The sequence below is a fragment of the Halorussus salinisoli genome, from assembly GCA_005239435.1.
In the GTDB taxonomy this organism is placed as follows: domain Archaea; phylum Halobacteriota; class Halobacteria; order Halobacteriales; family Haladaptataceae; genus Halorussus; species Halorussus salinisoli.
Map to the genome: position 1 here is coordinate 1 of SZNP01000004.1, position 57671 is coordinate 57671.

Genomic DNA, 57671 nt, shown 5'->3' on the forward strand with positions numbered 1-57671 from the left:
ACGAAGATCTCAACGGTGACATCCTCGGGCCTGACATCGACCGTCAGCGTGAGGGCAATGGCCACGTTCATGTGCGCGGGGAACGTCGCGGCGGCTTCCGCCGCCGTCCCCGAGAATATCGGCTCCCCGTCCGGCAATTCGGTTACGTCCACAGCGTCGTCGACGTACGGTTCGAGGTACTCCGGAGGCCGGTAACAGCGCAACGAAACCCCGTCCACGGTTCCGTGCCTGATTGCGCCGACGCCGTCCAGGCACGCGATAGCGCCCGACGGGACGCGGACCCGCGAATCGTTTTTGTCGGCCGCTGTCCGAACCGCGTCCAGGAGGTCCGGGTCGCGAAACGCCCCCACACTCAGCGCGACGAGGTCCGCGCCTGTGGACAGGATATCGACGGCCGACTCCGCGACGACTGCCTGACTTGCCGTCTCGACTACGACGTCGACCTGTTCGGCGACCTCAACTGGGTCGGACGCGATGTTGACGTCGGCCTCCGAGTCCAGCGACGAGACGACAGCCCGGGCCCGCTTCGGCGTTCGGTTGTACACGCTCGACAGCCGTGCCCCGGGCACCAGTCCGTCCACGAGGTGTCCAGCTACTTTCGATCCTAGTGCTCCGGTCCCGATTAGCCCGACTTCGTACATGGCGATACTAGACACTAGCGTTTGATAATAATCTTGCTACCGTCTTCAGAGGCGACCAACAGGGGCTCGCCGAACCGCGTCGCTCGCGATCCATTGAACTGGTCGCGGCATTGGAATCATCCACTTACCCATTATCTCCGCCTCGCGGCGATATCTTAACTCACTCGGTTCTCAATCTACACCGAGGAGGAAGTTTGATTGCATTTTATATATCTGGCTGAGATGCTCCGGGCAAGGTATATGTTATAACAGATGATTACATATCTTGTGGTACGATGACAAATGACAAGAGGGGTACGAGTGATCAGGTGAATCGCCGGAACGTCTTGAAGGGTCTGAGCGTGACAGGCCTCGGAAGTATCGCCGGCTGTACCGGGGGTGGCGCCTCCGTCGGACAGGAAACGACCACGACGGTCGAGGGCGACTGGCCGGATTTGAGTGGGCAGGAGGTCCACTTCCTGGTGGACGAGACCAGCGACGCGTTCCGCAACTTCTTCTCGAACGTCGGCAGCGACTTCCAGGCGGCCACCGGCGCCACCGTCCGCATGGAGTACCAGGCCACCGGCGGGAGCGCCGAGGAGCGTCTCGCCCAGTTGCTCCAATCGGGTGACCCGCCGGAGGTCCTGCTGTCGTCGGTGTCCCAGTCGGCGCTATTTGCGGTCCGCGGCATCGCGGCTCCGGTCAACGAGGCGTTCCAGGCGGCGACCGATCGGTACGGCGAGCCGCGCCAGCGGATGCAGTACCAGGGTGACGAATACATGATGCCGTTCGGGAGCAACATCGGGATGTTCTGGTACCGGACCGACCTCTACGACGAGGCGCCCACCACCTGGGAGAGCCTGCTTCAGGGAGCCCAGAACGTCCAGGAGAACACCGACCTGAACGGGACGGCGCTTCTGGGTGGGACCAGCTTCTGTACCGAACTCCAACTGATGAGCTTCGCGTACTCGGCGGGAGCGAATGTGGCGGAGAACAACGACGGCGACATCAACGTCATCATGGCCGAGGGCTCGAATCGCGACAGGTGGATTCAGACGTTGTCGTACCTGCAGGACTTGAAGTCCTTCTCCGGAGGCAACGAGGACATCGGCTGTGAGGGTTCGACGGTGCTGGCCAACGAGAACTCCGCGCACGCCTGGTGGGTGGGGTCGCGGCCGAAGAACCAGTGCGTTGTCCAAGACAGACCCTTCGCCGGCGACGTCGCGGCAGTTCAACAGCCCGGCCCCGGGACGGAGGGTGCGCTAACGTGTGGTCTCACTGACGGTCTAATCACGTTCCAGGATGCCGACGTCGAGGCGGCCCAGACGTACATGGAGTTCTTCGCGCAGCCGAAGTACTTCACGCAGATCATGGCGATCACGCCGATTCACATCATTCCGCCGTTCCCCGGTATCTTCGAACTGCCGGCGGTCCAGCAGCAGCTCAACGAACTCCCGGACGTCTGGACCGACCATGACATCCAGACGATGAAGAACGCGACGGAAAACTACACGACGCTCGCCGACGAGACCGACCCGCCGAACCCGTACTCAGGGGCCATCTACGGGTCCAACATCCTCTCGGACATCATGTACGACGCGACGATTAACCAACGCGACCCGGCGGCGATCGTCGACGAGTACGCACCACAGATCCAGAACGTGGTGGACCAAGCGCAGCAAGGTTGATTATGAGTCTGGCTGACAAGCAGATCGGCGCGCGAACTCTCGGCCAGCGGTATCACGCCGCGCAGGACGCGGTGTTCGAGTTCTTGTCGCGGAAGTGGGTGTTGATCGGCATCACGGTGGTTCCGGTGATGGCGCTGTTCGTGTTCGTCAATCTGCTCCCCATCGCGTGGGCGATCAACGCCAGCTTCCACTCCACCTCGATCTACTCGCCGGACTGGACCTGGAGCGGCATCGAGAACTATCAGGCCGTGCTCACCGACGGCGGCTTCTGGATATCGCTGTGGCGGTCGCTGCTGTTCGCCGGCGGGTCGGTCGTGCTCCAGCTCATCGCCGGCACGGCGCTGGCGCTGATCGTCAACCGGTCGTTCAAGTTCGCGAACTTCGCGCGCGCGGTCGCGATGCTGCCGTACCTCATCCCGACCGCCGTGCTCGGATTCATCGCGCTGTGGATGGGGAACTCCCAGTACGGCATCATCAGCGACCTGCTCGTTCGCATCGGCGCGCTCGATAGTGCGGTTCCGTGGTACGGGTCAACGACGTGGGCCCTGCCGGCCGTGATTCTCACCAGCAGCTGGAAGTTCACCCTCTTCGTGACCATTATGGTACTCGCCCGGTTGCAGAGCATCCCGGAGGGGTTCTACGAGGCCGCGACCGTGTCCGGGGCGAACGCGTACCATAAGTTCCGAGATATCACGCTCCCGAACCTGAAGGGCGTGATATTTATCGTGCTGCTGTTGCGTGGCATCTGGATGTTCAACAAGTTCGATATCATCTGGGTGCTGACTCGCGGCGGACCGAAGGAAGTCACGTCAACGGCGCCCATCTACGCTTACGAAGTGGCGTTCAATAGCACCCGCCTCGGCAGGGCGGCGGCGACGTCGGCGCTGCTCTTCCTGATACTCGTCATTGGCGCGTTCCTATACTTCACCGTCCTCGAACCCGAAGAGGAGGTGCGTGTCGAATGAGTACCGACACGGGGCACGGCACCCAGGAAGTCGACTACCGGGGGAACGTTCCGCTGTGGCGACAGCTCTCGTTCGACCAGCGGCGGCGCGTCAAGAAGGTCGCGTTCTACATCTCGCTGTTCGGTGGCCTCGCCGTCATCATCTTCCCGCTGTTCTGGATGTTTAGCACGGCGTTCCGTCCGCAGAGCCAGATGTTCACCCGGCCCGTGCCACTCCTGCCGGAGTCGGTGACGCTCACGCACTTCCAGACGATCCTCACCGACTCGATGTTCCTCACCTTCTACGCGAACAGCATCATCGTCGCGCTGGGCGTCGTGCTTCTGACGACGGTGACGTCAACGCTCGGTGGGTACGGGCTCACCCGACTCGACATCCCGCTGAAGAAGACGTTCGCCCGGACCATCCTCTTCGGCTACATGTTCCCGCCGATTCTGCTGGCAATTCCGATGTTCATCTTCTGGCAGCGACTCGGCGTCATCGACACCTACGTCGGCCTCATCTTGGCAGAAACGGCCATCTCGCTTCCCTTCTCGCTGTGGCTGATGTGGAAGTTCTTCCAGACGGTCCCGGTCTCGCTCGAGGAGTCTGCGATCACCGCCGGCGCGACTCGGTTCCAGGCGTTCTACGACGTCGCGCTACCGATGGCCAAGCCGGGGATGATCGCCGTGGCGGTCTTCTCGTACGCCGTCTCGTGGAACAGCTTCACGATGCCAAAGGTGCTGATGATCAGCGAGAGCAAGTGGCCGCTGACCATCGGGGTCTACTCGTTCACCCAGCAGCAGCACGTCTACTGGGGACAGGTGATGGCCGCGAGCGCCCTCATCATCCTCCCGGCGTTCGTGTTCGTCTTCTTCCTGCAGAAGTACCTGCTGCGGGGCTTCCGGGCCGGTGGTATTGGGTAACGACCGTTCCGGCACCGCTACCCCGGCCAGCGGTACGGAGACGCATAAGAATTATACCCCTACCCGTCCTTGCGAATAGATAACGCCTATCAAACTAGTCCTGGTGGCAACAAATGTCAGTCATCGAAATAGAATCGCTTCGGAAGGAGTACAGTGTCCCCGGCGGAACGGAAGTCGCGGTCAGGGATATCGACCTCGAGATAGAGGAGGGCGATTTCTTCACCATCGTCGGCCCCTCGGGCTGCGGGAAGACGACGACCCTGCGCTGTATCGCCGGGTTGGAGACGCCGACGTCGGGAGCGATCCGCTTCGACGGACGGGACGTGACGAGCATCCCGACCAACAAACGCGACATCGCGATGATGTTCCAGAGCATCGCGCTGTACCCTCACATGACGATTCGGGAGAACATCCAGTACCCGCTGAAACTCAGGCACATGAACAAGGCCGAACGGGACGAAGAGACCGAGCGGGTCGCCGAAATCGTCCAGATTCCCGAACTCTTGGACAAGTACCCGGGCGAGCTCAGCGGCGGCCAGCGCCAGCGGGCCGCGCTCGCCCGGACCATCATCCAGGACCCCCTCGTGTTCCTCATGGACGAACCGCTGTCGGACCTCGACGCCAAGCTCAAGGTCGAGATGCGGAAGGTCATCCAGCGGATTCACAAGCGGTTGGGCAAGCCCACCATCTACGTCACCCACGACCAGGAGGAGGCGCTGACAATGAGCACCCGCATCGCCGTCATGAACGACGGCAACGTCGAGCAGGTCGGCACCCCCGACGAGCTGTACGAACAGCCAGCGAACCTCTTCGTGGCCGATTTCATCGGGAATCCGAGCATGAACTTCATCCCGGGCCACGTCGCGTCGGTCTCGGACGGCGAGGCGACTATCCAGGGTTCCGACGGCTCGATTTCGTTCAGCGTCGACAACCTGCCGGCGTCGTACGAGGGCGAGGACGTCACCGTAGGCTTCCGCCCGGAGGACGGCCGCATCTCGACCGACCGCTCGCAAGGCATCTACGAGGCTGAGGTCATCCTGCTGGAGCGCATCGACGACCGGTCGCTCGTGTACATCGAGGGCCCCGACGACGATATCCGAGCCACGATACCGAGTGACACCTCTATCACCGAGGACGAACCGGTGTCGCTCAGCGTCGACGGCGAGGACGTGTACCTCTTCGACGGTAGCGGAGACCTCATCCGGCGTGAGAAAGAGCCCGTCCTGTCCGAAGGGGCGTAATTAATTGTCGGCACGATTGTTAGCGACTACCGTTTCGAGAGACGTCCGCGGGGTTCTCCAATACAGTATAAGCTCTCGCACCAGCGTATGCACGAAGTCGATGCACGTTGCTGTACGACGATGTAATTAGTGAAACGGCAAAAATAAGAAACCACTATTTTCATTAATCGTACGTGAAATCACTCAGATGCGTTATTTCTATCGGTATCATTATGTGACTGCTTCACTTCCTTATCTGCGTATGTCAAGCTCTAACAAACAGGATCATCCCGTAAGGCGGCGGGAACTTTTGGCTGGGATGAGCGCATACTCAGCGCTAGCATTAGCCGGATGTACGGGGGGAGGGCAAACCACCACGACTGCTGGCGAAACGACGACTGGAAATAGTGGAGATACCACTCCGACGAGCGAACCGAAATCCGGGGGGAAAATGGTGTACTCGACGAGCGAGGCGGTACAGCAGCTACACCCCCACTATAGAATCGCTATCGTTGACACGCAATTAGCCGTTCACATCGTCGAGAGTCTGTTCATCCTGAACAACGAACTGCTTCCCGAGAAGCGACTGGTCAAAAGCTACGAGACGGAGGGCGACGGAAAGACGTACCTCTTCGAGATCCCCGAGGGTGTCATGTTCCATCCCCCGGTAAGCAGAGAACTGGTCGCCGACGACGTTGTGGCCAGTTTACAGCAGGTCAAGAACGACCAGGCAACCGTCGCGAGCGAGGATATGGCTCCAGTGAATGGGATTGAAGCTGTCGACGACTACACCGTGCGGCTAACCCTGGACCACACTTACCCCGCCCTCATTTCGTCGGTGCTGGCGAGGACGGACACAGCCATCCTTCCCAGGGAACACCTAGACAAGGACGCCGAACCGGTCGGAACTGGGCCATACGTGTTCGACACTTGGGAGCGGGGGAACTTCGCACGGCTCGAGAAGTTCGACGACTACCGTATGGACGGCGTACCGTACTTCGACGAAATCGAGACGAACCCAATCGCTGAAAACAGTACTCGACTAGATGGACTGCTCTCCGGTGACTCTCATGTCGTCGTCAATGTTCCGACCAACAACGCCGACCGCGTCGAAAACGACGACTCTTTAGAACTTATATCCTACAGCGGGTTCGTCAACGAGTTCTTGGCGTTCAACAACGCGAAGGAACCCTTCGACGACGTTCGCGTACGGCGGGCAATCAACCACACGATCGATGTCGAACAGGCTATCGAGTTCGCCCTTGATGGGTTCGGATCTCCGGCGGTCACAGTGCTCCCGGCGTTCCACGCCTACGCGATCGACGCGGACCCCGTTCCACAGGACTTCGAGGAAGCAACCCGATTACTCGAAGAGGCTGGATACGGAGACGGCTTCGAGATGGAGTTCCTCCTACCAGAAGTGTACACTCCGAGTGTAGAACTAGGAACGCCAATGCAGCAGTGGCTCGCCCAAGTCGGTATCGACTGCGAACTCCAAGTTACCACCTGGGATAATGTGCTCGAACGGACCTTCAGTACGGGTGAGTATGACATGACCTCGTTCCCGTTCCTCGGGACGCATGCAACCCCGTTTGGCGCCTTCAACAAAATCTGTCATTCGGAGGGGTCGCTGAACTACTTTAATTACGCGAGCGATGAGATGGACACCACGGTCGAAAACGCAGCACGGACGACCGACACGGAAGAACAACGAGAGTTGTACCTTGAGGCCCAGCGAATCTACCGTAGAGACGTTCCGTTCATCAATGTCTTCTACTGGGACCAGTTGTACGGCCGGCGCAACAGTGTGAAAGGCGACCTTGTCTGGGGACCGTCAGAACTTCGACTGTGGAACAACTGGTTCGACGACTAATACATGGGGCGAGGAAGTTACATCGTTAAACGGGTATTCACGTCGTTCCTCACCCTCTTCATCGTGAGCTTCTTTACGTTCCTCTTTACGCAAATCCTCCCCGGCGACGCAGCACAGATGATTGCAGGCAAGGAAGCCTCGCCCGAGCGACTGGAACAGATCCGTAGAAACCTCGGTCTCTACGAACCCCTCTACGTCCAGTATGCCGACTGGCTAATCGGGGTCCTAACACTAAACCTAGGTCGGTCGTTCATCTTCAACGAACCTGTGATTGAGGTTCTGGCCAAGCGAATCCCGCGGTCGGCTTATCTTGCGACGGCGACGGTTGTCCTCGGTGTCTCCCTTTCTATCCCCTTGGGCGTCATCGCAAGTCGGCACCGCGATGGGTGGATCGACTTTTTGGTCAGTTCATTCACCTTCGCGGGGATCAGCATTCCAAACTTCTTTTGGGGGCTAATCTTTATCCTTGTCTTTGCACGCACCCTGGAATTATTACCACCATCCGGATACGTCGACCCGGGACAGAACTTCGGAGAGTTTGTACGGCGATTGACCCTCCCTACCGTCGCATTAACGTGGTATCTCATGGCATACATAACAAGAATGACTCGGTCGTCAATGCTGGAGGTGATGGGGAAAAACTACATTCGAACCGCTGTAGCGAAAGGCGTCACGACCCGAAACGTCGTCTACAAGCACGGGTTGCGGAACGCGTTGCTCCCCACCTTGACGGTCATCGCGTTCCAAGTCGGCTACGTCTTCGGTGGTGTCATCGTCATTGAAACCGTGTTCGCGTATCCCGGCGTGGGCAGTCTCACGTACCAGGCGATCCTTGACAGAGACCTTCCCCTAATCCAAGGAGCCGTGATGGTGATCGCGACAGTCTTCATCTTCGCCAATCTCACAGTGGATATCCTGTACACGGTCGTTGATCCACGGATCAAGTACGGAGGTGACCGATGAGCCAACAAGTCGTACGAGACTCGCGGTGGGAGCGAGGACTTGAGCAGATTCAAGAGGCCATCCGGGCGATGTGGTCCAACCCGAAGTTCCTCGTCGGAACGTTCGGGTTGCTTACGTTCGTCATCGTCGCTACCTTCGCGCCGTATATCACGCCATACGATCCCTTTAAATTAGACGTGATGAACCGGGCAGCACCACCCAGCTTCGTACACCCGATGGGGACCGACAACTTCGGCCGCGACATCCTCTCGCGCATCATCATGGGCACGCGGACTTCCGTATACGTCGGTGCCGTCAGCGTAACCATCGCGGCGGGGATCGGAGTTCCACTGGGCATCATCTCGGGGTTCTACGGTCGTATGCTCGACGAATCGATCATGCGCCTGATGGACGCCTTGATGAGCTTTCCACCGGTTCTGCTGGCACTCGTCATTATGGCCTCCCTTGGACCAGAATTGACGAACGTGCTGATCGCGCTAGGCCTCGTATACACCCCGTTTTTCGCGCGAGTCACGAGGAGTGCCGTACTGGAAACAATCACTGAGGACTTCGTCGACGCTGCACGCGCCCGTGGCGAGTCTGACAAGTATCTAATGGTTTACGAAATATTCCCGAACACGCTACCACCACTCATTGTCCAAGCCACCATCACTTTCGCGTTCGCCATCCTTTCCGAAGCGGCGCTCTCGTTCCTCGGAATGGGGACTCAACCTCCGACGCCCTCATGGGGGTTGATGATTGCCGAAGGACGTGACTACCTTGCTAGGAGCCCATGGATGGTCCTCGCGCCAGGGATGGCCATCGGTACTGTCGTCCTCAGCCTGAACCTGTTCGGCGACGCACTCCGGGACTATATGGATCCGAAAGTCGATGCATCCGGTGGGGTTTAAGCATCCCTCCTGCCTGAACTATCAGCCCGATTAGTCCCGGTCAATCTGATCTGCAAGGTCAAGGATGCTGGCCGCTATCACAGTCGCCGCATCAATTACTTGGTCCAGACAAACGTTCTCGTCAGGGCCATGCTGGTTTGACTCGGCATCGCCCGGACCGAAGTGGACGCATTCACAGCCGTACCCCCCGAACCATAGCGCGTCTGTCGGACCCATGACGCCCTCCATCGGCACGTCGCCGTTCAACCCCCGAATGGCGTTTTCCCTGACCGTCCGTGCCAGTATCCCTTCCGAGTCAGCGACGTACGCATCAATACGGTGAGTCTGTTTCGAGGAAATCGACAATCCATCGGGTAGTGAAAGATCCTCGATCGTATTCAGGAACTTCTCGTCCAGCCATTCGCTCTCAACGTTCGGCGGCACTCGTATGTCAATGGTTGTTTTACAGGTAGATGGGATAACATTTTCTTTGATACCCGCGTCAAGCATCGTTGGGATACACGTCGGTGGTGTCATGCCCGGGATCGACACGTTGACGGTAGAGAGCTTATCGTTCAACGACCGCACGGTCGGTAGTAACGGTTCTAGACCGAAGATCGGATTTGCACCTTTCTGGGGATCTAACCCTGCGTGTGCAGACTTACCGCTTATCGTCACCTCGTACTGGAGGACGCCCGCCGTGGCATACCAGATACGGTCGACGTTCCCTTCAAGAATGGCGTACTCCGGCCGGAACTCGCCGGACTCTGCGAGATACTTCGCACCGGCAGTACTTCCCGTCTCCTCGTCTGCTGTGGCCGCCACTACCACGTTCAGTTTCGTCGGGAGCAAGTCCAATGCCTCCAGAGCCCGCACTGCCAAGGTGTAGGCAGCAATTCGGGCTTTGCAGTCCTTGGCTCCCCGCCCGTACAGCCGACCGTCAACGATCTCCGCGCCAAAGGGATCGCACTTCCATTCTTCGGCGTTCGCCGGGACAGTATCGAAGTGAGCGATCAAACCCAGCGTGGGTCCGTGGTGCTTATCTGGCGTCGCCAAAACGTTCGGCCTGGGTTCCGGTAAACCAAGCGACTCCAGAAGGTCTCTTGGGGCGTCAACTGTCCGGTGTTCCCACCCGACAACCTCGTAGTGCTCTTCTAACACGGACCGGATTCGATCATACTCACCCGGCGGATTTACACTCGGCGTCTTGACCAATTTTGTGAGGAAGTCCACAGCCTCCCCGCGATTATCTTCAACGGATTGGGTTATCTCGGCCCACTTGTCAGACGATACCATAACGAAACCACGTCCGTAGGTACGTTAATTCTACCTCATAGAGGAGACGGACGGTTAGCGTAGCTTTATCCTTCTAGACGGTTACTCTCGGATGGATGACCTTCAGCATTTGTGCGAGAGAATCGTATCTCGACGACGAGGAGCGAGAACAAATCCGGTACGGCGTAGCAGTCGTCACGCGGCTTCCACGAGTGGGCGCACTTTGTCCGTTCGCAAATCAGTCGGGAGCCGTCTCGACTCAAAGCAGGCTCAACGTTGAACTCGGACGCAAAGGCGTCGCGTATCTTGCCGACGGTCTCAGGGTCGGGGATGCATTGCCGGCGCTACTCAACGCCGATCCAAACGCCTCTCACCGGCAACTACACGGTGTAGACCAAGAGTCTGCGTTCGCTCATACTGGAGAAGACTGTGACGGATGGGCCGGGCATCTCGTCGGCGAGAACTACTCCATTGCTGGTAACCTGCTCCGCTCTGAAGCGGTCGTCAAGTCGATGGAGAAAGCGTACGTTGATGGCGAGCGAGACGACGGATTCGCACAGCGATTACTCGCAGTTCTGCGCGCTGGTGAGGAGGTAGGTGGCGATGCTCGGGACGAACTCTCAATCCAGAGTGGTGCGATTCTGATCCGGGACACAGAGGATTACCCGATTATGGAACCGGCGAGTCATGACGTCAGGATTGACGCGACCACTACGCCCGTTGATGATTTGCAGGAGACGCTCGACGCTGTTATCACCGCCCACCAAGAGGCTCTCAAATCGTTGCGGGAGAAGTACGCCAGACTGGCGTGACTTCGGCCATACGTGGCGGCTACCCCAATTCGTCTTTCATGACTTCACCATCCTTCACGACGAGATGGATGTTTTGGGGGTCGGAGAGCAGTTCGGCGTCCTCAATCGGATCCCCCTTTACAGCGATGAAGTCCGCAATGTAGCCCTGTTCGATCCGCCCAACGTCGTCCAAACCGAGCATCGCCGCCGTCCGTTCGGTGCAGACCTCGATGGTGTCCTCGGGATCGAACCCTCCTTCCCGAATCATGAGTTCGAGTTCTCTCCCGTTATGGCCGTTCGGGAGAGCGGTTCCAGCGTCGGTCCCCATTGCGAACGCGACGCCTCGTTCTCGCGCCCGTGGGAGCATTGACAGGTGATGGTCCAGGGCCCGGTCGGCGTTGTCGCGCATCCACTCCGGCCGCCTCTCGTCTTCGACCAGTGCGAACATCGTGGCGTATGTCAGCGTTAGGTAAACTTCTGACTCGGCAATGCGATTCATCGACTCTTCGTCCATCCAGATGCCATGCTCGATAGATCGGACGCCAGCGTCGAGACACGCCTGAATCCCCTCAGGGCAGTGTGCGTGGGCTGCGACAGGGACATCTCGGTTACGCGCCTCCTCGCTCGCTGCCGTCAGTTCTGTCGGGGTGAAATGAAGTTCGTGACCGCCGGACTCATCAGTTACGCCGTCCGTGGCCCACACCTTGATCACGTCGGCCCCCCATTTCAGTTGCGACCGTATCGCGCGACGTACTTCTAGCTGGCCGTCGACGACGCGACTTTTAGTTACGGACTGCTCTCTCATCTCGTCCGTTGCAATCCGTTCGGGGACTGTATCGCCGTGACCGCCGGTGGTGCTCAACCCTTGGCCCGCAGCGATAACTCTGGGACCCGATATATCCCCGGCATCGATTCGATCGCGGAGCTCGAAGACAACCTCGTTGGGACCGCCTAAATCCCGTACCGTTGTCACGCCAGCGTGGAGCGTTCGACGTGCGTTCTCGACTGCTCGAATAGTCGATCCCGCGATGGATTCCTCGAAAGGGCCGCGTGGGGGGACAACATCAACGCCGGTTCCGGTGAGATGGACGTGACCGTCGACCAGGCCGGGGAGAATGCTATACCCGTCGAGGTTGACCTCCTCGTCTACGGTCGACGGTATCGTAATCTCACCAGCCGTTCCCGCGTCCAATATCCGTCCCCCCTCATGGATTACCATGCCCGGTTCGATCGTTCTATCGGGGGTTAACACCCTGTCAGCGGTTACTACACGCTTCATTCGTAACTGTGGAAGCGACGCCGATATACATGGGTCTACCGGTGATGCCACTTGGTTATGAACGTTCGCGATGAGGAATCGCCTCCTAGGCACTACCCTCGTATTTACCTTTGTGTCGCGTCCTTCGGGAATCCACCATTGTATCTTGGATTACAGTATCTTATCCGCGTGTAGGTGAGCGTGCCTCGTTCAGAAGATTCACAGTTCCACTAGCGGGCACATTGAACGACCGACCCCAACCGTCGGAACCTTTAATTCTACGTAACAAGTTTTTCGTATTGACCAACGTGATTTCATCCTATATAGCCGAACTAATGGTTTGGAAAAGTATCCAGGGGGTGACCATCCGGAATGTCGTCCAAGAATTCTAGCACCCTGTTGGAAATTTCCGGGCTGACGACGGAGTTCCCGACGGAAGACGGGGTGATAACCGCAGTTGATGGCGTCGATCTCTCCATCGAGACCGGCGAGATACTAGGACTTGTCGGTGAAAGCGGTGCAGGAAAAAGCGTCACTGCTCACTCGATCCTCCAACTCATCGAGTCTCCGGGCCGAATTACGGAGGGAACGATCGAGTTCAAGGGCGTCGACCTGCGGACAAAGTCGAAAGCAGAACTCCGGAAGATCCGGGGCGGTGAAATCTCGATGATTTTCCAGGATCCGTTGACGTCGCTGAATCCGGTATACACCGTCGGGAGTCAGATACAAGAAGCGATAGAGCTCCACCAGAACGTGTCGGAGCGGGAAGCGCGGACTATCGCGATCGACATGCTAGCAGAAGTCGGGATATCCGACCCCGAAACCAGGGTAGATAGCTATCCCCACGAACTTAGCGGGGGAATGCTTCAGCGGGCCATGATCGCGATGGCGCTTTCCTGCGAACCGGATCTTTTGATCGCCGACGAGCCGACGACGGCGCTGGACGTAACAATAGAAGCACAGATCCTCGACATCCTGGACCGGATTTCTGAGTCGTTCGACACGAGCGTCCTCCTGATCACCCACGACCTCGGCGTTGTCGCCGAAGTGTGTGATACCGTTGGAGTCATGTATGCAGGCCAGCTCGTAGAGAAGGGTCCTGTGTCCGAAATTTTCAAAAATCCGCGTCACCCATACACACAGGGATTACTAGCTAGCATCCCCTCGATTACTGGTGACCGGTCGTCGAAAATGACGACAATTTACGGGTCGGTCCCTAATCCACGCTCGTTCCCGCGAGGATGTCGGTTTCACCCCCGCTGTCCCTACGCTATCGAGGAATGCAAGAGCGGGAAAATTCCTATGGAAGACATCGATAGCGGGCACCAAAGCCGGTGCATCCGCTGGCGGGAGATAAACACTGAGTGGCCGGAAGAGACGACCGCCGAGCTAACTCGAGGCATCTCAGGTGACGAATCGGTAATTAAAGTCGACGACCTTCAAAAGTGGTTCCCGGTAGAGGACTCGATCATCGACCGGATTGAGTTCGACGGCTCTCGCAATGGGTTTCCGATTGGACTCAAGCGGGAATACGTCAAGGCCGTTGACGGAATCTCGTTCGAGATTCAAGCGGGGGAGACGCTTGGTCTGGTAGGCGAGAGCGGTTGTGGGAAGTCCACTACAGCGAAGACCCTCATTGGACTCCTGAAGGCCAATGATGGTGATATCTTCGTCCGTACCCACGACGGCGAGCGACAGAACATTACTGAACTATCTAAATCCGAGCTCAGATCGATCCGCAGGGAAGTCCAGTTCATCTTTCAGGACCCGAACAGTAGCCTGAATCCCCGGAAGACCGTCGGAAAACTCATTGGCCGGCCGATGGAATTGCACGGGATAGCCTCGGGAACCGAGAAGGTAGAACGGATAGAAGAGTTGCTCGAAACTGTTGGACTTGAACCGGAAGACAGGACCAAGTATCCACACGAGTTCAGTGGTGGACAGCAACAACGGATCGGTATTGCCCGCGCGCTGGCCGTCGAACCCGAGGTCATGATCGCCGATGAGCCGACGAGCGCGCTAGACGTGAGCATCCAGGCACAGATAATCAACCTGATTATGGATATCCAACAGGAAATGGATTTTACCATCCTATTTATCGCCCATGATTTGAGTGTGGTGAGGCATATCTGCAACCGGATCGCCGTCATGTATCTTGGCCACATCATGGAGATCGGTTCCGTCGAAGACGTGTTCTCCCCGCCATACCATCCGTACACAGCCGCGTTGCTCTCATCTATTCCCATCCCGGATCCCGACGTGGAACGCGAGCGGATTCGTCTGGAGGGTTCCGTCCCCTCACCGATAGATCCCCCCAGTGGCTGCCCGTTTCATACTCGCTGCCCTCGATACATCGAAGGGGAGTGTGACACCGAATTCCCGCCAACCCAGCAGCTCACAGACGGCTCACATGTTACTTGTGTCCTTTCCGAGGAAGAGCTTCCGGCATCTACCGTTCTCGACGACCGGGGCTAGATAACTGGTTGTCTTTCGCCATTCCAAGACTTCAAGAGCACTTCGGGCCCATCAATTCTTAACACTTCTAAATACTGCTATTTCCTCCTGATATAGATACATTTCTCTAGGAGAGTAACTGAATGCACAGGTTACAGAGCTCCTCGCCGAGGCATCAACCCGCACCAGGCCAACGATTGGGAGACCGTCCACCCCACGAGCCCGAAATCAGAGTCACTACCCCATTTCTTCAGCAGTCGCCCCTCATGACCCGTCGAACACCGTCGACACCGCGATATTAGTTACCGGTTTAACTCTCCAGAGAAGCCCGTAATGAACGGGCGATCTGGCCCAGAAGTGGTGCTCAGGTTTATAGGGCGTTTGTAATCTCGGCAGCTTGCGTCAGACCATCGAACTTCGACACCATATTGCCATCGTCATCAAGGTCAATCGTTGAGGGAGAGACCGGACACCGTATTTGTTTGCCTCCCCTACTTTCTCGGTCGCATTGATTTTCTCGAACTTAACGTCCGACCGGGCAGCAACTATCTCTTGGAGGATTTCTTTCTGCTGAGGACACTGTCCACATGACGGTATGGAAACTGGATTAGCCGAGTCATTGTTGGCATCTCTCAGTCGATGAACAAGCTCGCTACTCCAATCGTTCTCTTTGTCGCACCTATACCGTTAATTGCCTGTTTAGACGCGACCCCCGGGGTCGCGCGTAGATGTATGCAGCTCCCGCGATGTATGCACGATATCGGATGCACCGCACCCCGCGATGTGCATAGAATGACCCCGTTCTCTCAGTTCGTCACGATGGATCGGCTCGGTCTGCAGGGAGGGTACTTAAAGAGCGACCCCTCCAGTACCCGCAGTACAACGCTCTAGGACTCCCAGTGCATACATCGGTTCATATGGCCACCAAACGAACCACGCTCTGACTGAGCGACGAGCGGAAGCGGCCCATCGAACAAGCCGAGCAGATTGTCGCTGCCGATCCCCACGATGACCCACCGACCAGTGACGTCATCGACGCCGCGGTGATCCATCTCATCGAAAGTCAGGAGAACATCGATGCTGTCCGAAGTGAGTATCCGCCGAACGTCATTCAGGACATCGCCAACACCTCTGTCATCGGACTTCGCTACCGAACCAGTGTCGAGAGCACGTGGCGATAGATTATGCCGGTTCTGCTGAATCATTCAGAGCGAGTAGCAGTCACGCTGGCCAGTGGGTCCGTCCCCGAAAACGGGCGCCGCCGTTCGAACGTCGTGCTTGAACACCCACGGTAGGCGGTGGACCACTCGCTGTGTCCCGCAGCGCCTCAAGCGCCGAGCCCACGCCCGAGCGTTCTTTGTACTGGCGCGCGCTCTGTGTCGCATGCACCTTACGCTCGATCACGTGCCGTTTGCGTGGCACGACCTCGACGAGATCACCGCCGAGTTCGACCGCCTCGGTCTGACCCCGGACTACGGCGGTGTCCACGACAAGGGTGTCACTCATATGGCCGTCCTGGGGTTCGACGACCAGTCGTACGTCGAACAGGCCGAGGGCACCAGCCGGGACCGGATCTATCGCCCGGTGTCAGGAACGTTTGACCGAATTGAGGGGGAGTAGCGTCCTCTGGCGTTTTCCTTTAGTTATCCTCAGCAGTTGGTGGCGTCGGTGTACCCATCGAACCGTGAAATGGAGACGTCGTCATAGAACTCGGTCGGATCACCCGCAACGAGTTGTCGAGCGACAATTGAGCCCACAGCGGGCGCCAATTGAATACCGCTCATGGTGACCGCCACGGACAGCCCCTCGAGAGGGGTCCAGCCCACGATCGGATTGCCGTCCGGTGTACTCGTCCCGACACCTACCCATTCGTCCACGAGTTCTGCATCGTGGAGTTGTGGCACCAACCGCTCGGCCCACTCAAGTGCCGTCCGGCGAACCGCATCGGGAGCGGTGTCACCGACCGTCTCGGGGTCGTACCTGGTGGCCCCGTCATTCTCGCCCGGCGTGTACGTGACGAGGACCACGTCGTCCCGCTTCCGGTGGAGGCCGACGGACGACTCGTGGGATTTGATGGCGGGCAGCGTGTACGGGAACGGGCGGTCGAGTTCCAGGGCAAACACTGGCGACAGCACGTGTTCGACGGGGAGGTCCAGTCCAACGGTCTCGGCCAACTGGGCGTTCCACGGGCCGGCGGCACAAACTACTTCGTCGGCGTCAACGGTGTCGGTCTCATCCGTTGTGACGCCCGTCACGCGGTCGCCGTTGGTTCGGATATCCGTGACCGTGGTGTTCGTCTCGAACGTCACGCCATTTTCTTTAGCACGCTCAATGAACTCGAAGGCCAAGTCCCGCGGCCCGAGCGTTCGGCTGTCACCCTGGATGTAGCCATACCGGGGGCGATACAGCGCCCCGTCGACGATGTCTGTGTTGAGGGGCGGGATGAGAAGCGATTTCCGCACTTCGTCGCCCGGAATGTACTCCATAAGACCATCTCCGAATATCCCAGGACTGGACCTGACCGACTCACAGGCCACCGCTTGCTCGGACTCGTCAGCAGCGAGTCGTTCAAGCGTCGTTGCACCACTTGGGGAGGTCGCCACTCTGAGTCGGCCCGCCTGCCGGTATCGGGGAGAGGCCGCTGGCTCAGCGAAGAACTCATTGTAGAGGCGGAACCCGTAGTGTTTCAATCGAGAATGTGGGTCAGGACCGCCGATCCCGATCATCGCAGTCGACTTGGACGTCGTCTCTGAGGCCAGGTCAGTGCGCTCGTAAACAGTGATCGGATCGTCAGTCCGTTCGCTCAGGTGATAGGCGACGCTCGCGCCAACGATTCCACCGCCGACAATGACGTATCTTGGTGTAGGCATCCTCGTATTGAGTTGTGGAGCGATAGTTCGCTCCTCGGCCGGAAAAACACTCGCCCATTCTGTTGGCACATCAACAATAGTGCCGTTGTCGAATGGAGAGGCATTCTTCGGTCACACGGTCCGGGAGCCAGCAACTATTACTGTTCAGTATCTACAGGTGGCTATGTGTGGTCGGACCTCGCTGTTTGTCTCGCAGTCGGTCCTCGAAGAACAGTTCGACGCGACAGCGGTCAGCACGTATTCACGGTCGCCCTCTGTCCGGTTGCGATGAGCAATTAGACATGCGTTCGCTATCCCTTTGAAAATCCCCTTGCAGTTCTTGTGACTCGTCCCCTCGTATCCGTACTCTAAGGCGGTTTTGGCGCTATCGATGCGACCGTCTGACTCGTCGATGATGAAGGGCGGTGCATCGTCCCAGCTCTCGAGCACGTCTCTGGTCTCTTCAGTGAACGCGTTGTCGCGTGCCAGCGGCTGTTCAACGTACGTCAACTGAGCGAAGAGGTCGGAGAGGCGAGGGTCCAAGGCATGTGACTCCCATTGGCGCTTGAACTCGCGAGCGGACTCTCTGACTCGGAATGTGGGCATCTCCAATGATGACTCCTCACGTAACGGCAGCCAAGTATCCATTGCAGACATCCGACCTAGACGTGCTTTTAAACATAAATAGTTGGAGAAGAACAGGTTGCTACTCAAAACCGCGGCAGTCGTTAGGCAGACTCGGTCTCGAACGCGCGACGGAGTCGCCGGATGTGGCCATACGAGTATGTCACACCGTACTGTTCCTCGATATGATCACGTATGAGCTCCGTTGTCCATGCCGCAGCGTCAAACCCAAATGCGGCTGGTGACTGGACTAACTCGGCTTGAAGTTGCTCCCTTTCGTCGGGCGTCAAGGCTGACGGTCGTCCCGGCCGATCGTCATCCTTGATGGCCTCGTCGATCGACAGCTCCTCGAAGCGGTCGAGCCAGTAATACACGGTCGACCGTGGAATATCGTACCGCTCACTTAATGTGTCCACAGTGACGCCGTCTTTATACGCGAGCGCGATCATCAGCCGTTTTGCGGCTTTCCCGGTCGAGACGCGTTCGACCGCCGCGTGCAGATCGTCAACCGCTACATTGGAGAGTTTGGCCATATACGTATGGGCATTGTCCTGGTACAAAAATACAATTATTTCTGTCTGACTTTTTCTCTTAGCCCCCTCTGGCAAGATACTTTTAGGCTCTCTGATTACAGGCGAGAGTTGTCCGTCGACTTCCGTGGTTTGCCTTGACCGCGTCGAGGGCCTTGTGAGGCCGTTGCTCTTCCACCCATGATGCATCACTCTCGATGCTCACGATTTCGTAGAAAAGGCGATTCCAGTAGAGTGGATAGCTTCTGTTGGGATTCAGCCCCTCTCAGGTGACCCATTCACCGTCTGCTAGGAACACGTGTGTCACCTCTGGTCTGGAGTGTGGCTATTCGTCGCAATCTTCTCGCTCAAAGTCCTTGCAATCGAATCGTGTTACCCTACTCGAAATACTCCTCTCGTTTTACAATCTCACTGAAAGCGACGTTTTGTTTGACATTGGTGATCTCGATAGTGACTCGATCGCCTTTGTCTGCATCGGGCACAATAATCACATAGCCCCGCTCAACACGGGTAATGCCATCCCCTTCATCCCCGATATCATCAATGTCGACCTCGCGGACATCACCTTCCTCGACCGGTGGCCCAGACGCGTCTCCCTCCTGTCTTGGTTCAATTTTGGCTTTGTGCTTCGATTGGGCCTCCGGAGAGCGGCCGTTGGGTTCGCCGGCTGTAGTAGCGAGGAGTGCCGTGCGGTAGACCTCACCGGGTGTAAGATTCCCGTTCGTTATTTCGTGCTTCGGGATCTCAATGACGTAGGAATCTTGCTGCTCGTCAACTTCAGCACTGAAGATACAGAGCAAATTGTCGGGAATATCCATTCGTGAATCGCTATGTGGAAGGAGCCAACCAGGATACCTTGAGTCTACCGGATACTAGTCTCTCGTAGATTCCGACAACTACGTAGAGATCGGCATGCAATAGAGTGCAGTGAGAGGCCAACCCAACTGGCCACATCAAACCGACCAAATTACCGGAACTCCTCACACCATTTCCCGGTCTGAACTGATGACAGGCTGATTCTCAATGCCGACCCTTATAAAACATATGTTCATTGCCACTTAGGCAACCTCGACTCACCGGATTCTTCGAAGAACCTTGAACCTCTATATGTCGAGTAATCAGCCACCAACCCTTGATGAGGTCGGCGACCAAACGGAATACTGTCTAACGATGTTCGACGACATCCTCGTCCCCACGGACGGCAGTCCCTGTGCAGAGGTGGCCGCCGAGTACGCCGAGGACCTGGCGACACGGTATGATGCGACCGTTCACGCACTCTGCGTCGTCGATCCGCGCGCGCTCGAAAACGCCCCACAGTACGACCAACTCAAAGAGGAGCGATCTGAAATTGCAGAACGAACCTGCGCGAAGTTGTCTATGACTGGAGTCAAGACCAAAGAAGCCGTTCACACCGACGTCCCCCATACAGCAATTCTACAGTATGCAAAGGATCAAGGAATCGATCTCATCGTGATGGGAACTCACGGGCGAACCGGCGTCGAACGGTATTTGCTCGGGAGTGTCACCGAGAAGGTCGTTCGGCTCTCGGACGTGCCAGTGCTGACGGTCAAAGCTGAAGGCTGCGGTGAGGTTACCTACCCCTACACCGACATATTAGTGCCAACTGACGGAAGTGAGGGAGCTGAGGCCGCTGTCGGCCCTGCCGTCGATATCGCCCACACCTACGATGCCCGCGTACACGCACTCTCCGTCATCGATACGATGGCGATGGGAGTTGACGTCTGGTCAGGGGCAATCCTCGACGCACTCGAAGAATCGGCACAGTCGGCGGTAGAGTCCATCGAGGAGCAAGCTACCGAAGCGTCGGTGTCTGCGGTCGAAACTGCGATAGAACACCGGAATCCCTATCGAGGGATTCTTTCCTACGTCGAGGAGCACGATATCGATCTGGTCGTGATGGGCACTCACGGACGCAGTGGCATCGAGCGATATCTCCTCGGGAGCGTCACTGAGAAAACAGTGCGTACGTCACCGGTGCCTGTGATGACGGTTCGGCAACCAACGTAGTTCTGGGAGCTATGTGGTCTACCTCTCGAGATAGCATTTATGAACGTCGAGTTTCCATAGAAAACACCCTCTAATCGAAGTCCAGGGCTCGAGTCATCCGCTCCTAGTGGTGAATTGCTGCAATTCGAGGCCTCATTCTTTTCCAAGAAGGCCTGTTATCCCTGATGATGGCTGAGATCAAACGAGCAGTGGGTCTGCTCGAAGCGTCGGTCTATGGCGTTGGTCTCATTCTCGGGGCGTGAATCTACGCCATCCTGGGCGAGGCGGTCGCAGAAACCGGTGAATCGATCATCGTCTCCTTTGTGCTTGCTTCCGGCGTCGCTACCTTCACGGGCTTGAGTTACGCCGAACTCGCGTCACGCTATCCGAAGGGTGAAGGCGAGTATCTCTACGCGTGGGCCGCGTTCAGGAACAAACGGCTCTCGGAAGTCACGGCACTCCTCCGCGTACTCACCGGAATCATCTCCGCGGCAGCGGTCGTACTCGCGTTCGGTGGCTACCTCGCTGCCTTTGTTCCCCTCTCGATTGTGCCCATGGCAGTCGGCCTCCTCGTCGTGATGTCGATCATCAACTTCTGGGGCATCGAGACCTCCGCGAAGGTGAACTTGCTGTTCACCGCAATCGAGATCGTTGGCCTCCTATTCATCATCGCCCTCGGAATCGGGTCGTGGGATACGGTCGAATTTGGCCAGTTCAGTCAAGGGACGACTGGCGTTCTCAGTGCGACCTTTCTGTTGTTTTTCGCCTACGTGGGGTCGAATCACTGGTGAACATCGCCGAGGAGATGAAGAATCCATCAAAGACGATTCCGTGAGCCATCGGCATCTCGATCGTCCTCTCGACGGTCGTCTACATGCTGGTCAGACTCTCTGAACTCGGGCTCGTAGACTGGCAGGTGTTAGGCGAATCGCCAGCCCCGCTGGCCGAAGTTGCGCTCGCGGGATGGGGTGAAGGAGCGTTCGTCGTCCTCTCTGCGATCGCGCTGTTTGCGACGGCGAACACCGTGTTAATCGTACTCATTTCGACGTCACGCGTCGTCTACGGCGTCTCGAAGGAGGAATACAATTCGTTCCCCTCGGTATTCGCTCGGGTACATTCGAATCGGAAGACGCCGTACGTGGCGGTCTTACTGGTCGCAGCCGTCACGATTCCGTTCGCATTGGTCGGCGATCTCGGATTCGTCGCCGGACTAGCGAACCTGGCTCTGTTGGCCGTGTTCATCATCGTGAACCTATCCCTCCTGAAACTCCGGTACGCAGGTGAACCGCGAGACAGCGGATATCGGGCCCCGCTAAACATTGGATATTTCTCGATTACGGCACTCGTCGGCTTGGTATCAAGCCTAGGGTTGATTACCTTCTATCTGTTCCAGGTGCTCCTATAAAGCCCGACGAGTTCTCCTCTTCTCCCGTGGACTCCAGTAGCTTCGGGCGCTTTCAACAGGCCGAAATATACTAGACGCCGACGAGAACAATTGGATCGAGGCACGTTTCGAGTTCTCAGGCCAGTTCGATCCTATCCTTGCACGCATCGATGAAGTCGGGAAGGGTGGCGGCTACGTCCGGTTCGAGCATGATCGTGACACCGCGCTTATCGTCTAGGAAGAGGTGAATCGCCTTTCCCCGCTCGTAGTTCACGATGAGGTAATCGGACTCGCCGAGATGGAAATACACCCCTTCCGCGTGTCGCTTGTTGTAGACTGCCAATGAGCGGTGAATTACGTAATCGAGCTGTATACCCTTAAGGTCCCCTTCTAGGTCCTTCCGAACGTGGTGGAACCGGTAATCGTAGCTCTTGCTGTTGTAGTTCACAACCCATCGCAGGTCTTCGCCGTACTGTTCTCGGAGGAAGGAGACTAAGTCGTCGAAATCGAACTTGGCCATACGGTGTTTAGTTTCTCGGTCGTCAAAAATAGTGTGACGTGATACCGATTCCAATGTCATATGACGAACACCGCCAACAGGAGGACGAGAACGAGGACAACTGCGAGGACTCCGACGCCGATAGACTGACTGGTAGACGTCGAGAGCGCACTCCCGTCCCGCCCGGTGGGAGCGACGAGAATCGACCGGAGGCTTTCTCGTATCCGCTCGCCGACGCGGTTGATGCCGTCTTCCACAGCTCCCGCGCCCGCGACGCTTACCGCCACAAGACGTCGGCCGACCGGGTGATAGACGATATCGAGATCGGCGACGGGCGTGACATGGCTCAGGCGGGTTCGAATAACGAAAAATGCGACGACGCCCGCCGCGGTCACACCCCCAGCCTTCAGAAACTGCTTGCCCGCAAAGGGTTTCGCGCTGACGACCCCCTCCGCCGGTAGTAGTCCGAACAGGAGCGTCGGGACCATCCCGAAGAGGACACACAGTGCAGCGACGCTCCCGAGGACCCCGAGTTCGATCGATCGCAGATCGGTGTATTCCGTCTCTGACTCACCCCGAAGGAAAGCGTAATAGCCGAATTTCGAGAAGGAGACGACGGTCCCGACGCCGCCGAAGAGGAGGGCGTACCAGAGGACATCAAAGCCTGCTTTCTCGACTCCGTCGAGGACCATCCCTTTGCTAACAAATCCGTTGAATCCCGGAACGCCCGCGATAGACAGCGCCGCGACGAGGAACACGCCCGCGGTGAGAGGCATCGCTCGCCCGAGGCCGCCAATTTTCTTCAGGCTCTCCTCACCCGTACGGTGGATCACGACGCCAGCGACCATGAACAGGAGGCTCTTGTACAAGATGTTGTTGACGAGGTGTGCGAGCGCTCCCGCGTCAGCGAGCGCCGCTCCGATTCCGAATCCCGCGACCATATACCCTACCTGTGAAACGATGTGATAACTGAGCAACCGACGCATGTCCGTCTGGAGAATGGCGAGCGTGACGCCGAACAGTACCATCGCGCCGCCGACGTACGCTAGGACGACGTGTCCATCGGGAAATGCGCGGACGATTGAGTAGGCACCGACCTTCGTGGTGATTGCAGCGAGGACGACGCTCGTTGCGACGTGCGTCCGCGGGTACGTATCGACGAGCCAGACATGCAGGCCGACGAAGCCAGCGTTGATTCCGATACCGAGGGCCGCGAACGTCGCCGGGAGTCCCGCGGTGATCCCGTCACCGTACAGGAATGTACCGACCTCGGCGTAGTGGAGCAGGACGCCGGCCATCAACGCGAGACCGCCGATCTCGTGATAGATGGCGTATCGGGTACCGACACTCCAGTCGCTCGACCGGTGCCAGACGAGGACAGTCGCCCATACTGCCATCAGTTCCCAGAAGACGACGAGCGTCAGCCAGTCGCCCGCGACGGCGGCGCCCATCCCCGAACCGACGTACGCCAGCGCGTACGCCGTCTGACGTCGGTCCCCACCGGTTGCAAATAGGTATCCGGTCCCCGCGGCAGCGATGAACCCGAACGCGACCGCGAGGAGACGCGAATAGACGTCAACGCTGAACAGCACCACCTCGAAACCGAACAGCGACGTTCGGACGTACGTTCCCGCCGGGACAGCGAGCAGCCAGCCACACGTTCCGATTGCCACAGCGGCGGCGACGGCGTGCCCGACGCGCCGCGGGAGTATCACCACGGCGACGGCGAGCCCGAACAGGGCGATCGCCGGCGGCACGGTCGTGAGAGCGTCTAGAGCGAGACCGGTGAGGGGCACGCTCATCCGACCGTCACCTCCACGACCTGTACTGCGAGGTCATAGAACGGGAGTTCGGTCGGAACGATCCCGTACACAACGGCGACGGCGACCGCGACTGCGACCGGAACGAGCAGTCGCCAGTCCGTTTCGACTCGCCACGCCCGAGACTCCCGGTCGTGACCGCCATCGGTATGAAGAGACCCGCTCGCTCCTGCGTCCGCGGGTTGCGAGTCGGTGAAGAAGGCCTCGGCAAGGATCGGCCAGAAGAACAGGAGTTTGAAGAGTCCCGCGACGAGGAGTGCGGCTCCGAACACCGGGTAGTCGCTCATGAACAGCCCGACCAGTAGATGCCACTTGCTGACGAACCCCGCGACCAGCGGGAGCCCAATCAGGCCAGCGCTCGCAATGCCGAACGCCGTCATCGTCACCGGCAAGCGACGCCCGATTCCCTGTAGCTCGTCGATACGTTCGACGTGCGTCTCAACGTAGATGACCCCCGCACAGAAGAACAGGACGATCTTCATGAACGCGTGCGCAGAGAGGTGTAACAGCGCGCCACGGACGGCTGCCGGCGTCAGTACAGCGAGGCCGATCACGATGTACGAGAGCTGACTCACCGTGGAGTAAGCCAGACCGCGCTTCAGCCGGTCCTGTCGCAACGCGAGGACGGCGGCGATTAACATGGTGACGGCCGCGATAGCCGCCAGCGGGAGACCCACGCCGAGCGTCTTGACGCTATCCGAGCCGAACACGTAGAGGACGACGCGGGCGATGCCGAACACGCCGCTTTTGACTACTGCGACGGCGTGGAGTAGTCCCGACACCGGCGTAGGGGCGACCATCGCGTCGGGCAGCCAGCCGTGGAGCGGCATCAGCGCCGCCTTGACTCCGAAGCCCGCGATCAGCAGTGCGAACGCGGCGCGAGCGAGTAACGGCTCCGTGGTCAGGGCCCCTCCGAGCCCGCCGGGGGTGAAGCCAGTGGTACCGGCGAGCGCGTGAACGAGGAGGGTACCGGCGAGGACGGCGACTCCGCCGCCGAGCGTATAGAGGACGTACTTGTGACCCGCCTTTCGGGCCGTCTCGGTCCGCTTGTGGACGACGAGCGGATACGTGGCAATCGTGAGTAGTTCATAGAACACGAACAGCGTGAGCAGGTTCCCCGCGAACGCGACACCGACAGCGGTGCTCAGACTCGCCGCGAAGGCGGCGAAGTACCGCGTCTGGTACTTTTCGTCTAGGCTACGCACATATCCGACGCTGTAGAGGCTCGCCACGATCCAGAGTCCGCTCGCCAGCAGTGCGAAAAGCGCTCCGAGCGCGTCAACCCGGAGCGTGAGCGTTGCTCCCGGGAGGAACGTCGCGTCAGGTGTCGTATAGGTGACGCCCCGGAGACTGCCCCGAACGAGCGCGAGCACGACGGCGAACTTCACGAGCGCGGAGGCGATCGTCCACGACTCGCGGACGTTCGGCCGCGCCCGACTTACCAGGATCAGCGGGACCGCGACTGCCGACGCGCCCACGGCGACAATCGGCAGCAGTGACGATACTTCTGTCATGATTCTACGAGTGCGGTGACGGTCGGTTCGACGAGCGAAGCGATTCCGATGGCGGCGAACCCGAGCCCGACGGTCGCTACCGCTGCACCGACGGCTACGGCACGCATGCCGAAAGAGGCGTGCCTTTCGGAGACATTCCTCTCCGTCCCGATATTCCGGTCATCACGCACGTAGAGCTGTTGGACCAGCGTTCCGAAGTACGTGAGCGAGAGGAGCGTACTCACGAGGACCAGTACCAGCATCGACCACGATCCGGCCTCGATAGCACCCACGGCGATGTACCACTTCGCCACGAACCCTACCGTCGGCGGAATGCCGACCATACCGAGGCCGATCACCGCGAGCGAGCCGCTGGCCCACGGGGCTCGCTGTCCCAACCCCGCGTACTCCTCTACGGAAGCGGCCCCGGTCCGAGACGCGACGACGCCGGCGGCCGCGAACAGGCCGCCCTTCATCACCGCGTGGCCGAGCAACTGGACGACGGCACCGACGACTGCCGGAACGGTTCCAAGTCCGATCCCCACGGTGGCGAGTCCGAACTGTGCGACCGACGAGTACGCGAAGATACGCTTCACCGACGACTGCCTGGACGCGAGGACGCCCCCGGCGATGACGCTTACTCCCGCGAGAAGCAGAATCACCTCGTCAACAATCGGATGGACAGCGAAAAATCGAACTGTGAACACTCCGAAGACCAGCCTGATCAGCGCGTATCCGGCGACCGTCGAGACGAGCGCCGAGAGAAGCACGCTCACCGCCGCCGGCGCGTGCTCGTATGCGTCGGGCTGCCAGACGTGCAACGGATACAGCGCCATCTTGACCGCCAGTCCGACGCCGATAAACGCGAACGCGGCGAGTGTCAGCGTTGATTCCCGGGGAAGATGTGTGGCGAGGTCGACCATGTTCAGCGTCCCGGTTGCGACGTATAGGTACCCGACCCCGAGCAGGTACAGGGTCGCGCCGACTGTTCCGAGCAAGAGGTATTTGAGCGCGGCGAGCGCGGCCCGTCCGCCGGAGGCGCGGGCGACCAATGCGTAAGCGGCGAGGCCGCTGATTTCGAGGAAGACGTACAGGTTGAACACGTCGCCGGTGACACAGACTCCCGTCAGTCCGGCGACCAGCAGGAGATAGAGGCTGTAGAAAGGATTCGACCGCGGACCGCCGATCCGCGTGTACGCTGTGAGCGCGACCGAAACGACTGCCACGAGAAGTACGAACGGAGCCGAAAGCCCGTCCGCAACCAGTTCGATACCTACCGGTGGTGTGAATCCACCGACCCCGTAGGAGAGCGTTCCGCCCTTGACGACGAGCACGCCGAGATAGCCCGCGAGCGCCGTCTGGATTACGAGGGCGGCCGTCGCAATCGGCCAGCCGCTATCCTCGAAGATTCGGCCAACGATCGGCGGCAGGACGGCCGCGCTAATCGGGACCGCGACGAGTGCGGCAAGGACTTCACTCATCGGCCGACCCTCCCTGTGATTCGCCGTCTGGTCCGTTCCGTGATTCGTCGATTCGTCCCTCCCTGAGAACGTCTTCCCGGAGCGTACCGTACTCGCGGTGGATGCGGACGACGAGCGCGAGCGCGACCGCCGTGACGCTCACGCCGACGACGATAGCGGTGAGCACGAGGACCTGCGGGAGCGGATTGGCGTACGGTCCTCCGCCGGGTTCGACGATAGGCGGTGACCCGCCGGTGCGGTACCCGGTGGTGATGAAAAACAACAAAACGCCAGTCTGGAAAACGTTGAGCCCGATCACTTTCTTGACGAGGTTGTCGTCGTCGATGAGAACGAACAAACCGACTCCGACGAGGACCACGAACCCCACGTAGTTGAGCCGGGCGAGGAACAGATCGATCACTCGTACTCCCCCTCCGCGTCGAACCCGCCAGATATCTCGAAAAACAGGATGACGATGGTCGCAGCCACGGTCACTCCGATGCCCACTTCGACCAGTTCGATGGCGTAGAGTGCCCCCTTACTTCCTGGATAGGCGGTGAACTCGAGGAACGTCCCGCCGTAGACAGCCGTCACGATGCCGACGACTGCGAAAACGGCAACGCCGAGGACTGTGAAGGCTGTGAGGACGGTCTGGTTGAGCCACTGACCGGTCTGATCGATGCCGAACGCGAACGCTATCGTAACAACTACCGATGCGACGACCGTGCCGCCCTGGAACCCGCCACCGGCACTTTTCGCTCCGTGGAACATCGTGAACAGGCCGAACGTAAAGACGAACGGCGCGATCAGTCGAACCGTCTTTGTGACGACGACGCTCTCGGTCTGGCGGTCTTCGCGCACGCTCAGAGCACCTCCTTCCGGAAGACGACGAGCACCGACAGCCCCGCTGCGAACACGACCGTGACCTCACCGAACGTATCGAACGCACGGTAGCCAGCGAGGATCGCCGTCACGACGTTCTCGATACCGAACTGCGGGACGGACTGCTGGAGATAATACGGGGAAATCCGCTGGAACGGTGGAGCGTCTGGTGATCCAACGGCGGGGAGCGAGGGAATTGTCGATCCGATTAGAGCGAGAATCGCCACGACGCCGATTACCGATTTGGGATCGACCTCCCGAGTCACTATTGTGTCGCCGACCGACCGTCCGGTCTTGGCGATGGTAACGAGAAATAGCGACGTCGTGACGCCCGCACCGACGGCCGCCTCCGTCAGGGCGACGTCCGGTGCCCGGAGCGTTACCCAGACGATTGCCATTCCGAGGCTGTACGCCGCAAACACTATCGTCGCCGCGAGGACGTCCCGTAGCGACGCCACCACCAAGGCGACGACAATCAGGAAGACAGTCAACACCTGCGCCAAGAGGAGCCCGTTCATTCGTCCTCCTCCGCCTCGAGTTCCCAGTGGGGGATTCCCTGAAAGTGGGCCGACCTCGTGATCGCGTGAGCGGCCACCGGGTTCGTGAGTAACACGAATGCGATGAGGAGCCCGAGTTTGAGGCGTGCGATGCCGGAGTCTAGCACGACGGCGACGGCCGTTAGGGCGAGCCCAGTCCCCATCGTGTCGCTCTTCGACGTCGCGTGTGCTCGGGCGTACACGTCCGGCAGGCGAACGATGCCGACCGCCGCTACGAGTGAGAAGAACACGCTCCCAGCGGCTAGCGCGACGACCGCCAGTTCGATTGGTGTCACAGCATCCCCCCGCGTTCGACCGAGAACCTGGCGACGCCGAGACTCAACATGAAGTTCAGCATCGCGTACACCAGCGCGATGTCGAGAAACCCGGGCTCGTCGAGCGCCCCCGCCACCAGTGCGATGACGACGACAGTCGTCGTGCCGATGGCGTTGATTGCGACGACCCTGTCCTGTGTCGTCGGTCCTACCGCGGCCCGATACACCAAGAGGAGTGTGAGCGCCACGAGAACGACCGCAGTCGCGAGTAACGCCGTCGAGACGAGTGATCCCTCCCCAACTCCGATCACGGGTCGTCACCTCCGTCGGTATCCGTCACGCCACCGCCGCGGAATACCCAGGTGACGAGTCTCTGGAGGCGTCCTCCGATCTGGTCGCCCCGGGCACCGGCGGTCAGCGAGTGAACGGTGAACTCCCGTTCGTGGACATCGACCACCAACGTTCCCGGCGTGAGCGTGATACTACTGGCCAGTACCATCCGCTCGAGTCCCTCCCGGGTGTCCGTCTCGACAGTCCTCATCGACGGGTCGATCGGTAATCGCGGGTGGAGGATGACGTAGGCAATGGCGACGTTCGCTTTCGCTATCTCCCAGTGGAGCACCGGGAGAAAGGCGACGAAGCGACCGAGTCGCCGCCCCGTTCGAGCCAGCGTCGGTTCCTCGCTGAACGCGATACGAAAGAGCGCCGCCGCCGTGACGCCGGCGCTGACCGCACCCGTCAGGAAATCCAATCCGCCCACGAATCCGCCGATGGCAAGATAGAACAGGTACGTGAAACCGAATATCGCGCCGAGGCGGCGAAGTCCACCGGAATGGATCAGTCGCCGCCGTTCCCAAGTGACTTCGGCGGGAGCGAGTTCGAGACGAGATACGCCAATCCGCTCACGAAGTCGTTCTACCGACAGTCGAGTGTCGGCCTGCACGATGAGACGCGAGATGTTCTGATCACCGATGTACTCCAGTACAGCCTCCGTTTGACTGGCCGAATCGCTCCCGTGTAGTCGTACGGTGTCGACCCTCGTCCGAAGTTCCTTTCCGTCGAAGGTTTCGATCGTCCGTTCGAGGCGCGATTCCACCTCGGAACCGGCTGACCCATCGTCTAAGCGGCTAACTATCAGTACAGCGAAATCGATCACGCCGCCGAGCTCGGCTCGTGAGTCCCTCGCCTTGCGGAGCGCGTATTCGACCGTCCCGACCGACGATTTGTCTGGTTCGACGACGACGAGAAATATAGGTCGCTGTCCCGCTTCCTGTGTCATCGGTTGTCTTGTGTATCTTTCGCGTTGGTGATTAGGTTTCTGACTCTATTATCGAATTACTGTCGTATATCGTCGTCGCACGTCACAATTGATGTTCGCACAGATGACAGAACCGGGTTGCCGAGAGGACTGGATGGACGAGCTTGTTTCCGAAGCGGTAACCGCACCCCGGGCATTCGCTGGCCTAGGGATATCAGCGTCGCCCGGATCGCGCGAACCGCTTCGCCGGTTCCCGGGAGTTCGAGACGGTGCTGTACCCCGCCAGTGATGTTATCGAGATTCATGAATTGCTCCGTGAACTACGGGACAAGCTCGTAACATCTCGCCCGTCGAAATCACTCTGCCAAACGATGAAGAGAGTAGCCTCCCAAATAGAACCCAGAATGTATGACCGGATTGTGATCGCTGTGGACGGGAGCAGCGAAGCGAAGCGAGCAGCACGACGTGGTCTCCAACTCGCTCAGGTCTTCGACGCGACCGTCAACGTGCTTTCTGTCGTCGAACGAAAAGCACTCCGACTCACAGAAACGTCCGACGAGAAAACCCAGCTACGAGAACGTGGTGAGGAGACCCTCACAGAAATCGAGAACCTTGCGTCAGAACTCGGCCATCCTGTTACCACGAAACTGACCGAAGGAAGGCCCGCTGTCCAAATTAGCGAGTATGCGAACGAGCAGGACGCAGACCTCATCGTCATCGGGAGACAGGGATTGACCGGACTCGGTCGGCGTCTCTTGGGCGGCGTTACCGAGCAGGTCCTCCATCGAAGCGACATCCCCGTGTTCGTCGTCTCAGGCGGGGACGACGATGGTGAGATAGAGGCCGATTATTCACGAATCCTTATTACGACGGATGGCAGCGAAAACGCCGAAGTGGCGATTCCCCATGGAACAGCCATCGCGCAGCGCTATGGTTCAGACGTGCACGTTTTGAACGTCGTGGATCTTCAGGCCGCAGGTGGCATGTTCAACGCGGGGGGTCTCGAAAAAGAGTTCCTCGAACGGCTCAACGCGAGAGGGCAAGAGGCCATTGACAGCGTTGCAAACAAAATCGAGGAATCTGCCCCCGATCTGACTGTGGAGACTGCCGTCGAACGGACGGCGTCGTTCGAGGGGGCCGCTGCCGGTGTCCGTGAGTACATCGAGGAAAACGAGGTCGATCTCGTCATAGTGGGATCTCACGGCCGATCGGATCTCAAGCGTCAACTTATCGGAAGTGTCGCCTCAACCGTGCTTCGGACAGTTGACGTTCCAGTACTGGTCGTAAAACGCTCGTGACGCACTCTATTTGGTTCTGGTGTCGCCCTGTATAGGACAGATTTCATGTTCTCACAGTCAACCACGCGGTTTCGTCCGCAACGCCGTAGAGTACGCTTGCTTCTATTTTCGCAAGGGGCCTATTTCAGCACGCCAATTATGGTATGATAGTGGACGGGACTTCGGCAGCACGAACGACGGTCTCTGCGGCGCTTCCAATGAGCACACGACCGATCCGACCAGTTCCATGGTGGCCCATAATGACGTGGTCGTATTCCCGCTCTTCAACAAGACGCAGGATGTCCTTTCCGACACGATTAGCGTAGCCAGGCTCCGACAGCCGGAGACTCGTGACGATTTCCGGCTCGTCTTTGAGGCCAGCATCGGCTACAACTTCTTCAGCTCGTTTGAGGACTTCACTCGTTTCCTTTCCCTGATAGTCCGTGATGTGTACGACGTGAAGCGTTCCCTCGTATCGTCGTACGAATTCAGTAGCAAACTCTAATGCACGGAAGCTACAGTCCGACCCATCTACCGGACGAGGACGTCCATGGGACTCTCTACTTGGTATCAATCATTAAATGTACTCGTATTTTGTGGCTTGGTAGTTTTCCTACAACCAACGATACAGGCATCATTTGACTGAGATGACTAGCCGAGTCCAAGTCATTCAGTTGAGGCTGGAGACTAACGGGAACTACGAGTACGAGGGACACAGCAAATCATGGAGGACGATAGATACGTTTTTCTTGGTGTCGGCCGACCTGTCGCCCACGCATGTCCGAGGCTGAAACCTGCGAGCGCCACGCCTGGGCGTCTGTCGGCGTAGTGACCCGGGATGGATCAGTCTACAGGATCTGGGAGTGCGAGAATTGTCCGGTCTGGACCGCGGAGCAGTTCGACCCCGACTACGAACGACAATGGGACGATACCTGGCTGGCCGAGCGCTGACATGCCGGTCTCGGGTGAGTTGGTGTCCCTGGTCTCTATCGGCGCGGTTGCGCTGTACACCCTCGTGACTGCGGCGAGTCGTGCGATCGACCGGCTGCTGGCGCTCGCCGAGTACTACGATGTCGACGAGGTACTCGTCGGAATGACCATTCTCGCCGTGGGAACGAGCTTGCCGGAGATAAGTTCCCATTTCATCGCATCACTGGGAATCCTCTCCGGGACTCTGGATTACCAGACTACGTCCGCCGTCGTCATCGGCGGTAACACCGGCTCTTCGACCGTCCAGCAGCTTCTTCTTGTCGGAATCCTCCTCATCGGGTACGGCAGTCTCGACCTCACCGGAACGTTCGTCCGCGAGATCTACCTGCCTATGCTAGGCGTGTTCGTCGTGACGATAGTTCTCGCCTGGGATGGAACTATCAGCCGGCTGGACGGGGTCCTGTTCCTAGCTCTCTACCTCGTGTATGTCGGGGCAAGTGTCACCCGTCGGGAGCGGACGCAGACGCTTCGAGAACCGCCGAGCGTCAATCCTCGCAGAGATGCGGTCGTCGCAATAGGTCTGCTCGTCCTGGTTCTGCTCTCTGCATCGCTCATGCTGTCGGTCCTCGAGGGGGTCATCGACATGCTTGCTCTCGGTGGGTCAATGGTCGGAATCGTGACCATCGGCGTGGCCGCCGCGCTGCCAGAGTTGACGGCCGTGATGGACGCTATCCGTCGGCGGTCACCAAACGTCGCGCTCGGAACACTCGTCGGGAGCAACATCGTCAACCCCCTCGTCGGCATCGGCATCGGTGGCGCAATCTCCACCTACTACGTCCCATCGGCCGTCATCCTCTGGGACCTCCCGTTCAAACTCGTGACTGGTGCTGGGTTGCTCGGGTGGACGCTGTACGTGAAAGACGGAGAACTCACGCGGACGGAGGGAGGCTATCTGTTGGGATTGTATTTCGTATTCGTGGTCGGGCGCCTGCTGTTGTTCCCAGGGCAGTAGTCCGCCACCAACTGCTGTGGCTTACCCGGGTCGGTACTCGCGCTTCAAACCAACGTTCCCGACAGGTAATGATAGTTCAAGCTCGTTCGTCGACGATACTGTCGGCAGAGTCTCTCCGACAATTCCCAAGTGTGACGGGAGTGAACATCCGGTAATGAACGACCGCCCGCACAGCCGTTCGGCCGAAGCGGTTCTGGAGGCCCACGATACCTCCAGGGAGGGACTCACTTCAGGGGAGGCCCAGCAACGGCTCGCGGAATACGGCGAGAACGAGGTCGTTCAGGCCAGCGAGCGAACGCCGGTAGCGATCTTCGTTGCGCAGTTCAACAGCGTGCTCATCTGGGTTCTGGTGGCGGCAGCTGTGCTCTCGGCCTGGGCCGGCCACACCGTCGATGCCGTTCTTATCGTCGTCATCGTCGTCGTGAACGGTGTCTTCGGATTTGTCCAGGATTACCGCGCCGAGCAGAGTCTCGAAGCGCTCCGTGAAATGACTGCGCCAACGGCGACCGTCCGCCGGGACGGAACGACTATCGAGATTGACGCGACCGAACTCGTTCCCGGCGACGTGATCGAACTGGAGAGTGGCGACGTCGTCCCCGCGGACGGACGGCTACTCGAAGATATCGACCTCGAAGTTGATGAGGCGGCACTCACCGGCGAGAGTGCGCCAGTCTTGAAGTCGCCCGAACCAGTCGATTCCGATACACCACTCGCCGAGCGTGAGAGCATGGTATTCAATAGCACGAATGTCACGCGCGGCAGGGCAGTCGCCGTTGTCACTGCGACCGGGATGGACACAGAGGTCGGTTCGATTGCACGAGAGCTTGCGGCTACTGAAGAGACACAGACACCGCTCCAGGAGGAACTGGACGAGCTCGGCCGTCGGCTCGGTCTCGGTGTGTTCGCACTCGCCGCGCTCGTAATCCCGCTGTTGCTGGTTCAGGACACGCCACCCGTAGAAGCGGGGCTCACCGCGGTGTCGCTGGCCGTCGCCGCCATCCCCGAGGGACTGCCGGCCGTGGTGACGCTGACCCTCGCACTGGGAGTGCGGACGATGGCCGAGGAGAACGCGCTCGTTCGCCGCCTTCCCGCCGTCGAGGCACTCGGCTCGGTAGATGTCATCTGCACCGACAAAACCGGGACGCTCACCGAGGGACAGATGACCATCAGCCGGGTGTGGGTAAACGACGCTGTCGTCGAACTCGCCGAAACTGCCGGTGAACCCCCGTCCGACCGCATCGACCTCCTGTTGCGGGCTGGAGCGCTCTGCAACGACGCCACCGCCGAGGAGGGCGATCCGACCGAGCAGGCGCTGGTCGAGGCGGCCGAAGATCACGGAATTGACGTCGAGGCTCTCCGCGAGGAGCACCCCCGAACCGACGAGTTTCCGTTCTCTTCCGAGCAGAAGTGGATGGGAACCGTCCACGGCGACGCAGGGTACGTCAAGGGCGCCCCGGAGGTCGTCCTCTCGAAGTCCTCTCGCGTGTTCACCGACGACGGACCGACCGATCTCACCCCGGAGGCAGCCGACCGCGTCCACGAACAAGTCCGGACGTTCGCCGACGAGGCCCTCCGCGTGCTCGCGATCGCCTACACGGAGGACCCGGAGAACTTGGAGGACGACCTGGTGTTCGTCGGACTCGTCGGGATGATCGACCCGCCACGAACGGAGGTCGCCGACGCTCTCGCGGCGACCGAGCGGGCCGGGATCGACGTGAAGATGATCACCGGCGACAACGTCCGCACGGCCGCCGCTATCGCGGGGTCGCTCGGAATGGAACAGGAGGTGATAGAGGGGCGTGAGCTTGACCAGCTGGACGACGAGGAGCTGTCAGAACGGGTCGAGGAGGTCAACGTGTTCGCTCGTACGTCTCCCGAACACAAAGTGCGCATCTTGCAGGCGCTCAAGGAGAACGGCCACGTCGTCGCAATGACGGGTGACGGCGTCAATGACGCGCCAGCGCTGAAGAACGCTGACGTCGGGGTCGCAATGGGCGTCCGAGGGACCGACGTGGCCAAACACGCAAGCGATATGGTCCTGCTGGACGACAACTACGCCACCATCGAGCGGGCAATCGAACGCGGTCGAGCCATCTTCGACAACCTCTGGAAGTTCGTCGCCTTCCTGCTTAGTGCGAACGTGGCGGAAGTCGCGCTCGTCTTTCTCGCGTCGCTGTACGGCTATCTCGTGCTCCCGGCGGTCCAACTGCTGTGGATCAATCTGCTCACCGACGGGTTGCCCGCGCTGGCGCTGGGTGCGGACCCGCAGAGCGGCGACGTGATGGAGCGACCGCCGCGCGATCCCGACAGGGGCATTATCGGACGTCCCATGCTCGGACTCATCGGGGGTGCCGGGACAGTATCGACCGTGCTCATGCTCGGGTTGATGTTCTATGTGCTCAGTGGAGCGGCCGCGATTACGCCGTACGCGATGACGATGGTGTTCACGGGCTTCGTCTTCCTCGAGTTCGAGAAACTGTACGTCATCCGCTGGCTCCGCGAAACCCCGACGTTCTCGAATCGGTGGCTCGCACTCGCGGTTGGGCTGTCGATTTTACTACAGCTTGGCGTATTGTATACCCCGGTCAATCAACACTTCGGAACAGTACCACTTGAGCTCGAAGACTGGGGAATCATTGGCGCTGTACTCGTCATCGGCCTCCCCGCATACCTCGCCATCGGTTCTACAATCAAACGATATCTCCCCTCGACGAGATCTCCGGTGAAGACTCCCCCTGAGGAATAAGAAAGCCAGTGGTAGACCTCGAGTTCAGTTGGGAATCGGAGTTCATTATACTCGCATACGTCCGGTTTCCAATTGCCCTCGTAATTGCAGGTGAGAACCCACAGAGAATGACTTGAACCACGACGAAATAGCTATTCGGGCTGCCCGTCACTGTGCTGTCCACCCACCGTCGACGGGGATGTTCGCGCCTGTGATATACGAGGCCTCGTCGGAGACGAGGAACATTGCCAGGCCAGCGATCTCTTCTGGTTGTGCTACCCGTCCCATCGGTGTCTGGCCGTGGACGTATTCGTAGAACTCCTCCTGGCCGAAGGCGGGTTCGGTCATCGGCGTGTCGACGAATCCCGGACAAATGCTGTTAACTCGCACGTTCTGTTTGGCGTAATCGACAGCGACCGACCGCGTGAAGTTGACGATGCCGCCTTTGGCCGTCGCATAGGCAGTCGCTCCCGGGCCAGCAACGAGCCCGTAGATTGATGCGATGTTGACGATGCTCCCCTCGGACTCCTTCAGGTGTGGCATCGCTGCCCGCGTCCCGTGCATGACGCCGTTCAGATTGATCCGCATCACGTCGTGCCAGTCGTCGAGCGACATCTCCTCGACCGTCCCGACGCGGCCAATCCCCGCGTTGTTCACCATCACATCCAACTGGTCGTACTTCTCGACGGTTGCCTCGACGAGCGCTTCGACCTGCTCGTACTCTGCGACGTCACATTGGGTGAAGTCACAACCGAGTTCCTCGGCCGCTTCTTCTCCTGCATCAGCCGACCGATTTGCGATAACGACCTCGGCACCGTACTCTTTGTACTTCGCAGCAGTTGCTTTGCCGATCCCTGTCGATCCGCCAGTAACGATTGCGACCTTGTTATCAAGCATGGAAGCCATCCACAATACTCTTTCCGACGTCTAAAACATCGGGATGAGTTTCAGGAGTGTGGTATTCCTTGAGAAATCGGTCATTCTGTGTGCTCGGATGACACCACCGATTCGCCGAGATCACTCGGACGGATCTTCCGCACCAGCCTCGCTTTCGGCGTCGGGTTGCGGATCTCCCCCGGTCTGTTTCTCCTGCGCCTCGCCCCAGCCACCGGCGTCGGTTACCTCGAACAACTTCCCCCAATCCGCGTCGTCTTCGCTTTCCGGGAGCTGGTCCCGTAACTGCCAGAAATCGGATTCCGGTACTACTGTACTAACGAAATCGAACGAGTAGATGACCGACGTCGGAAGTCCGGCTTCCGCGATACTCGGCGGTGTCTTTCCCGCGAAGGTCGCTGGGAGGATTTCCGAGAGCCACAGCGATGCGATTAGTACGGCCAATAACAGATGGAACCCGACGTGTATCCGGACCGAAGTTTCCCTGATTGATTACTTGAGTGCATCTGCGTCTAGTCGAACCATTCCGCCGACGAACGTGAACAGCGTTAACCAGAGCAATGTGGTGTATACCAGATACAGCCCGTTGAATGCGGTCATAAACGCGTAGGACGCGTAGGTGTAGAGCAGATACCCCGTCACCCCGAGCCAGACGACGTATCCCCGGAGCGACCCGCGAACGGCAAAGTACAACGACGCGGCCAGGGCGGGGACGGCAACCACGAGCGTCAGCAAGTCTTGGCCGTAAACCTGTGGAAGGAGCACCGCCGCTCTGCATAGAGAAAGACGAAATCGAAGAGGCGATCGACGTCCTAGATACTGCACTCGAAACGACGTTTCACGGAAGTATCGATTCATGAGAATTACGAGGTACTGTCGGCGTTTGTGCGGGAACCCTTCGCGAGTGCTGGCTGACCGGCGAGGCAACTGACGTTGTGAACGCGTTCCCGAACATCCCTTTGGACTCGGGAGGCGTCGCACTCGTTAGGGGCGCAATCCCAACCTCCTACTCGTCCTGGTCGAGCGCGATGCCGACCGCCCCGAGTGCAGTCCGTAACGCCCGCTCGAACGTCGTTTCGTGCGGGACGTGCACGGCGTTTCGCGCCGGGGTGAGCTGGCTACGGAGGTCGGCTTCTGAGTCGGGAACCGGCACCGCGTCGAGGCCTAGCTGTCGCCGTGAGAGATTGCTTTGCCCGTCGACCGCGAGAAAGAGGTTCGCGTCGCGCGCCATCGCCACGTCCACCGGGGCGTCGCCAGCCGCCACAATGTACGTCCAGCCGTGGGCAGCCCGCAGGCGTTCGACTGTCTGCCCTTTGTCGACGCGGTCGAAATTGCCGGTGTACCGCTCCGACCGCACATCATAGGCGGTCCCGATTACTTGCGCGGCACCACTCACTTGCCGCGCGTACGCGGTCGCAATGTGTTCGGGGCCATCGGTGACCAGATAGAGGTCGGTGTCGTCGTGCCGTGCCAGCCGGTCGAGGGTCGTACGGAGCTGCGCATCGACGGGACAACGGGATGCGACCACCTCGGCCACCGCGTCCGCCACGTCGGCCCGCCGTTTGCCGCGGAGGAGGGCGCCGTACGCCTCGAGGACGGTCGCTCGCATCGCCTGGTAGTCGCCCATGTCCGAGGCGGGCAGTGTTCGCGACGCGGTCTGGCCCTCGCGTCCGGTCGGGCGGTCCGCCTGGTGTCGAGCAAGCGTCGTAAGAATTGTCTCTGACAGGTGGTCAGCCCCGGCGACGCGCAGGGCATCGAGGCCCGTCAGGACGCCCTGCCATTTGGCTGTCGCCGCGAGGCCACCGTGGTAGTCGGCGACGGCCGTCAGCGCGGTGCGGCGGTAGCGTCGCTCTCTGGGCGAGAGCGTGATGCTGTCGGCGTACGGGAGGAACGCGAGCGTCTCGATGAAGACGGACCCAGACCGGTAGACGGTGCCGTCGATGTCGAGACAAACGCCGATGCGATCACCTGCCTCGTACGCGAGCGGATCACGATCGTCTGCGGGCTCCTCTGTGACAGTCATGACGGCCCTCTACTGGGATGGGAGAGCGGTACGGAGTCGGTCATACTCGCGGACATGGTCACGCAGCTTCGACCCGGACATACGCCTCGCCGGCAACGCCTTCGAGCGGGCTGGGATCCTCGAGTTCGGCCACCACGGTCACCGGCGAGGCGGCGCGGGGCTGGTCGTCGGTGCTCGCGGGCGTCGGGCCCCAGAACAGGCACAGGGCGTTCCCAGGGGGCCAGTATGCGACTGCGCCGACCGGAACGGTCTCGCGGGCGTTCTCGGCGGGCATGTCAACTGGGACCGAGAAGTACAGTTCGTCGCCCCAGCGCGTTGCGTCACCCGCGACCGGCAGGGCGGCCGCGAGTGCGTCGCGTGTGGCCGGTGCGTCGTCGGTCCACGAGGCAGTGCACGTGACATCACCGACCGCGATCCGGAGGTCTGCCATGATCGTGCAGACGCCACAGGCACCCGTAAAGGTACTGCGGACGCGACTGGCGCGCAGTTCCGTGTTCCGATGGCGCGTGGCCGTGTCCGGTGCGCCGGTTCCGGATTCCCATGCTTCTTATCGTACAGCGCCGAGCATAGAGACACAGTGCGTTCACTCGGGGCGGTCCGAAGCGGAGCGGCCGAGACACAGACCGGAGCGCTGGCCGTGATCGCATTCGGCTGGTTTCTCACCCTCGGACTACGGTTCGTGCTCCCTGCAATTTTGCCCTCTATCAAAGTGGCGTTCGCGATCAATAACGCGACCGCCGGGCTTGCCATCACGGTCATCTGGGCGGGCTACGCGATCATGCAGTTTCCGGCCGGCGTACTCGTCGACCGGCTCGGCGAACGCAGGCTCCTGAGTGTGAGCCTCGTACTCGCCGGGGGCAGTCTCGGAGCCATCAGCGGGGCGCCGGTCTTCTCTGTGTTCGTGGTTGCCGCCGGGCTGTTCGGGTTGGGAACCGGCTTGTTCGGCACGTCCCGCGGTATCGCGCTCTCGAATCTCTTTTCGCCGAATCCGGGACGCGCGTTCGGTATCACGCTCGCCGCTGGGAGCGTTGGCTCGGCCGCCCTCCCGTTTCTCGCCAGCGTTCTCACTCTCGAGATCGGATGGCGGTTGACTGTCGGGCTGTCGGTGCCGTTGTTTCTCGCCACGGGCGTCGGAACATGGTGGGTGATGCCAGCGGCGACGGCAGATGCCGACGGCGAGCCCGAGTACTCGCACCACCGCATACTTGGTCCGCTTCGAGTCGCACTCGCTGACCGCGCAATCGGAATTGGTGTCGTCGGCCTGACACTGATGCTGTTCACATTCCAAGCGCTGACGGCGTTTCTGCCGACGTATCTGGTGCAGGAGAAGGGACTCTCCCAGCAAATGGCGGGGGCCCTCTTTGCGGTGCTGTTCGTCGCTGGCGCTGGCTTCCAATTGGTGGGCGGCAGCGCAGCGGATCGAGTCGGGACGCGGGCCGTCCTTGTCGGCGTCGCGTTCGTCGGCATCTTCACGCTCGCCGCGCTGCCGGTCGTTCACGGCGTCCCGGCGCTCGTCGGCTTGCTTGTCGTGCTGGCCTCGCGGCTCGCAGTCGCCCCGGTGGCAAACGCATACGTCCTTGAGGCCCTGCCTGACGAGAGGATGGGGGCCGTCTGGGGGCTCCTGCGAACAGGCTTCTTCTTGGTGAGTTCGACCGGGGCTGTCGTCGTGGGGGTCCTCTCGGATCGCGGCCTGTTCGACGAAGCATTCTTCCTCTTGGCGGGAGTGACTGCCGTGGCGACCGCATTGTTCGTGTATTTGCCGAAGCGCCCCGGCAGGGAGCCGACGTAGACGGCCTGCGCCCGTTGCAAGGTGTCTCTCTACAGTTGGCGGAAGAGGACCGACGTCCGATTTGTGCTCGGACGTCGCCTGTAGCACTCACCGCCGACGTCTGACCCGCGTGAACTACCCCGCCCTACTCGCTCGCTTGCGCTCGCTCCTTGAGGAAGGGGGATTAGCGCCTGTAAATTCAGCTAACACATGCCCGATGTGCGGAGCAACTGAGATCAGCCGGTACGAGATTTGTTGACCTCACCGAATCCTTTCTCAGTCCTATCCCAAATAGCAGAAAGACAGAAGTCTGCTAGTATATTCTCTTTCTCCACTCGAAGGATGTTCAATCCGTTGTACGTGCGAATCAAGCTGTTTATTACACGAAATCGACGCTCTCGAACTCGAATCTGGCCCCACCAGTCGAACCCTCGGACAACGAACACGACCAGTCGTACACGTCCGCTAATTCCTGTACGAACGCCAACCCCAGTCCGGTGCCACCCGCTTCAGCAGCCGTCGTGAATCCGATGTCGAACACGTCTTCTCGGTCGTCTGCCGGAATCCCGGTTCCATCGTCCGCGACGTAGAATCCTTCAGGGAGGTCTCCGATCGTGATGGTCACGTCACTCCCGCCGTGCTCGACTGCATTCTCGAACAGATTCTCGAGGAGATGCCGAATATATGTTTCCTCGGCCTGTAGGACACGGTCGGTATTCACTACCAGCCGCGCGTCGGGGGCGTTCACCTGCATCCACACCTCGTGGGCGACATCCGCGAGGACAACGGCGTCGTTCTCACCGATAGCGTCCCGACCACGGGCTAATACCAATAGAACGTCGACCATATCCTCGATGCGGTCGAATGCCTCCTGAACGTGCGTGACGGCGTCCGTCTCCGAATCCTCCGGGAGTTGCTCGCTGTAGATCTGGCCGATCGTGACGGGGTTGCGGAGTTCGTGGGCAAGCATACTCGCGAACGCGTCCAAGCGTTCGTTCTGCGCCGCCAGTTCGTCTTCGCGCTGCCGTCGCCGGATCTCGGTGAACAGGATGTTGGCGACGCTCCGGATGAACTCGACGTCGTCGTCGGTATATTCTTCGACGGTCGTCGTGTGGACGCCAAGAATCCCCCACGGATCGTCGGGCGTCCCGATGATGGTGCTGATACCGCTTTTGACGCCGTGCGAAGTGAGCAACGCTGGCCCAGTGAACCGGTCTTCGGACGGGAGGTCGGTAACGACCACGGGTTCCTCTTCGAGGAGAGTGTACCCTGCCTGCGAGTTCCGTTCCGTCTCGACCGTCGCCGTCCCGACGATGCCGTCACGCCACCCCACGCCGTTCCGGAGCAGCAGTTCGTCATGGTCTGGCCGGAGTTCCAAGATCTTGCAGTAGTCGTGATTGAGCGTGTTTGCCACGCGTTCGACCGTCTTGTCAAACAAGTCGTCGAGTGGGTGGTCGTCCAGCGCCAACTGGGCGATCTCCGCCAACACGCGCTGTTGCTGGGTGGAGTTCGGGGCCCTCTCGTCGGCGCGGACTACCGGGTCGATGTGGTTCTCACGTGGGAATAGATCATGGAGGATACCAGCGATTTGATTGTGAAGCATAGGAACGTGCATACTGATTCTCCGTAGGCGGCACCCTGAGAAAGGGTTTTTGCAAAGTTGGCGAACGAGTCAGGTACGCTACGAATCGTCGTCAACATTCTTAAACTCAACCTGTGCCCACCAGTGTCGCTCTCTGTCACCTGGCATGTCCACCCGTACACGTCCGCGAGTGCGTCGACGAACGCTAGTCCGACCTCCGTGCCGCCGGTATCGGTGACAGTCGTATATCTGGCCTTGAAGACCCTATCCCGCTCGCCCGCCGGAATCCCACTCCTGTCGTCGGCGACATAGGAATTTCTGCGTTTCTAGTCACCGGACGACCACGATGGGGAGCACCCCGACAAGTATCAGTAGCAAGACACTGGCCGTCTGCTCAATTTACGAAAAATTCGAGGCGAAAGCCTCGCCCTTCAGGGCGGGGATGAAGCCGACCAACAGTATTCAACCGCCGACGATGGCACAGACGGGGTTCCAACGCAATCTATAAGGCATCCGACCGTGATAGTATGCATAGATGGTAAAGAGTACTCGTCACGCGAAATACGAACTCTACTACCACATAGTGTTCGTGCCGAAGTATCGGCGTTCGCGCCTGACGGGGAAGACGAAGGAACGTCTCGAAGCCATCTTCGAGGAAATCTGTGACGACAAAGACCTCGAACTGGCCGAGTCCGAGGTCATGCCCGACCACGTACACCTGTTCATCGGGAGTCCACCGAAGAACGCTCCGTCACTCATCGTCAACTGGGTCAAGGGCATCTCGGCGCGAAAGTATAACCAGCGGTATGACGACCGCGTGAAGTGGACTCGTTCGTACTACGTCGGAACAGCGGGAAGCACCTCGAAGGACGCTGTCGAACGCTACATTGCTGAACAGGAAGGTGGCGACGAATGAAGCGCGTCAACCCCTTCGAGGTGATCCCACAGACCGAGAACGACAAAGAGTGCCTCCTACGGCTACTTGACGCCTCCGCCTCGCTGTGGAACGAACTGACCTACGAACGTCGTCACAACTACTTCGGTGACGGCGACGTGTGGGACACTTCCGAGTACCGTGGACAGTACAACGGTGTCGTCGGAAGCGCGACTGTCCAACAGGTCACGCGCAAGAACAGCGAAGCGTGGCGGTCGTTCTTCGCCCTCAAGGAGAACGGCGAGGACGCCAACCCACCGTCGTACTGGGGCAACGAGGAGGACGGACGCGAACTCCGAACCTACATTCGGTGCAATCAGTACACGATTCAGTGGGGCAAGCGGTCGCGTCTCGAAATCCCCGTTGGGCAAGAACTGAAAGACGAATACGGATTCGGCTACCACGAACGACTCCGCCTCGAAGTCCGAGGCAACCCGAAGTGGGACGGCAAACAGGGTCGTCTGGAACTCGAATACGACGAGGTGAGCGACACGTTCAGGGCTTTTCAACCAGTCACCGTCCCTGATTCTCGACTGGATTCACCACTGGCTTCTCACGAAGCCGCCCTCGACGTTGGCGCAAACAACCTCGTCGCCTGTTCCACGACTACTGGAAACCAGTACCTCTACGATGGTCGGGAGTTGTTCGGACGGTTCCGCGAGACGACAGACGAAATCGCCCGCCTTCAATCGAAACTCCGAGAAGGACGCTACAGTTCCAAGCGGATTCGACGGCTGTACCGACAGCGAACTCGTCGCCGTGACCACGCACAGAACGCGCTGGTACGCGACCTCGTTGAACGACTGTACGACGAGGGCGTGGCGACGGTGTATGTGGGCGATTTGACCGACGTGCTGGAAACACACTGGTCGGTCAGGGTGAACGAGAAGACGCACAACTTCTGGGCGTTCAAGAAGTTCATTCACCGTCTCGCGTGCGTCTGTGAGGAGTACGGCATCTCTCTCGAAGCCGAGTCGGAAGCGTGGACGAGTCAGATGTGTCCCGAGTGTGGCGACCACGAGGAGACGGTTCGCTACGGGGATACGCTGACGTGTCCGTGTGGTTTCGAGGGGCACGCCGACCTCACGGCGTCAGAGACGTTCCTTCGAGAAAACAGCGATTGAGAAGTCAGGCCGATGGCACGGCCCGTGCGATTCGAGTGGGACGACCACAACTGGTCGGGGAAACCACACCCTCACGAAAGTCCCAAAGAAGTGCGCACAAACCCGCAAGTTGCCTCCGTGGGTCGGTAGCCGAACCCCCAACGTGAGGAATCCTCGCGCTTTAGCGCGGGGAGGATGTCAAAGGCTTTTCAATCGACATTAGAGAGGGTGAATAGATTTAGAAGCCATTGGGGTGGTTTGTTTCTACTTATGGCCTAGAGCCGAGCGGGGAAGCAGCATTCTTCACCTCAAGATGTGTAACAGACGTGGTCGGGATACTGACAATGAAGGTCCGCCTGTTTCCTGCGACTCTCTTCAGGTGAGATTGAGTGGTTCAGGTTGATGTTTGGTCTCACTCTCTTATTCTGATGCTGGGTGCGGCTTACGGAAAACATTGTTGTGAATAATAAATCCGATTCATTCCTCGCACGTCTCGATTTGGACGCTCCAAGAAGTCTCCCAACCATCCTGATCAGACCGAGTATTCCTTTAAATAGTACTGTCATTTCCCGGCGACAGATGATCGACGGCCCACTCCGACGGTATCTCCTCATCTTCGCGGCGAGCCACCTTCTAGATCTTCCCCGTGGCAACGACGCGCGTCGGCATATCCAGCGTGACAGGGAATTCACTCTTGTCTACCGCTCTCGGGAGAGCACTAACATACCCGCAATGATGAGTAAGAGCGTGGAGACGATGGTTGTGAGACTCCCTAATGCGAACAGTTCGGGAGTTGCACGTCTGGAAGAAGCAATCGAGAACACTTGGATCGGCATCGTATTTTGCCGTCCGACCAGCAACAGGCTGCGCGTTGCTTCGTTATACGACAATGTGAACGCGAACACTGCCGCGCCAAGCACCGTGGGCGCGATCTGTGGCAGGATAATTTCCCGGAAGACCGTCAGCTCATCCGCGCCAAGCACGCGTGCTGCTTGCTCGTTCTCCGGCAGGTTCGGTGGGATTCCAGCCAACAGCACGATCATTGCGAATGGGAGCGTCCACACGACGTGGACGGTGAGCGCTAACCAAAGCCCCTTGCTGAGGCCGAACAACTCGTTCAGCAACAGCGTCGACCCGATGCCGTATGTAATCCCGGGCGTGATGATACCGAGCAAGAGCAGGTAGAGGACGGCTCGACGGCCGGTAAACTCGTGTCGATATGCAAGCACCGTCATCGTCGCGAGCACCGTCGTCACGATCATCGTCACGAATGCCAGTTCCAGCGAACGCTGCACGGCCTCGATGATGTTCTCGCTTGCCAGTAGCTCGCCGTACCACTGGAGGCTGAAATCCACGAACGGGAAGGTAAGGCCGCCTTCGTTGAACGAGAACGCGATCAACGAGAGCATTGGCAGATAGATGTAGATCGAGATCAAGACGACGTACACTGCGAGAATCCGCTTTATGCCGACCCGCTGGCCGACGTCCGTGAGCGTCTCGGTTATCCGATTGACCGCTGACGGTGATTGCGTTCGCGACCGTGACGTGTCCTGATCTGTCGCCATGGAATCCTCCAGTGTCGCTACCCTGCTCGTACTCGACCAGTCTCCGAACTCGCCGTCACCCGTCGAATGCTTGCGCAACCTCGTCCATCGTCTTGAACTCGACGTCGTCCTTCGTCTGCATGTGCTGTATCAGCTTCTCGAGCCGCAGCAGGCGGTGTGCCTGGCCGATCACCTGCGGGTGCATCGTGAGGATGAATACACCACCATCCTTGTGGTCGTACATCCAGTCAAACTGGTCGTACCACCGTTGGAAGATCGAGTCTTCGCTCACGTACCCCATGCGGTGCGGCCGTGACCACGTGAAGGTGAGCGGCGGCCAGTCGTCGCGTTGCCACGACACCGGCAGTTCGACCATGTCCGTCGGTTCACCCCTATCGTACGGTCCATCCTCAGGCGCACTCCAGTTCCCGTACACGTAATGTGGCTCGAAATCCGACGCCATCTTGCTCGAGTCCCAGTCGAATCCGAGGTCGAGAAGGATATCGAGTGTATGTTGGGAGAAGTCCCACGCCGGCGAGCGATAGCCTGTCGGCTCTCGTCCTGTGAGGTCCTGGATGCTCTCGATGCCTCGTTCGATGTCCGCTTGTTCGTCTTCCTTCGTCTCGTAGGTCGCTGGTCCGGTATGACTCCACCCGTGATGTTGGATATCGTGGCCGCGATCCCAGACGTCTCCACACGCCTCTTCGAAGCTGTCGATGGTGTGCCCGGGAATGAACCACGTCGATGGGATGTCGTACTTGTCGTGGAGATCGAGGAGTCTGGGTGCTGCCTTCTCGGCACCGAAGACACCTCGGGAGTGTCGCGTCGGCATGTCCCAGGAGTCGTACGACCACAACCACGTCGACACTGCGTCGAAATCGTACGTCAGACAAACGGTAGCATCTGGCATAGCACCGAATACCCTCGCACTACAGATAAAAGTATTATAATATATACATGAAGAGCCATCATGGTGTAGCACGAATTCCCGATAAAATACTACCGCACAAAACAGATTACCGAACTCCCTCAGCTCCCATCCTCACGCTCTAGATGGCGCTGCTGCTGGCGAGCAGGCTCGTCATAGATCGCCTCCTCTGGCCCCGCCGGTTCGTCAGTGAACGTCGCATCGATCGCATCATCCACCTTCAACAACAGTCCGGCGACCTCCGTTGCACAGATGAACTGCCGTTGCTTCGTTGCTACCGGATCCAGGACGCCCGCATCGATCGTATCCTGAACCTCACCGTCGGGAAACACGATTCCCGCTCGTGCATGGCCATTCGCGTGGACGCCACGTAGGTCTGACAGGCCTGCAATCGGATCACGCCCAGCGTTCTGTATCAAGGTCGCGATGACCGACTTGACGGCGTTCGCGAATCGTTCGACCGCTAGCTGAGACCGATCTGGGAGATCACGTGCATCCTGTTCGACCTGCCGTGCGATTTCCAGTTCGATTGCACCTCCACCTGGTACAACCCCTGGATCGTACTTGTTGTATCCGCGTGCTATGGCCACAGCTGCTGTTGCCTTCCGGAGTTGCCGCGTCGCCTGATCCTCGATTTGTCCAGTCACCCCGCGAAGCATCATCACGACTGAATCCGGTTCAGGACACCCTTCGAAGACGATGATCCGCCGTGTTTTCCGGCGATGCCGACGCGGCTCAACCTGCTCTTCTACCACCGTCTCCGCATGCCCAAGGTGATCGGCTGTCGCATCCGTTGGCTTCAGAACCGGTGTCGCCCCCGTCGCGAGCGCGACCTGTCGGAAATCGAGACTCGTCACCCCACGGATTCCCAGGATGTCGTGCGTTGCGAGAAGATGCTGATACTCGGTATCGATTCCCGATTGCACTACCACGACATCGACCCCGAGCGATTGAATATGTGAGACGGCCTCCTGACGTCTCTCCTGTTCCCATGCCACGTAATCATTGGACTCAGCCGCCGTCTCCATCTGGATGCTGACGTCTTCGTCCGGCGTGTCCAGTTGAAGTCCATGGCCGTCCTGTCCATCCAGTAGCAACACCGACGCGTCGTCCTTCCGGCCGGGCATCTCCGTGTGCGCGCGCTGATGACGGTCGAGAACAGCACCCCGTATCAATCGGGAATCTGCAATCCGGCCCTTCGAGAACTGGCGGACGACGAACGACTCCTCATCCGGGACCCCTATCTGGTCAGCGGCCTCGACCGCAAGCTGCGCCCACGAGTCCTTCGCTCCTCCGACGTCGTTGCCTGTCATCGCAGTTCGTGCGACACCGACTGCCATCGCCGACGAATCGGAAAACTCGTCAAGAGAGCGGGACCATTCTTCGAGCGTTTCCAGAGCACTCTCGAGAGCGTGTTCGTAACCTTGGATGATAGTCGCTGGATGAAGGCCGTCCTCAAGCAATGATGTCGCTTCGTGTAGCAACTCCGCGGAGAGGACGACTGTCGATGTCACACCATCCGGGATGTCTTCTCCTTCGATGTCCGTATCCCCTGGTCGCTCTGGGCCGACCATCCGCCGGACGACAGGCGCCACAGGATGTTCTAGTGGTAGCTCGTCGAGGATAGTCGCACCGTCACTCGTGACGACGAACTCGTCCGTCCCCGGAACGCCACGCATCTCGTCACCGCTTTCGGTCTCCAGCTGGGTGACGACCAGCGTGTCTTGGGGCGTCGGCCCCAATCCCTTCCGCAAGACATCTGCTATCGCTTCCACGGCGACGATATTCGCGTCCGGGAACACCGGAGCTGATGCATCTGACTCGTTTTCGATTTCCCCCGCCCCCATGTCTAACACTACTGATGCAATTTCCAAAAAGGTATGCTCCCTCACCCACCGAAGAGCCCTCGAAGTTCGGCCATGTCGTCGGTCGTTGCAAGTGCTAACGTAACTCCTCTCCTGGCTTGTCCGGTTCAGCACCCTCGCTACCTTCCGTACTGACTATCGTTCCCCCCGTGTTGACATCCTCCCCGCCCTAAAGGGCGAGGATTCCCACGTGGGGCATCGGGCCATTCCTGACGCCCCCGGGGGGCAACTTCCTCCCACGAAGGGAGTACCGGGTTCATGCGCTCCACGTCAGGGCGGTGAGCGCGTGGTGACGCCGACCCAATGGGGTCGCCCTGCTTGTGGCGCTCCCCACGCCCAGCCCCAAACAGACTGTGCGAACGCAGGGATTCACTCCCGCCGTTTCGACAGGAGTGACACGGGCTGTGCCATCGACCATACTTCACCACGACGATCGTGACGAAGTGCAACCGCGAACGGGGCGTGTTTTGATTTGAGCCGTCACCCGCTCTCGTACACGGGCGTTACCGCCCGTTTCCAGCGGAGGTACGGGTTCTGTGAGGACGGCGAACAAATCTCAACCACGTACTCCCCACGTCGTTGTGAACCGTCGTGGTAGGCGTGGAACCGTCCGTATCGACGGGAAGCGACCCCGGGTCTTCCGATTGAGACTTTACGCGATTGGCTTGAACTACGGGACGATGCCGGGCTACTTCTTAATGTCGGTTGTTGAGGGGTTGCCTGATTCATCCCCGCGATAAAGCACGGGGCTTTCTCCTCAATCTCCGTAAGGACGGAGACTTGCTGTGGCATATCGGTTACACGGCGGAGGTCGGCTTATCGTTTCGGCCGCCGTCAAGTCTGGTTGCTGTAAAATTTTGCGGCCACCTGTGATTTGGCATACGGTACCACACCTCAATATTGCCTATCTGGACAAATAGTTGAAATCTGGCCGGGGAAGTACCTCTCACGAACTATAATTGTCATTGATGGCGAACGGGGGTAGCATGGGGAATGGACTGAACCGGAGAAACTTCATGAAGTACGCCGGTGCTGCATCCCTCGGGGTCGCAGCACAGGACGGGGCTGGCGCAGAGACCACCGGTGACGCAACAAACATTGGTCAAGATGGTCTTCAAGACGGACAGCGCCCCGTTCAATGGACAGGCCCGGAGTACGCAGCACGGGAGGGCCAAGAAGCGAAGTTCGAGGAGATGACCGATATTGATCTAGAACGGACGATTGGTGATCTCCCAACGACCCAACAGCGCATCATCGGCGGCGGGAACGAGACGTTCGACGCCGTGTCAGTTGATACGTCCAGTGCCGGCGCATTGACGATGGACAATGACGTCACTGCACCCACGCCGACCGACCAGCTAGATAAGTGGGATCCGGATACAATCTCCGACCTGTTCACACAGCCAGAGGAACGGCTCGGTGACCAGATCGGTGCCCAGGCAGAGACGCTCAACGAGCAACTCTGGATGGATCTGGACGCCCAGAACGAACTCCGGTTCCCGCCGACCGTCTACAACTTCGACGCCATCGGGTACAATCCGAAGTTCATCGATCCCGGGAGTGTCTCCAGATGGTCTGCTCTCTTCGACAACGAGTATCAGGGTCAGGTACTCTTCGACGCAATCGCTGCAATAGCGATTCCGGAGGCGTTGATGCACATGCTGGACAACGACATGGTCGAGGGAGAGGTCGGCGAACTGAACGACCCGTCGGAGGACCAGCTCGACGCCGCCATTGACTTCCTGGTCAAACAGAAGCAGGAGGGCCAGTTCCGGTCGACGTGGACGGCGTACGGTAACTCCGTGAACCTGATGGCGAGTGAAGAGGCGATCATTGGCGATATCTGGCAGCCGGCCGCCCTCGACGTGCGCCGGTCCGGGACGCCGTGCACGTACGCGACGATGAGCGAAGGCATCCAAGGGTACCGGTTCTGGTACGCCGGTATCATACCGACGAAACCTGGGGCCAGCCAACGCAACAACGTCGACGAGGTGAACACCCTCATCAACGACGTCCACTACGGCGCGTGGTACCCAGGATACGTCCAAGGATGGGGCTATTCCGTGCCTCAGTATCCGAACACCGACCTCGTCCGAACCGGATCGGACGAATCTGGTCAGGGGATGGGTCCGGAATACTACGACTGGGCGTACCGGGGCGAACGGACCTACGAACCCGTCGAGGATCCGTACCTCTTCGACCCGCAGAGCTACGAGTGGTCGATGGAGGAGGGAGAACCGAGTTCCGACGGCCAGCAGCGTGACTCCGGTCCGATCGAGGAACGGATCGACCGCATCGGGTTCTTCCAGATCTGGCCCAGCAACGCCGATTACATGACCCAGCGATGGCGAGACTTCACTAGCGCCTGATCGCCCGCTATGTCGTCTCGCTTTCGGCGCCGCCTCCGGGATTTCGAGACCCAGCTACTCGTTGGGCCGACGGTTCTCTGGTTCGCCGTCTTCTTGTTGCTCCCGCTGGCAGTGATCGTCTACTACAGCTTCTTGACGTACTCGAGCTTCAACGTCATCCACGAGTTCACGCTCGAAGCCTGGCGGATCAGCGTCTTCGACCAGACGGTGTACAACGTCTTCATCCGGACTCTCCTCATCGGCACCGCGGTGACCCTTCTCACGCTCCTGTTCGGCTACCCGCTTGCGTACTTCCTCCGGTTCTACATGAGCCAGAACGGTGGCATCATCCTCCTGTTGTTCCTGGTTGTCCCGTTCTGGACGTCTGGAGTGATTCGGACGCTCGGCTGGATACCGATACTCGGTCGAACTGGCGTCATCAACCGGATCCTCCTCGATATCGGCCTCATCAGTGAACCCATTAGCTGGTTGTTGTTCTCCCCGTTCTCGCAGATTGTGGGCTACCTCCAGAATTACGTCGTCTTCATGGCCGCACCGATCTACATCTCACTCGCACAGATCGACCCGGACCTGCTCGACGCCTCCGAGACCCTTCGAGGGGGGTCCATCGCGACGTTCCGTCACGTCACCTGGCCGCTGAGTCTTCCGGGCGTCATCATCGGTTCGATCTTCGTCTTCGTGCTCTCCATCGGGAACTTCACCATCCCCCAGTTCCTCAGCGGAGGCGAAAGCACGATTACGACTCTCATCTACCTGTCAGTGAACTCCGGTCTCAACTATCCAGCTGCGTCGGCGCTATCGATCACACTCCTCCTTGTCATCTTTGCCGTCGTCTACGGTCTGACCCGACTTGTCGACATCACCGAAATCGGTCAGAGCTGAGCCTCATAGCCCTCACCACATCTCCTTCGACCTCATTCGCCAAGAACGTCCGTTTCGAGGTCGACGCCCGACACGACACTCGTCCGTTCGAGAAGAATCGTATCTTCGACGTCCCATCCGACCGTGACAGTCTCCGTCTCGATGTCAAGGCGTGACTCCGATTTGAGCTGGATCTCCATCGTCTCCTCACCACTGGCCGCCTCGAGAAGTAGTTGCGTCCCACGTCCGGGCCGCGAGATGACATCCAGAACTCGACACAGGAGCGAATTCGGTGAGTCCGCGTCGAGCCGAAGATGCTGCGGTCTGACGACGAACGATACCTGTTCTCCGACAAGGGAATCACCTTCGACCCCCGTGTTCGCCGTACTGACAGCGAACTCGCCGACGGCGGTCGATACAGTGACGGTTGCTGCCGTGTCTTGAGCGTCCACGATCTGGCCGGTGAAGATGTTCGAGTCACCGACGAAGGAAGCCACGAACGCCGTGGCTGGCTGGTTGTACACCTCCGAGACGGTCCCGGATTGCTCGATCTGTCCCTCGTTCATGACGACGATTTGGTCGCCCAATCGCATGGCCTGATTCTGGTCGTGGGTCACGTACACGAAGGTGGTCTCGAGTTCCCGGTGGATGCGTAACAGCTCGCGTTCCATCCGTTTCTGCATCTTGTAGTCCAGATCTCCGAGTGGCTCGTCGAGTAACAGGAGCTTCGGCTTGAGGACAAGACTTCGAGCAAGCGCGACCCGTTGCTTCTGTCCAGCAGATAGTTCCTCAGGCGACCGGTCCCGGACATCTTGTAGCTGCATCAACTGTAGCATCTCCTCGACACGCTCGGTTTTCGTAGAGGCTTCGACACCGACACGGTCGAGCCCGTACCGGACGTTGTTCTCCACCGTCAGATGAGGGAACAGCTGGAAATCCTGGAAGACGAGCCCGATATCACGTTCGTACGTCGGCGTCCCCGTGATGTCGACGTCGTCGAGGAGTATCTCTCCCTTCGTGGGAGTAACCTTCCCGATGATCGAATGCAGCGTCGTCGATTTACCACAACCGCTTGGCCCGATGAGGACACAGAAATCACCGTCCTTGACATCGAAGTCGATGTCGTCGACCGCGAGGGTCCCATCGGGATACACCTTCCGGAGTCCACGAACTTGAAGGATATCCCGTGGCTGCTCCACTGCTTGGCGTTCGCTGGGCTTCGGTTGGCTGGTCTCCTCCTTGGTCGTGTGATCGGCCATTAGTCAAATCTCCTCGATGTCTTCGATGGTCACCGCTTCGGTCACGCTCAGGCGATTGAAGTAGATAGCGTCACTGATATCCCAGCCGATGCGAATCTCTGATCCAACCTCCCCGATCATCGATTCGCCAGATTGCATGACCTCGAACGCGATAGTCGAACCATCCGTCGCGGGCACTCTGACCGTGAATTCGGTTATCTCTCCCGTATAGGTGCGACCCTCAAGCGTGGCTTCGATGGTCGTGTCCAGCTCTTCCGCTTCTGAACCGAGGTCGATGTTTTCCGGCCGTATCAGGACGACCGATTCGCTCAAATGATCCGAGTTGGTCTGTGCGGTTGCGGTGATGGTCCCGATTTCGGTTTCGACCGTGACCACGTCTCCATCCGTTCCGAGTACCTCTCCCCGGAGGACGTTCGAATCACCGACGAACCGACCGACGAAGGCCGTTTTCGGCTGTTCGTACACTTCAAACGGCGTTCCGGTCTGTTCGATCTGGCCTCGATTCATGACGACAAGTCTGTCGCCGAGCTTCAACGCCTGCTCCTGATTGTGCGTGACGTAGACGAACGTACTGTCGGACTCGCTGTGTATCCGGCGCAGGTCCAGTTCCATCTGCTTCTGGAGCTTGTAGTCGAGGTCGGCAAGCGGGTCGTCTAGAAGGACGATTTCACACTCCCTGACGAGCTGCCGTGCCAGTTCGACGCGTTGCTGTTGGCCACCGCTGAGCTCGGTCGGCAGGTTGTCCGTGGTCTCTGAGATTGCCAGCAGTCCGAGTATCTCGTTGACGCGCTCTTCGACTTCGGTGGTCGTCACCGATGGCTGTTGTTGGAGTCCAAATGCGACGTTCTCTCTGACTGTCTTGTGCGGGAACAGCGTGTCCTCGAACTCCTGAAAGACGAACCCGATGTTTGCGTCTTTCACCGATATGTCTCTAACATTGGTTCCGTCTAGCATGACTTCACCGATCTCGAAGTCAAGCAACCCGGCGATACATTTGAGGAGGGTGCTTTTTCCGCAACCACTGGGGCCGATGATGACACAGAACTCCCCTTTCTCGACGGTCAGATTGATGTCCTGCAAGACGTGTTCACGGCCGAATGACTTGGAGAGTGAGTCGACAGAAATCGCCCATTGGGTCATCGGATCTCCTCAATGCCCATAATAATTGGTTAGGATTAGAAAAAGATTCGGCCCAGTTTCCCCATGCCATCGGACAAATCCCAATCCGGTCGAACAGCGAACAAGCAAACACGGCCTTATCGTGACCGATTTCACCCCATTCGCTCTAAGGCTTCGCGACCGGCTTTGGTGCCGAGCCGAAGATTGGGGTCCGGTTCGACCACAAGAACTGGTACTTTTTTCTGCCAGATGGCCTCTACGAGACCGGTGGCGGTAACTATCGCGTAAAGAAACAGACCGCCATTGCTGACGGGATAGACTTCGATGAATTGACTGGCCACTCCGTCCAGACACAACTCGATGATCTCATCGACGGCGCAGAGACCAGGGAGTGAAACAAGTCAGCGGAGAACACTTGCTCGTCCTGTCGCGTTCACCGCTCCACGGTCAGTCTTTTAGGGGACTTCTCCATAGGTGCTGGCATGTCCGATGGGTTGGAGCCAACGGAAGAGTATGACGGGACCATTACGGTCCACATCTTAGACGATTATGGAGATAATGAACGCATCGGGTGTTCATCGTACAAGAACGCAATTGAACTGGTAAAGCACCGACAGTCGGATGCCACCGTGGTGAAGATCGAGGACCGGGATGACGAGATCGTCTTCACGTCGGCCGAGATGGATATCCGCGACTGGGAGCGGGAATGGAAGCACGCGAAACGCCGCCTCTCCGCCGATATCGAGGAACGGAAGTGCCCGTATGACAGCCCGTCGTGTTTCGCCGATGATCTCTGTGTTCAGTGCCAGATGGATAAAGTGCAGGAGAACTACTAAGCAACTAAACTCGGCAGGCTATGGGTGTCCTTACGATTCGGAGAGTGACACGGTGATGTCGCGTAGTGGACAGCATAATCGGCGCAGAGGTTCCTGCACGAGAAGGAACGTACTCGTACAGGGGGAGAGAGGCGCCATTTCATATCGTACTCTGTTCGTAGTGCATATCTAACAGCCCCACGTGCAGTAATCAGCCCAAGACGGCTATTTGACACCGTGAGGGACACAGTGTAACCAAGATGCCAATCCCGTTCACGCCGTGAGCGCTGTTCACCCCGTAATGGTATACGGAGTGACGGGGCGCTTTTAACTGTGGTATATAATGGCACCCCACCCCAAGGGATACGGAGAAAAGGAACAACCAGGGAGCGACCGCCGGACATTCCTGAAATCGTTCGCAGTCATCGCCCCCCTCGGACAGACGCTTACACGCACAGCCACACGACCACAGTCACGCACTCAGTTGGAACTCCTGAGCACCCATCCGATTGATGGCGCGACCGAAGTCGTGACGCAGGACCAGTACGCGTACGTGGCCGTCGCCAACAGATTCAGGGAAATTCGCGGCAGTCCTGGGGAACTCGCCGTCGTCGATTGGACGACGCCCACACAGCCCCGCACCGTGTACTCGGACGAGGCGCCGAATCTGGCCATCGGGACGTGGGACGTGAAGGTGGCTGGCGACGTGGCGGGACTCGCCAGCACGGCACCGGGTGTAGGCGGGGTCGATTTTTTCGACGCGAGTGACCCGGAAAACCCAGAACACGTGTCGTTCTACGACGTGAGTACAGCGGATCGCTACAACGGTCGGGTGCATAACTTCTTCATCGATGGCGAGTACGCCTACGTCGGGGTGAATGCGGCAACGACAATCGATTCGGATGGCGATGGAGTCTCAGAGAAGGTACGACAGTTTGGAGAAGATGGCGTCGATATTGTCGACGTGAGTGACCCGACGACCCCGACGCGAGTAAGCACATGGCAACTGAAAGAGTTCCCGGGTCCCGCCTTCGCAACGGCCAGCGTCAATGGGTTTCACGACCTCTACGTTCAGGATGGACTCGCGTACGTCTGTTTTTGGGACGCGGGCATCGTCGTGTTGGACGTAAGTGATCCGAGTGCGCCCGAACTCGCGGGCCACTTCGGGGAGGCACCCGACGCCGACAAGGAAGTCCGATTCCGGAACACAGACGAGGAAAGTCGGGGCGCATATTTCCAGGAGACGGGGGTGAGGGACCACCGACAGCGTTTACCCGGGAACGCGCACTACGTCCAGCCCTCGCCGGATGGGACGTACGTGTTCGTCGGCGCGGAATCCTTTATAAAAGGGGAACCGGGTGGCATCGACATCTGGGACGTCTCCGATCTCGGGGACATCTCCGACATCGAGGACCTCCTTGCAGGTCCCAAACGCGTCGGTCACATCTCCCCGCCCGACATCGAACTCTCGAAAGCCGATCAAGAATTCGTCGACACAATACAGAGGTTTAACGTCTTCAATTCACGGGCTCGCGCCTTGGTCCATACGTCACACAACTTCGACGTGACCGACGACCGACTGTACACGTCTTGGCACGGCGGTGGCGTGCGCGTGTTCGACATCACTGACCCGAGCGCACCGACCGAGATCGGTGTCTACGATCCGGAGGACGCGTCGTTCTGGGCGGCCGTTGCCGCAGGCGAGACCATCGTCGCAAGCGATATCGGCACCGGTCTCGTCTTCCTTGAGGCCCCCTAATTCCGGCGGGTGCGCGACGACGACAGCCCACTCCATGTTTCAGACGACTGATCGAGAGATACGCTATATCTATCGCGACGAAACCCACCTTGTTCAAGAACGACCGTAATTGTACAGTCTGTACGTATTCTCTATCTTTTAAGCAAGATACCTCCCTGTACGGACTCATGGGTCATTGTTCTCTTTCTAGTTCTTCACGGACGACTGCGCGAACGCGCTCATCTAGGTTGTCCTTGTCGCGGTCGGCGAGGATGTCCACATCGTTGGCGACAAGTGGGAGTGTGCTTACGAATAGACTCCGAGGAGGGCGAGGAGAGGTGTCTCTTCTTGGATGGTGTCTCGGAGAATCTTCCTCGTATCTATCCGTTGTCGCCAGAACGACTTAAGTGAATAGTGGAGAGCGGAGTCG

The 57671-nt window shown here is 59.1% G+C and carries 51 protein-coding genes and 5 pseudogenes; 25 read left to right on the top strand and 31 right to left on the bottom strand.

Annotated elements, in window-relative coordinates; translation table 11 throughout:
- On the bottom strand, nucleotides 1–641 hold a 641-nt coding region (locus tag E2484_RS11375; protein ID WP_137285918.1), incomplete at its 3' end, for an aspartate dehydrogenase domain-containing protein.
- Between the two features lie 275 nt (nucleotides 642–916).
- Between E2484_RS11375 and E2484_RS11380 the strand changes: the two genes are divergently transcribed.
- The 7 genes from E2484_RS11380 (at nucleotide 917) to E2484_RS11410 (ending at nucleotide 9121) form a co-directional block, all read left to right on the top strand.
- Nucleotides 917–2308, top strand: coding sequence for an ABC transporter substrate-binding protein (locus E2484_RS11380; protein ID WP_137285366.1), 1392 nt, complete (start codon nucleotides 917–919; stop codon nucleotides 2306–2308).
- Nucleotides 2309–2310: 2 nt separating this feature from the next.
- Nucleotides 2311–3273 (top strand): carbohydrate ABC transporter permease, encoded by a 963-nt coding sequence (locus tag E2484_RS11385; RefSeq protein ID WP_137285367.1) that lies wholly within the window; start codon nucleotides 2311–2313, stop codon nucleotides 3271–3273.
- Nucleotides 3270–4175 carry a carbohydrate ABC transporter permease gene (locus E2484_RS11390; protein ID WP_137285368.1) on the top strand — a complete coding sequence of 302 codons (906 nt, stop codon included), beginning with the start codon at nucleotides 3270–3272 and terminating at the stop codon, nucleotides 4173–4175. Before E2484_RS11385 ends, E2484_RS11390 begins: the two co-directional genes overlap by 4 nt.
- Before the next feature lie 113 nt (nucleotides 4176–4288).
- Nucleotides 4289–5416, top strand: a complete 1128-nt coding sequence (locus tag E2484_RS11395; RefSeq protein ID WP_137285369.1) for an ABC transporter ATP-binding protein — start codon at nucleotides 4289–4291, stop codon at nucleotides 5414–5416.
- Between the two features lie 430 nt (nucleotides 5417–5846).
- Nucleotides 5847–7268, top strand: coding sequence for an ABC transporter substrate-binding protein (locus tag E2484_RS11400; RefSeq protein WP_170977313.1), 1422 nt, complete (start codon nucleotides 5847–5849; stop codon nucleotides 7266–7268).
- A 3-nt stretch (nucleotides 7269–7271) separates the two neighbouring features.
- On the top strand, nucleotides 7272–8231 hold the full coding sequence (locus E2484_RS11405) for an ABC transporter permease (RefSeq protein WP_137285371.1): 960 nt from the start codon (nucleotides 7272–7274) through the stop codon (nucleotides 8229–8231).
- The gene (locus E2484_RS11410) at nucleotides 8228–9121 is read left to right on the top strand and encodes an ABC transporter permease (protein WP_137285372.1); all 894 of its coding nucleotides are present in this window, start codon (nucleotides 8228–8230) and stop codon (nucleotides 9119–9121) included. The genes E2484_RS11405 and E2484_RS11410 overlap by 4 nt, the downstream gene beginning before the upstream one ends.
- Before the next feature lie 30 nt (nucleotides 9122–9151).
- Here the strand turns inward: E2484_RS11410 and E2484_RS11415 are convergent, their stop codons facing one another.
- The gene (locus E2484_RS11415; protein ID WP_137285373.1) at nucleotides 9152–10396 is read right to left on the bottom strand and encodes a M20 family metallopeptidase; all 1245 of its coding nucleotides are present in this window, start codon (nucleotides 10394–10396) and stop codon (nucleotides 9152–9154) included.
- 95 nt (nucleotides 10397–10491) lie between these two features.
- Between E2484_RS11415 and E2484_RS11420 the strand changes: the two genes are divergently transcribed.
- A complete protein-coding gene (locus E2484_RS11420) occupies nucleotides 10492–11187 on the top strand; it encodes a DUF1028 domain-containing protein (protein WP_137285374.1) in 696 nt (231 codons plus the stop codon).
- 19 nt (nucleotides 11188–11206) lie between these two features.
- Here E2484_RS11420 and E2484_RS11425 read toward each other — a convergent pair whose 3' ends face one another.
- Nucleotides 11207–12445 carry a metal-dependent hydrolase family protein gene (locus tag E2484_RS11425; protein ID WP_137285375.1) on the bottom strand — a complete coding sequence of 413 codons (1239 nt, stop codon included), beginning with the start codon at nucleotides 12443–12445 and terminating at the stop codon, nucleotides 11207–11209.
- A gap of 351 nt (nucleotides 12446–12796) precedes the next feature.
- Between E2484_RS11425 and E2484_RS11430 the strand changes: the two genes are divergently transcribed.
- The 3 genes from E2484_RS11430 to E2484_RS11445 all read left to right on the top strand — a co-directional run bounded on the left by E2484_RS11430 (nucleotide 12797) and on the right by E2484_RS11445 (nucleotide 16498).
- A complete protein-coding gene (locus E2484_RS11430; RefSeq protein ID WP_137285376.1) occupies nucleotides 12797–14899 on the top strand; it encodes an ABC transporter ATP-binding protein in 2103 nt (700 codons plus the stop codon).
- A gap of 923 nt (nucleotides 14900–15822) precedes the next feature.
- The gene (locus E2484_RS25985) at nucleotides 15823–16059 is read left to right on the top strand and encodes a DUF7386 family protein (RefSeq protein WP_394347913.1); all 237 of its coding nucleotides are present in this window, start codon (nucleotides 15823–15825) and stop codon (nucleotides 16057–16059) included.
- Nucleotides 16060–16261: 202 nt separating this feature from the next.
- On the top strand, nucleotides 16262–16498 hold the full coding sequence (locus E2484_RS11445) for a VOC family protein (protein WP_137285377.1): 237 nt from the start codon (nucleotides 16262–16264) through the stop codon (nucleotides 16496–16498).
- A gap of 29 nt (nucleotides 16499–16527) precedes the next feature.
- Here the strand turns inward: E2484_RS11445 and E2484_RS11450 are convergent, their stop codons facing one another.
- The 4 genes from E2484_RS11450 to E2484_RS11465 form a co-directional block, all read right to left on the bottom strand.
- The gene (locus E2484_RS11450; RefSeq protein ID WP_137285378.1) at nucleotides 16528–17748 is read right to left on the bottom strand and encodes an NAD(P)/FAD-dependent oxidoreductase; all 1221 of its coding nucleotides are present in this window, start codon (nucleotides 17746–17748) and stop codon (nucleotides 16528–16530) included.
- A gap of 144 nt (nucleotides 17749–17892) precedes the next feature.
- A complete protein-coding gene (locus E2484_RS11455; RefSeq protein ID WP_321112476.1) occupies nucleotides 17893–18375 on the bottom strand; it encodes a hypothetical protein in 483 nt (160 codons plus the stop codon).
- Nucleotides 18376–18455: 80 nt separating this feature from the next.
- Nucleotides 18456–18884, bottom strand: a complete 429-nt coding sequence (locus tag E2484_RS11460; protein ID WP_137285379.1) for a helix-turn-helix domain-containing protein — start codon at nucleotides 18882–18884, stop codon at nucleotides 18456–18458.
- A 374-nt stretch (nucleotides 18885–19258) separates the two neighbouring features.
- Nucleotides 19259–19699, bottom strand: coding sequence for a TRAM domain-containing protein (locus E2484_RS11465; RefSeq protein ID WP_137285380.1), 441 nt, complete (start codon nucleotides 19697–19699; stop codon nucleotides 19259–19261).
- A 352-nt stretch (nucleotides 19700–20051) separates the two neighbouring features.
- Here E2484_RS11465 and E2484_RS11470 point away from each other — a divergent pair, with 352 nt between their 5' ends.
- From E2484_RS11470 to E2484_RS11480, 3 genes are all read left to right on the top strand, one after another.
- A complete protein-coding gene (locus E2484_RS11470; RefSeq protein WP_137285381.1) occupies nucleotides 20052–20909 on the top strand; it encodes a universal stress protein in 858 nt (285 codons plus the stop codon).
- 254 nt (nucleotides 20910–21163) lie between these two features.
- Nucleotides 21164–21679 carry an APC family permease gene (locus tag E2484_RS11475; protein ID WP_321112643.1) on the top strand — a complete coding sequence of 172 codons (516 nt, stop codon included), beginning with the start codon at nucleotides 21164–21166 and terminating at the stop codon, nucleotides 21677–21679.
- Nucleotides 21680–21732: 53 nt separating this feature from the next.
- Nucleotides 21733–22293, top strand: coding sequence for an APC family permease (locus tag E2484_RS11480; RefSeq protein ID WP_321112644.1), 561 nt, complete (start codon nucleotides 21733–21735; stop codon nucleotides 22291–22293).
- 115 nt (nucleotides 22294–22408) lie between these two features.
- On the opposite strand, the gene E2484_RS11485 is transcribed toward E2484_RS11480, so the two are convergent.
- The 11 genes and pseudogenes from E2484_RS11485 to E2484_RS25990 all read right to left on the bottom strand — a co-directional run.
- Nucleotides 22409–22792, bottom strand: coding sequence for a hypothetical protein (locus tag E2484_RS11485; protein WP_137285384.1), 384 nt, complete (start codon nucleotides 22790–22792; stop codon nucleotides 22409–22411).
- Nucleotides 22793–22848: 56 nt separating this feature from the next.
- A complete protein-coding gene (locus E2484_RS11490; protein WP_137285385.1) occupies nucleotides 22849–24573 on the bottom strand; it encodes a proton-conducting transporter transmembrane domain-containing protein in 1725 nt (574 codons plus the stop codon).
- A complete protein-coding gene (locus E2484_RS11495) occupies nucleotides 24570–26105 on the bottom strand; it encodes a complex I subunit 5 family protein (protein WP_137285386.1) in 1536 nt (511 codons plus the stop codon). The genes E2484_RS11490 and E2484_RS11495 overlap by 4 nt, the downstream gene beginning before the upstream one ends.
- Nucleotides 26102–27565, bottom strand: coding sequence for a proton-conducting transporter transmembrane domain-containing protein (locus E2484_RS11500; RefSeq protein WP_137285387.1), 1464 nt, complete (start codon nucleotides 27563–27565; stop codon nucleotides 26102–26104). The genes E2484_RS11495 and E2484_RS11500 overlap by 4 nt, the downstream gene beginning before the upstream one ends.
- Nucleotides 27558–27965: a cation:proton antiporter subunit C gene (locus tag E2484_RS11505; RefSeq protein ID WP_137285388.1), complete on the bottom strand. Its 408-nt coding sequence runs from the start codon at nucleotides 27963–27965 to the stop codon at nucleotides 27558–27560. The genes E2484_RS11500 and E2484_RS11505 overlap by 8 nt, the downstream gene beginning before the upstream one ends.
- On the bottom strand, nucleotides 27962–28405 hold the full coding sequence (locus tag E2484_RS11510) for an MnhB domain-containing protein (RefSeq protein WP_321112484.1): 444 nt from the start codon (nucleotides 28403–28405) through the stop codon (nucleotides 27962–27964). Before E2484_RS11510 ends, E2484_RS11505 begins: the two co-directional genes overlap by 4 nt.
- 2 nt (nucleotides 28406–28407) lie before the next feature.
- On the bottom strand, nucleotides 28408–28944 hold the full coding sequence (locus E2484_RS11515; protein WP_137285390.1) for a DUF4040 domain-containing protein: 537 nt from the start codon (nucleotides 28942–28944) through the stop codon (nucleotides 28408–28410).
- The gene (mnhG, locus tag E2484_RS11520; RefSeq protein ID WP_137285391.1) at nucleotides 28941–29258 is read right to left on the bottom strand and encodes a monovalent cation/H(+) antiporter subunit G; all 318 of its coding nucleotides are present in this window, start codon (nucleotides 29256–29258) and stop codon (nucleotides 28941–28943) included. Before mnhG ends, E2484_RS11515 begins: the two co-directional genes overlap by 4 nt.
- The gene (locus E2484_RS11525; protein WP_394347907.1) at nucleotides 29255–29548 is read right to left on the bottom strand and encodes a monovalent cation/H+ antiporter complex subunit F; all 294 of its coding nucleotides are present in this window, start codon (nucleotides 29546–29548) and stop codon (nucleotides 29255–29257) included. The genes mnhG and E2484_RS11525 overlap by 4 nt, the downstream gene beginning before the upstream one ends.
- Complete coding sequence (locus E2484_RS11530) at nucleotides 29545–30333, bottom strand: Na+/H+ antiporter subunit E (protein WP_170977315.1); 789 nt, start codon at nucleotides 30331–30333, stop codon at nucleotides 29545–29547. Before E2484_RS11530 ends, E2484_RS11525 begins: the two co-directional genes overlap by 4 nt.
- A gap of 353 nt (nucleotides 30334–30686) precedes the next feature.
- Nucleotides 30687–30800: pseudogene (locus E2484_RS25990) on the bottom strand (DUF2267 domain-containing protein); the annotation flags it as partial.
- Nucleotides 30801–30899: 99 nt separating this feature from the next.
- Between E2484_RS25990 and E2484_RS11540 the strand changes: the two are divergent.
- Nucleotides 30900–31793 carry a universal stress protein gene (locus tag E2484_RS11540; protein ID WP_137285921.1) on the top strand — a complete coding sequence of 298 codons (894 nt, stop codon included), beginning with the start codon at nucleotides 30900–30902 and terminating at the stop codon, nucleotides 31791–31793.
- Between the two features lie 136 nt (nucleotides 31794–31929).
- Here the strand turns inward: E2484_RS11540 and E2484_RS11545 are convergent, their stop codons facing one another.
- On the bottom strand, nucleotides 31930–32346 hold the full coding sequence (locus E2484_RS11545; RefSeq protein ID WP_321112490.1) for a universal stress protein: 417 nt from the start codon (nucleotides 32344–32346) through the stop codon (nucleotides 31930–31932).
- Between the two features lie 203 nt (nucleotides 32347–32549).
- Between E2484_RS11545 and E2484_RS24940 the strand changes: the two genes are divergently transcribed.
- The 3 genes from E2484_RS24940 (at nucleotide 32550) to E2484_RS11555 (ending at nucleotide 36460) form a co-directional block, all read left to right on the top strand.
- Nucleotides 32550–32723 (top strand): hypothetical protein, encoded by a 174-nt coding sequence (locus E2484_RS24940; protein WP_170977316.1) that lies wholly within the window; start codon nucleotides 32550–32552, stop codon nucleotides 32721–32723.
- A 1-nt stretch (nucleotide 32724) separates the two neighbouring features.
- A complete protein-coding gene (locus E2484_RS11550) occupies nucleotides 32725–33714 on the top strand; it encodes a sodium:calcium antiporter (protein WP_137285393.1) in 990 nt (329 codons plus the stop codon).
- 154 nt (nucleotides 33715–33868) lie between these two features.
- Entirely contained in the window at nucleotides 33869–36460 is a 2592-nt protein-coding gene (locus E2484_RS11555; protein ID WP_137285394.1) for a calcium-translocating P-type ATPase, PMCA-type, read from the top strand.
- A gap of 147 nt (nucleotides 36461–36607) precedes the next feature.
- Here E2484_RS11555 and E2484_RS11560 read toward each other — a convergent pair whose 3' ends face one another.
- The 5 genes and pseudogenes from E2484_RS11560 to E2484_RS11575 form a co-directional block, all read right to left on the bottom strand.
- The gene (locus tag E2484_RS11560; protein WP_137285395.1) at nucleotides 36608–37336 is read right to left on the bottom strand and encodes a meso-2,3-butanediol dehydrogenase; all 729 of its coding nucleotides are present in this window, start codon (nucleotides 37334–37336) and stop codon (nucleotides 36608–36610) included.
- Nucleotides 37337–37456: 120 nt separating this feature from the next.
- Nucleotides 37457–37660: pseudogene (locus E2484_RS25995) on the bottom strand (DUF2267 domain-containing protein); the annotation flags it as partial.
- A pseudogene (locus E2484_RS26000) lies at nucleotides 37637–38104 on the bottom strand (hypothetical protein); the annotation flags it as partial. The pseudogenes E2484_RS25995 and E2484_RS26000, both read right to left, overlap by 24 nt.
- Before the next feature lie 235 nt (nucleotides 38105–38339).
- Nucleotides 38340–39356, bottom strand: a complete 1017-nt coding sequence (locus E2484_RS11570; RefSeq protein WP_137285396.1) for a haloacid dehalogenase-like hydrolase — start codon at nucleotides 39354–39356, stop codon at nucleotides 38340–38342.
- Between the two features lie 58 nt (nucleotides 39357–39414).
- Nucleotides 39415–39786, bottom strand: coding sequence for a cyclophilin-like fold protein (locus E2484_RS11575; RefSeq protein WP_137285397.1), 372 nt, complete (start codon nucleotides 39784–39786; stop codon nucleotides 39415–39417).
- 207 nt (nucleotides 39787–39993) lie between these two features.
- Between E2484_RS11575 and E2484_RS11580 the strand changes: the two genes are divergently transcribed.
- The gene (locus tag E2484_RS11580; RefSeq protein WP_321112498.1) at nucleotides 39994–41145 is read left to right on the top strand and encodes an MFS transporter; all 1152 of its coding nucleotides are present in this window, start codon (nucleotides 39994–39996) and stop codon (nucleotides 41143–41145) included.
- A 358-nt stretch (nucleotides 41146–41503) separates the two neighbouring features.
- On the opposite strand, the gene E2484_RS11585 is transcribed toward E2484_RS11580, so the two are convergent.
- Nucleotides 41504–42739, bottom strand: coding sequence for a GAF domain-containing sensor histidine kinase (locus E2484_RS11585; RefSeq protein WP_137285399.1), 1236 nt, complete (start codon nucleotides 42737–42739; stop codon nucleotides 41504–41506).
- Nucleotides 42658–43002: pseudogene (locus tag E2484_RS26005) on the bottom strand (ATP-binding protein); the annotation flags it as partial. The gene E2484_RS11585 and the pseudogene E2484_RS26005, both read right to left, overlap by 82 nt.
- Nucleotides 43003–43241: 239 nt before the next feature.
- On the opposite strand from E2484_RS26005, the gene tnpA reads away from it, so the two are divergent.
- Together tnpA and E2484_RS11600 are read left to right on the top strand one after the other, a co-directional pair.
- Nucleotides 43242–43622, top strand: a complete 381-nt coding sequence (gene tnpA / locus E2484_RS11595; protein ID WP_137285400.1) for an IS200/IS605 family transposase — start codon at nucleotides 43242–43244, stop codon at nucleotides 43620–43622.
- Nucleotides 43619–44893: pseudogene (locus E2484_RS11600) on the top strand (RNA-guided endonuclease InsQ/TnpB family protein). Before tnpA ends, E2484_RS11600 begins: the two are co-directional and overlap by 4 nt.
- Nucleotides 44894–45441: 548 nt before the next feature.
- Here the strand turns inward: E2484_RS11600 and E2484_RS11605 are convergent.
- The 3 genes from E2484_RS11605 to E2484_RS11615 all read right to left on the bottom strand — a co-directional run bounded on the left by E2484_RS11605 (nucleotide 45442) and on the right by E2484_RS11615 (nucleotide 49062).
- On the bottom strand, nucleotides 45442–46308 hold the full coding sequence (locus E2484_RS11605; RefSeq protein WP_137285401.1) for an ABC transporter permease: 867 nt from the start codon (nucleotides 46306–46308) through the stop codon (nucleotides 45442–45444).
- A 55-nt stretch (nucleotides 46309–46363) separates the two neighbouring features.
- A complete protein-coding gene (locus E2484_RS11610) occupies nucleotides 46364–47197 on the bottom strand; it encodes a polysaccharide deacetylase family protein (protein ID WP_137285402.1) in 834 nt (277 codons plus the stop codon).
- Nucleotides 47198–47316: 119 nt separating this feature from the next.
- Nucleotides 47317–49062 (bottom strand): TCP-1/cpn60 chaperonin family protein, encoded by a 1746-nt coding sequence (locus tag E2484_RS11615; RefSeq protein ID WP_137285403.1) that lies wholly within the window; start codon nucleotides 49060–49062, stop codon nucleotides 47317–47319.
- Between the two features lie 1034 nt (nucleotides 49063–50096).
- Between E2484_RS11615 and E2484_RS11620 the strand changes: the two genes are divergently transcribed.
- The gene (locus E2484_RS11620; protein ID WP_321112501.1) at nucleotides 50097–51449 is read left to right on the top strand and encodes an extracellular solute-binding protein; all 1353 of its coding nucleotides are present in this window, start codon (nucleotides 50097–50099) and stop codon (nucleotides 51447–51449) included.
- A gap of 9 nt (nucleotides 51450–51458) precedes the next feature.
- On the top strand, nucleotides 51459–52331 hold the full coding sequence (locus E2484_RS11625; RefSeq protein WP_137285404.1) for an ABC transporter permease: 873 nt from the start codon (nucleotides 51459–51461) through the stop codon (nucleotides 52329–52331).
- 32 nt (nucleotides 52332–52363) lie between these two features.
- Here E2484_RS11625 and E2484_RS11630 read toward each other — a convergent pair whose 3' ends face one another.
- On the bottom strand, nucleotides 52364–53569 hold the full coding sequence (locus E2484_RS11630) for an ABC transporter ATP-binding protein (protein WP_137285405.1): 1206 nt from the start codon (nucleotides 53567–53569) through the stop codon (nucleotides 52364–52366).
- Nucleotides 53570–53572: 3 nt separating this feature from the next.
- Nucleotides 53573–54709: an ABC transporter ATP-binding protein gene (locus tag E2484_RS11635; protein ID WP_137285406.1), complete on the bottom strand. Its 1137-nt coding sequence runs from the start codon at nucleotides 54707–54709 to the stop codon at nucleotides 53573–53575.
- A 461-nt stretch (nucleotides 54710–55170) separates the two neighbouring features.
- Between E2484_RS11635 and E2484_RS11640 the strand changes: the two genes are divergently transcribed.
- Nucleotides 55171–55524, top strand: coding sequence for a hypothetical protein (locus E2484_RS11640; RefSeq protein ID WP_137285407.1), 354 nt, complete (start codon nucleotides 55171–55173; stop codon nucleotides 55522–55524).
- A gap of 532 nt (nucleotides 55525–56056) precedes the next feature.
- Nucleotides 56057–57262, top strand: coding sequence for an LVIVD repeat-containing protein (locus tag E2484_RS11645; protein WP_170977317.1), 1206 nt, complete (start codon nucleotides 56057–56059; stop codon nucleotides 57260–57262).
- The last annotated feature ends 409 nt before the right edge of the window (nucleotides 57263–57671 follow it).

What these genes read in the sequence shown, in the direction of transcription:
- E2484_RS11380 (WP_137285366.1), top strand. Translation starts at nt 917, where the DNA reads ATGACAAATGACAAGAGGGGTACGAGTGATCAGGTGAATCGCCGGAAC.
- E2484_RS11385 (WP_137285367.1), top strand. Translation starts at nt 2,311, where the DNA reads ATGAGTCTGGCTGACAAGCAGATCGGCGCGCGAACTCTCGGCCAGCGG.
- E2484_RS11390 (WP_137285368.1), top strand. Translation starts at nt 3,270, where the DNA reads ATGAGTACCGACACGGGGCACGGCACCCAGGAAGTCGACTACCGGGGG.
- E2484_RS11395 (WP_137285369.1), top strand. Translation starts at nt 4,289, where the DNA reads ATGTCAGTCATCGAAATAGAATCGCTTCGGAAGGAGTACAGTGTCCCC.
- E2484_RS11400 (WP_170977313.1), top strand. Translation starts at nt 5,847, where the DNA reads ATGGTGTACTCGACGAGCGAGGCGGTACAGCAGCTACACCCCCACTAT.
- E2484_RS11405 (WP_137285371.1), top strand. Translation starts at nt 7,272, where the DNA reads ATGGGGCGAGGAAGTTACATCGTTAAACGGGTATTCACGTCGTTCCTC.
- E2484_RS11410 (WP_137285372.1), top strand. Translation starts at nt 8,228, where the DNA reads ATGAGCCAACAAGTCGTACGAGACTCGCGGTGGGAGCGAGGACTTGAG.
- E2484_RS11415 (WP_137285373.1), bottom strand. Translation starts at nt 10,396, where the DNA reads ATGGTATCGTCTGACAAGTGGGCCGAGATAACCCAATCCGTTGAAGAT.
- E2484_RS11420 (WP_137285374.1), top strand. Translation starts at nt 10,492, where the DNA reads ATGACCTTCAGCATTTGTGCGAGAGAATCGTATCTCGACGACGAGGAG.
- E2484_RS11425 (WP_137285375.1), bottom strand. Translation starts at nt 12,445, where the DNA reads ATGAAGCGTGTAGTAACCGCTGACAGGGTGTTAACCCCCGATAGAACG.
- E2484_RS11430 (WP_137285376.1), top strand. Translation starts at nt 12,797, where the DNA reads ATGTCGTCCAAGAATTCTAGCACCCTGTTGGAAATTTCCGGGCTGACG.
- E2484_RS11445 (WP_137285377.1), top strand. Translation starts at nt 16,262, where the DNA reads ATGCACCTTACGCTCGATCACGTGCCGTTTGCGTGGCACGACCTCGAC.
- E2484_RS11450 (WP_137285378.1), bottom strand. Translation starts at nt 17,748, where the DNA reads ATGCCTACACCAAGATACGTCATTGTCGGCGGTGGAATCGTTGGCGCG.
- E2484_RS11455 (WP_321112476.1), bottom strand. Translation starts at nt 18,375, where the DNA reads ATGGATACTTGGCTGCCGTTACGTGAGGAGTCATCATTGGAGATGCCC.
- E2484_RS11460 (WP_137285379.1), bottom strand. Translation starts at nt 18,884, where the DNA reads ATGGCCAAACTCTCCAATGTAGCGGTTGACGATCTGCACGCGGCGGTC.
- E2484_RS11465 (WP_137285380.1), bottom strand. Translation starts at nt 19,699, where the DNA reads ATGGATATTCCCGACAATTTGCTCTGTATCTTCAGTGCTGAAGTTGAC.
- E2484_RS11470 (WP_137285381.1), top strand. Translation starts at nt 20,052, where the DNA reads ATGTTCGACGACATCCTCGTCCCCACGGACGGCAGTCCCTGTGCAGAG.
- E2484_RS11485 (WP_137285384.1), bottom strand. Translation starts at nt 22,792, where the DNA reads ATGGCCAAGTTCGATTTCGACGACTTAGTCTCCTTCCTCCGAGAACAG.
- E2484_RS11490 (WP_137285385.1), bottom strand. Translation starts at nt 24,573, where the DNA reads ATGAGCGTGCCCCTCACCGGTCTCGCTCTAGACGCTCTCACGACCGTG.
- E2484_RS11495 (WP_137285386.1), bottom strand. Translation starts at nt 26,105, where the DNA reads ATGACAGAAGTATCGTCACTGCTGCCGATTGTCGCCGTGGGCGCGTCG.
- E2484_RS11500 (WP_137285387.1), bottom strand. Translation starts at nt 27,565, where the DNA reads ATGAGTGAAGTCCTTGCCGCACTCGTCGCGGTCCCGATTAGCGCGGCC.
- E2484_RS11515 (WP_137285390.1), bottom strand. Translation starts at nt 28,944, where the DNA reads ATGAACGGGCTCCTCTTGGCGCAGGTGTTGACTGTCTTCCTGATTGTC.
- E2484_RS11540 (WP_137285921.1), top strand. Translation starts at nt 30,900, where the DNA reads ATGTATGACCGGATTGTGATCGCTGTGGACGGGAGCAGCGAAGCGAAG.
- E2484_RS24940 (WP_170977316.1), top strand. Translation starts at nt 32,550, where the DNA reads ATGTCCGAGGCTGAAACCTGCGAGCGCCACGCCTGGGCGTCTGTCGGC.
- E2484_RS11550 (WP_137285393.1), top strand. Translation starts at nt 32,725, where the DNA reads ATGCCGGTCTCGGGTGAGTTGGTGTCCCTGGTCTCTATCGGCGCGGTT.
- E2484_RS11555 (WP_137285394.1), top strand. Translation starts at nt 33,869, where the DNA reads ATGAACGACCGCCCGCACAGCCGTTCGGCCGAAGCGGTTCTGGAGGCC.
- E2484_RS11560 (WP_137285395.1), bottom strand. Translation starts at nt 37,336, where the DNA reads ATGCTTGATAACAAGGTCGCAATCGTTACTGGCGGATCGACAGGGATC.
- E2484_RS11570 (WP_137285396.1), bottom strand. Translation starts at nt 39,356, where the DNA reads ATGACTGTCACAGAGGAGCCCGCAGACGATCGTGATCCGCTCGCGTAC.
- E2484_RS11575 (WP_137285397.1), bottom strand. Translation starts at nt 39,786, where the DNA reads ATGGCAGACCTCCGGATCGCGGTCGGTGATGTCACGTGCACTGCCTCG.
- E2484_RS11585 (WP_137285399.1), bottom strand. Translation starts at nt 42,739, where the DNA reads ATGCACGTTCCTATGCTTCACAATCAAATCGCTGGTATCCTCCATGAT.
- tnpA (WP_137285400.1), top strand. Translation starts at nt 43,242, where the DNA reads ATGGTAAAGAGTACTCGTCACGCGAAATACGAACTCTACTACCACATA.
- E2484_RS11605 (WP_137285401.1), bottom strand. Translation starts at nt 46,308, where the DNA reads ATGGCGACAGATCAGGACACGTCACGGTCGCGAACGCAATCACCGTCA.
- E2484_RS11610 (WP_137285402.1), bottom strand. Translation starts at nt 47,197, where the DNA reads ATGCCAGATGCTACCGTTTGTCTGACGTACGATTTCGACGCAGTGTCG.
- E2484_RS11615 (WP_137285403.1), bottom strand. Translation starts at nt 49,062, where the DNA reads ATGGGGGCGGGGGAAATCGAAAACGAGTCAGATGCATCAGCTCCGGTG.
- E2484_RS11620 (WP_321112501.1), top strand. Translation starts at nt 50,097, where the DNA reads ATGAAGTACGCCGGTGCTGCATCCCTCGGGGTCGCAGCACAGGACGGG.
- E2484_RS11625 (WP_137285404.1), top strand. Translation starts at nt 51,459, where the DNA reads ATGTCGTCTCGCTTTCGGCGCCGCCTCCGGGATTTCGAGACCCAGCTA.
- E2484_RS11630 (WP_137285405.1), bottom strand. Translation starts at nt 53,569, where the DNA reads ATGGCCGATCACACGACCAAGGAGGAGACCAGCCAACCGAAGCCCAGC.
- E2484_RS11635 (WP_137285406.1), bottom strand. Translation starts at nt 54,709, where the DNA reads ATGACCCAATGGGCGATTTCTGTCGACTCACTCTCCAAGTCATTCGGC.
- E2484_RS11640 (WP_137285407.1), top strand. Translation starts at nt 55,171, where the DNA reads ATGTCCGATGGGTTGGAGCCAACGGAAGAGTATGACGGGACCATTACG.